Below are 57,206 nucleotides of genomic sequence, written 5' to 3'. Positions count from 1 at the left end.
CAGCCGCCCCGACGACCCCGCCGAGGACGACGGGGGCCTCGGCGACGCGGGCGCCCTGTGCGCGGTCGCCGACCCGGAGGGCCTGACGACGCACCGCCTCCCCGTGGAGGTCGCCCTGGCCCCCGGCCCGACCCGCGGCCAGACCGTGGTCGACCGCCGCCCCCGGGTGGGCGAGGGCGAGCTCCACGACGGCGTCCGTGAGCAGCCGCTCGTGGACGTCGGCCTGGACGTCGACGTCGAGCGCTACGTGCGGCTGTACCTCACGACGGTCGAACGCCCCTCGGCGTAGCAGGCGCATCGCTTCGGGACCGGCTCTCCGTTGTGCTCCGCGACACGGCGTAAACGCTCCCTGCCGCTGGAGTGTTCGCTTTTACGGTGATGTGGACAGATTCCCTGCCGGTACCCGCCCGCACCCTGAGGAGACCGCGTGAGCGACCCCACCCCGACGTACGACCCCCGCCCCCCGCACCCCGTACCCGACGCCACGCCCGACCTCTCCTCCCGGAACCCCGACTGGTGGCGGCAGGCCGTCGTCTATCAGGTCTACCCCCGCAGCTTCGCCGACGCCGACGGTGACGGGCTCGGTGACCTGCGCGGCATCACCCGGCGCCTGACCCACCTCGCCACCCTGGGCGTCGACGCCCTGTGGCTGAGCCCCTTCTACCCCTCCGAGCTCGCCGACGGCGGTTACGACGTCACCGACCCGCGTGACGTCGACCCGCGCCTGGGCACCCTCGACGACTTCGACGCCATGGTCCGCGAGGCGCATCGGCTCGGGCTGAAGGTGATCGTCGACATCGTCCCCAACCACACCTCCCACCAGCACGTCTGGTTCCAGGAGGCGCTGCGCGCCGGCCCCGGTTCGGCCGCCCGCGACCGCTACGTCTTCCGGGACGGCCGGGGCGAGCGGGGCGAACTGCCGCCTACCGACTGGCAGTCCGTGTTCGGCGGCAGCGCCTGGCAGCGGGTGCCGGACGGGCAGTGGTACCTGCACCTCTTCGCCGCCGAGCAGCCCGACCTGAACTGGGGCCACCAGGACGTCCGCGACGACTACCGCACCACGCTGCGGTTCTGGTCCGACCGGGGTGTGGACGGCTTCCGGATCGATGTCGCGCACGCCCTCGCCAAGGACCTGAGCGAGCCGCTGCGCGACCTGGGCTCGCCCGAGCGGAGCCGTGAGTACACCCTCGGCGAGTTCCCGCCCGGCACGCACCCCTTCTACGACCGGGACGAGGTGCACGAGATCTACCGCGACTGGCGGAAGATCCTCGATGCCTACTCCCCGCCGCGGACGGCCGTCGCCGAGGCCTGGGTCCCCGGCGCCCGGCGCGCCCTGTACGCCCGCCCGGACGAGCTCGGGCAGGCCTTCAACTTCGAGTATCTGCAGGCGGCGTGGGACGCGGAGGAACTCCGCCAGGTGATCACGGAGTCCCTGGAGACCGCGCACGCGGCCGGTGCCTCGGCGACCTGGGTGCTCTCCAACCACGACGTGACCCGCCACGCCTCCCGGCTGATGCTCCCGCCGGGCACCGACGACAACGCCTGGCTGCTGTCCGGCGGCCACGCACCCGCCGTCGACCCGGACGCCGGACTGCGCCGGGCCCGCGCGGCCACCCTGCTGATGCTGGCGCTGCCCGGCTCGGCGTATGTCTACCAGGGCGAGGAGCTCGGCCTGCCCGAGGTGGCCGACCTGCCCACCGAGGTCCTCCAGGACCCGATCTGGGAGCAGACGGGACACGTCCGCAAGGGCCGCGACGGCTGCCGGGTGCCGCTGCCGTGGACCACGACCGGCCCGTCGTACGGCTTCGGGCCGGGCGGCGCCTGGCTGCCGCAGCCGCCGTCCTTCGCCGAGTACGCCGTCGAGGCGCAGGACGGGGTGGAGGGCTCGACCCTGGAGTTGTACCGCACGGCCCTGAAACTGCGCCGCAAGCTGCTGGACGGCGAGACGCTGACCTGGGCGGAGCAGACGCCGGCGGGGGTCCTGCAGTTCGAGCGCGGGGACGGCTGGCGCTGCGTGGCCAATCTGTCCCCCGACCCCGTCGACCTCCCCGCCGGCGAGCTCCTGCTGACCAGCGCCCCCTTGCACAACGGCCGCCTCGGCCCCGACACCACGGCCTGGCTCAGCCGCTGAACCGACCCCGGAGGGCCGGACGCCGCCCACCTGGGCCCGCACAGACCCTCTGCCGATCACTCGGCCCGGGACCTGCGGTGGCGTGCGGTGGGCCGGTGTCCGGTCAGTCGGTGGGCCGGTGGGGCGGGCCGGTGGTGGTCGCCGCGCCCGGGCAGCCCGGTCCGTGTGACCCGGTGGGCTGGGCCGGTGACGCACGGCCGACAGCGCGGCCGCTCCCGCGGCCGCGCGCCTGCGTGAGCCCGTGCGTCAGACGTGCCCGGGGCCTCCGCTGCCGAAGGCGCCGCTGGATCCGGGCAGCCAGCGCTTGCGGCTCTGGTCCTTGCCCGTCCTGGTGGCGGCATGATGGAGCTCGTAGGGCATCAGCCGGGAGCCCGTCCTCTCCACCAGCGGGATCTCGTCCGGCTCGCGCATCTCCCGCATCTCGTGGACCGCGCCGCCGTCCGGCAGCTTCGGCTGGTCCTCGGGCCGCGGGCGTGGCTCCTCGCGGTCCATGTACCGCATTCCGATACGTACGGCCAAGATCAGTGCGCCGGACACGATCATCCCGCCGATGAAGGCCCCGAGGACGGCCCATTGGTGCACATTTGCCGCTAGTTGTACATACGTTGCCGTGCTCATGTTTCCGAGTATGGCCGAAAAAATAGGATAAAGCGCCCGGAATGTCCGAATGATCAGTGCTGGGGGGAGGTTCACCGCCGCGAGGCGCGGGTGCGGAGCCTCGTTCGGCCTGTCCCGGCGGGCGGCCCGGCCCGCCGCATGGCAGATTGCGGCCAGAGGGAAGGCCGGGACGGGCCGTCGCGTCCCCACGTGTGCAGCTCGGGGCCCGGCCCCGGCCTTCCCGCGTCCGCCGTCTCCTTAAGCCGTCCCCACCGTCTCCGGAGCATCAGCATCCGCGGCCGGACCTCCGTCCCGTCGCGCGGCGGGTCCCGGAACAGGCGGCCCGGCCACCAGAACCGGCGGCCGAGGTCCAGGGCGAGGGCCGGCACCAGGACCGTACGCACGAGGAACGTGTCCAGCAGGACGCCGATGCCGACCAGCACACCCGGCCGGCGCGGGGCGCACGGAACGCGCACCACGGCGCACAGGGTGTGACGGTCGTGTGCCTGTACGGCCGGGAGTTGCAGCTCCCGGCCGTACCTCCGCCGCCCACGCGCGGGTGCCGGTATTCGGTTATTCGATCTCGCGCATCATCTTCTCCATCGAGCCGACCGCCAGCCGGGTCTGCGTCAGCTCGTCCAGCAGCTGCCGCTGCTCGTCGGTGGTACGGCGCTGCAACTCCACGGTGTCCTCGAGGAGTTGCGCGTACCGGGTGGCGAGTTCCTTGTACTGCTCCTCGCGGGCGGCCAGCATCCGGGCGCGCCAGGTGGCCGCGACCTGCCAGACGATCACGATCAGCAGGGTGAAGAACCCGGCCGCGCCGACGGCTCCCACCAGGACGCCGAGTTCCTCGGCGCCGGCGGCCTGCGTCACCAGTTCGTCGTTCACTTCGCTTCCTCTTTCGCGCTTCGGTCCGACCGGTGCGCGCTGCGGTCGGCGGTGTCCGCCCCGGCGTCGGTGAGCGTCGCGGCCGCGCGGGCGATGGTGTGCGGGGTGAGTTCGCAGACGAACGGCGTGACGTCGTAGTACCTCATGGTCTTGCCGTCCTCCGCGGCTTCGAGCGTGCCGTTGACGAGGCCCGCGGCCTCCAGCCGCTGCAGATGCATGTGCAGCAGCGGGCGGCTGATGCCGATCTCGCGTGCCAGCGCGCTGACGTAGGTGCGGTTCTTCAGGAGCGCCGCGACGATCCGCATGCGGTGCGGGTTGCCGAGCGCGGTGAGCACCTTCAGCAGCTCGTCGCCCGTGGATGCCGACGGCGGGACCTCGGGCATCGCGGCCCCCTTCCCTCGTACCTGTCAGAAAAGGCTGACAGCCCCCGGAGGGACCCGTCAAAGATTTCTGACACATCTCAGGGTCGGATGGGGGACGCCTCAGGGTCGGCTCCGGGAAGGCCCGGGGGACGTCCAGGTAGGCGCGGGCCGCGCGGGCGGGCAGCGGGACGCCGGGGTCGTAGGCCTCCGCCGGACAACGGGCGAAGGCCGACGAGGTGCGCGGGGTCAGTGCGTAGCGTTCGCGTCCGGCCTTGGCGCAGATGTCAGGCCGGGCGGGCCGAGGACCCGCTGCCAGCGGCCCAAAGAGCAGGGGGAAGGTGACCGGCGGGCGCCGGACGGCGTCGGCGTGGACCGCCCCGTACGCCGCCGGCGGGCGCCGCGCGCGGGCCGGGTCGCGGCGGTGGACGGGCCCCGTGCACCGGGAGGTGAAACCGTCCCGGGGCCGGCGGGACCGGCTCGGCGAGGTGCGCGGCGCCCGCATGGGTACGGCGCGGTCTCGTGCCTCGCCGTCGTACGCGCCTCCGAATGACCGGGCCTCAGGGGCGGGCTGCCGCTCCGTCCAGGCGTACCGGGAGCGTGGTCAGCCCTCGGAGTAGCGTGCTCGAGCGCCAGACGAGGGTGTCCGGGGCGGCGGCGAGGGTGAGGCCGGGGTGCCGTTCCAACAGGAGCCGGAGGGCGATGACGCCCTCCGCGCGGGCGAGCGGTGCGCCCAGGCAGTGGTGAGCGCCGTGTCCGAAGGCCAGGTGGCCCTGGGGGCGGCGGGTGATGTCGAAGCGGTCGGGATCGGGGAAGGCGAGCGGGTCACGGGAGGCCGCGGCCAGGGAGACGAGCACGGCGTCACCGGCGGCGACCCGGGTGCCGGCCAGTTCCAGCGGCTCCGCCGCGAAGCGGAAGGCGCTCGAGTGCACGGGGGAGTTGAAGCGCAGCGACTCCTCGATCGCGGCGCCGGCCAGGTCCGGGTCGGCGCGCAGCAGGGCGAGCTGGCCGGGGTGGGTCAGCAGGCTGTGCACCGTCGCGGAGATCAGGTTCACCGTCGTCTCATGCCCGGCGACGAGGAGCAGGAACGCCATGCCGAGGAGTTCCTCCGGGGCCATGCGGTCCTCGGCTTCCCTGGTCAGGTCCGCGAGCAGGGAGTCGTCGGGGGTGCGGGTCTTCTCGGCGATCAGTTCGGTGAGGTAGCCGGTCAGCGAGGCGCCCGCGGCGCCGGCGGCGTCCTCGTCGGTGGGCATGACCAGCTCTTTCGACCAGGTGTGGAAGGCCGCGCGGTCGGCCACGGGGACGCCGAGGAGGTCGCAGATCACCGTGACCGGCAGCGGCAGCGCGTAACCGGTGACCAGGTCGGTCCGGCCCGTCTCCGGCAGCCGGTCCAGCAGCCGGCGGGCCACGGTCTCGATGCCCGGCCGCAGGGCGGCGATCCGGCCCGGTGTGAAGCGGCCCGCCACCAGCCGCCGCAGCCGGGTGTGATGCGGCGGGTCGCTCTGCAGCATGTTGCGGCCGATGGCGTGGCCGCCGTCGGTCTCCCAGGTGGCGGAGTGCCGGATGTCGTTGCGCAGCCGGACGTCGGTCAGCGCGGCCCGCGCCGCTTCCCGCGTCACCACCAGCCAGGCGTCCCCGCTCCCCGGGATGTGGACGCGGTGCACCGGGCCCTTGGCCCGCAGGGCCGCGAGGACGGGGAACGGGTCGGCTGCCGGGTCGTGGCCGTCGGGGGCCAGCTCCTCCAGGGTGGGCGCTCGCACGTCGTCGTCCTCTCCGTGTACGACAATAAACGGGGAGTGCTCCCCACTTAGTCCGGCGACGATAGCATCCGGTCGGGGAGTGCTCCCCGCTTCGTACGGAGGAAGACGATGACCGTCGGTGAAGAGCCCACCGCCCCCGACCGCACCACGGCCGGCCCCGCCGCACAGGCGCCCGCACCCGCGCCCCGGCAGCGGCGGGACGCGCGGCGGAACCGGCACCGGCTGGTGGAGGCGGCGCACACGGTCTTCTCCGAGCAGGGCCTTGACGCCCCGCTGGACGTGATCGCGCGCCGCGCGGGGGTCGGCAACGCGACGCTGTACCGGCATTTCCCCACCCGTGCCGCGCTCGTCGACGCCGTCTTCCACGACCAGCTGACGGACACCATGGCGGCCGGCGAGCACGCGCGGACCGCCCCGGACGCCTGGACGGGTCTGACCGCTTACCTCCGGGCCGTCTTCGCCACTCTGGCGGCCGACCGCGGCACCAACGACCTCATGACCACCCGTCTGCCGGACGTCGAGGTCCTCCAGGCCGTGCACGCCCACAACCGCGAAACCGTGGAACTCCTGCTGGACCGGGCACGGGCGCAGGGCACCGTGCGCCCCGACGTCACCACCGAGGACCTGCTGTTCGCCCTCGCCGCCCTGGGCCGCGCCGTCCCGCCCCTGACGGCGGCCACCAGCCCCGACGCCTGGCACCGTCCCCTCGCCCTGTTCCTCGACGGCCTGCGCGCCACCCCGTCCGCACCGCCGCGGCCCCTCCCCGGCAGCGCGCTGACCGACGCGGAACTCGGTGCCGTCCTCGCCGAGATGGGCCCGCACCGCACCCGGACGGCGGAGGAGACGAGGACGAGAACCAGAAAGTAGCCGCAGCAGCCGCCGCACCGGAACGGCTAGGACATCTGTTCCGGCCGCGGCAGTTTTTCCGCCGAGGCGACTAGAGTTCCTCTGCGGGGAACCCGTCCCCGTGGCGGACCGTGTCCCTTGTGGTCCGCGGAAAGGTGCGCATGCCCTCGGAACGTCAGCCGTACGCCGACGGCCGGCAGCCGGACCAGGACCGGCACCCCGTCGCCGACCGGCTCGACGACGACCATTTCCCGGCCTACACCATGGGCAGGGCCGCCGAACTGGTCGGAGTCACACCCGCATTTCTCCGCGCGCTGGGGGAGGCGCGGCTGATCACCCCGACGCGTTCGGACGGCGGCCACCGCCGCTACTCGCGCCACCAGCTGAGGCTGGCCGCACGCGCCCGCGAGCTGGTCGACCAGGGCACTCCGGTCGACGCCGCGTGCCGCATCGTCAGCCTCGAGGAGCAACTGGAGCAGGCCGAACGGGCCAACGAGGAGCTCCGCCGGCACGGGGCGGACGCGGTCAACGGACACCGGTGAAAATCTGTCACCGCCGGATCAGAAATACCGCTCCCGCTGCGGAAAATGTCTTTCCCTAAACATGCCGTCGGTGTTTATTCCAGTGATTTTCCTCGCTTGCCTCCGCTATTTTCCGTGCTAGGCTGACGTCAGTTGCAGTTGTGGTTGCCAGTTTGCTACCGGGTCTCCGGGCAGGTGATCATCGCGACGATGTAGGGATTCGTAAAGTGCGAGTTCCGGCACTGTCTCAGGAGATTTATATGGCCACCGGTACGGTCAAGTGGTTCAACTCGGAAAAGGGCTTCGGCTTCATCGAGCAGGACGGCGGCGGCGCTGACGTGTTCGCCCACTACTCGAACATCGCCACCTCGGGCTTCCGCGAGCTCCAGGAAGGCCAGAAGGTGACCTTCGACGTCACCCAGGGCCAGAAGGGCCCGCAGGCGGAGAACATCGTTCCCGCCTGACCCGAACCCCCAGGGTTTGAGAGCAGGGTCCCGCACTTCGGTGCGGGACCCTGCTCTTTGTTTTCCTCGGCCGGCGCTTTTCCACGCGCCAATTTCCCCTGATCGACGCGAGCGCAATTCCTCCGCCCGCAGCGCGTCCACCGTGATTCCCGCCGCCGTTCCGATCCCCGCGTCGGCCGCCGGAAGGGTCGCGGCGGTGTGCGCGGTCCGGCTGAACACGGCGACGGCGTACCGGCCCCCGTCCGGGCACCCCACGACGCCCACCTCGTTGCGCAGGGTCAGGCCTGCCGACGCTCTGCGTCGCCCGCGCCGGGACGGTGTCCGGCGCGGCGTACCGCGGCCGACCGGGGGGAGACCCGGTCGGCCGTGGTGTGCGTGTGCAGCACTACGTCGCGTGGTCGAGCCCCGCGATCCGGCTGCGTTTCCCGTCCTGTCAGGCGACCGTGCGGATGAGCTTCTTGTTGACGAACTCGTCGATGCCGAGGCGGCCGAGCTCGCGCCCGAACCCGGAGCGCTTGATGCCGCCGAAGGGCAGCTCGGCCCCCTCGGCGCCCACACCGTTGATGAAGACCATGCCGGCCTCGATCCGGTCGGCGACGCGTTCGGCCTGGGCGGGGTCGGTGGTGAAGAGGTAGGAACCGAGCCCGTACGGAGTGTCGTTGGCGATCCGCACGGCGTCCTCCTCGTCCACGGCTCGGAAGACCATGGCGACCGGACCGAAGAGCTCCTGGCGGGCGGTCACGTGCGCGGTGGTGAGACCGGTGAGCACTCCGGCCGGGAAGTACGCGCCGTCGCGTTCCCCCTCGCTGTGCAGCGTCGCGCCCTCGGCGACGGCCGCGTCGACCTGACGGCCGAGGACCTGGGCGGCGGCGACCGACGACAGCGGCGCACCGGACTGGGCGGCGAGCAGCCGGGCCGTGAACCGCTCCACGAACGCGTCGTGCAGTTCCGCGGCGACGACGAACCGCTTGGCCGCGTTGCAGGCCTGGCCGGTGTTGTCGAGGCGGGCCGCGACCGCCGCCTCGACGACCGCGTCGAGGTCGTCCGTGGACAGCACGATGAAGGGGTCGGAGCCCCCGAGTTCGAGGACGACCTTCTTCAGGTTCCGGCCGGCGATCTCGGCCACGGCGGCACCGGCTCGTTCGGAACCGGTGAGCGACACGCCCTGGATGCGCGGGTCGGCGATCACGTCGGCGATCTGCTCGTTGGTGGCGTAGATGTTGACGTACGCGCCCGGCGGGAAGCCCGCCGCCGCGAAGAGCCTTTCGAGCAGAGCCGCCGTCATCGGGCACTGCGGGGCGTGCTTGAGGACGATGGTGTTGCCCACGGCGAGGTTCGGGGCGGCGAACCGTGCCACCTGGTAGGCGGGAAAGTTCCACGGCATGATGCCGAGGAGAGCACCCAGGGGGCCGCGCCGGACGAAGGCGCTGCCGGGACCGGAGGTGACCGCGAGCGGCTCGTCGGCGAGGAACGCCTCGGCGTGGTCGGCGTAGTAGTGGTAGATGTCGACGCAGAAGTCGACCTCGCCCTCCGCCTCCGGGAGCGGCTTGCCCATCTCCTGCACGATGCCCGCCGCGAGCTCCGCGCGGTGCTCGGCGTGCAGGTCCCCGAGCCGGCGCAGGGCGGCGGAGCGTTCGGCCACGGAGCTGCTGCGACCCCAGGCCGTGGCGGAGTGGGCGGCGGTCAGGGCCGCGTCGACCTCGGCGTCGCTCGCGGTCGGGTAGGTGGCCACGACGGTGTTCGTGGCCGGGTCGGTGACGGCGTACATCGGATCTCCAGGTGTGTGTGGGGGGGCGGGTATCGTACGAGCGGCCCCTGCCCGTGACAGGGGCGAGGGCCGGTGCGGGGGTCAGGGCCGCAGGATGGTGCGTACGCCGGCGCTCGCCCTGAGGTCGTCGAACGCGGCGGGAGCTTCGGCGAGGGGCCGGACGGTGCCGATCAGTTCGTCGACGGGGAGCCGCCCGGCCAGATAGAGGCCCGCGAGCTTGGGGATGTCGAGGGCACCGATGCTGGACCCGTAGTTGCACCCGAGGATCCGCTTGCCCTGGTCGGCGAGGTCGAACAGGTTGAACGCCCCGGTCGCGTCGGTGGGTGCCATACCGACCAGGACGGCGGCCCCGCCAGAGGTGAGCATGGCGGGCAGTGTCTCGATGACCCGGGGACTGCCGATCGCCTCGAACGCGTAGTCCATCCCGCCGAGCTCCTCCTGGCACCAGGTGGCGACGTCGGTGGCGCGGCCGTCGAGCGTGTGGGTGGCTCCGAACCGCTCGGCCACGGCCAGGCGCTCCGGTGAGAGGTCGACGGCGACGACGGGGTCCGCGCCGACGAGACGCAGGCCCATGACGACGGACAGTCCCACCCCGCCCGCGCCGACGACCACGGCGGACTCGCCGGGGCGCACCCCCGCGGTGTTCATGACCGCGCCGACGCCGGTGGTGATGGAACAGCCGAGCAGGGCGCCGATGTCGAACGGAAGGTCGTCGGGAACCTTCACCGCGGCGGCCTCCGGCACGACGACGCGGTCCGTGAACGCCCCGAGGCCCAGGTAGGGCCACACCTCCTCGTCCTGGGCGTCACGGAAGGGAGTGGTGCCGTCGGGCAGGGTGTTGGCGACGGCCCGGGTGCCGGTGCACAGCCAGGCCTGCCCCGCGATGCACTTGCGGCACTTCCGGCACGGTGCGAACCAGGACAGGACGACGTGGTCGCCGGCCTCCACGGAGGTGACGCCGCGGCCGGTGGCGGTGACCACGCCGGCCGCCTCGTGACCGAGGACGAGAGGGCGGTCGGTGGGCCAGTCCCCGTTCACGATGTGGAGGTCGGAATGGCATACGCCCGCGGCGCGTACGTCGATCTCGACCTCACCCGGTCCGGCGGGCCTGAGCGAGACGTCGCGCGTGTGGAGCCCGCCCACGGGGTCGAAGACGACGGCGGGGGAGTGCTGCTTGGGCATCAGGAGGCCCTGACCTCTTCCTTGGCCGGACGGGAGACGAGCTTGGTGTGGGGTTTGGCGGTCGCGACGTAGACGAGGCCGATGGCGAGAAGCACGGAGAAGACGAGGACCACGGCCCACACCTGGACCCAGCTGCCCGAGGCAGGAGCCAGTTCCTCGCGGGGCCAGGCCACGTTGACGGCCTCGAAGAGCAGCCACGCCACGGCGAGGACGTTGATCACCAGACCGGTCCGTCCCAGCCGCAGCTCTCCCTCGGCCGGCTTCCAACGGCCCCGGAGACGGGCGACGAGCGCGACGGCCGCGACGGTGAGGAAGATGAAGTAGAAACCGCCGGACCCGAAGGAGATCAGGGTGGCAGCGGCGTTGCCGTTCAGCCCGAGCAACAGCCCGAGACTGGCGAGCACCGCGGTGACGACGAGCGACACCCAGGGGATCTGGCGCGGCCCGACGGTGGCGAGCGTGCCGGAGAAGGGCAGCTGCCGGTCACGGGCGAAGGCGTAGACGGCCCGCCCGATGTAGGTCTGGATGGAGATGGCGCAGGCGAAGAAGGCGATGAGGACGACGGCGATGAAGGGCTTCTCGCTCCACCCGCCCAGGCTCTCGGTGACGGCCGTGAACACCGGGTCCGCGGTCTGGCCGGAGACGGCGTCCTCGGGGCGGCGCAGGGCGAGGGTCACGGCGAGTGCCGTCAGCAGCACGGTGAAGGCGACGAACAGGTACGCGCGGATCAGGGCCCGGGGCACGTTGCGGCGCGGGTGCTCGGTCTCCTCGGCGACCTGTGTGGTGGCGTCGAAGCCGAGGAACGCCCAGCCGGCCACGGCCAGGCACGTGAGGAACCCGGCCGCGACGGATCCGCCGGAGGCCGCCCCGGAGCCCAGGGTGTCGAAGAGGATGCCGAAGCCGTTGTGGTGCGCGAAGACCAGCAGCACCAGGCTCACCGCGATGGACGCGACGCCCTCGGCGATGATGCCGGCGTTGAGGAAGTGCTTCACCGGGTTGACACCGAGCAGGTTGATGCCCAGCGCCACGGCCACGAAGACCACGCCGAGGAGCACGTGGGCCGCGGCCGACAGGGGTGCGTCGCTGACGAGCATGTGCAGCCAGCCGGCGCCCAGGTAGGCCACCGTGGTCAGGGACGCGATGGCCGAGGCGAGATAGATCCAGCCCACCAGCCAGCCCAGGCGCGGGCCGCTGAGCCTGCGCACCCATTGGTAGACCCCACCCGTGATCGGGAACTGGGACGACAGCTCGGCGTAGACGACGCCGACCATGAGCTGGCCGAGGAAGGCGACGACGACCGCCCAGATCCACGCGGGGCCGGCGAAGACGAACCCGAGCTGCACGACCGCGTAGATGCCGACGACGGGCGAGATGGTCGCGAAACCGATGGCGAAGACGGCCCATGCGGACAGGGTCCGTTTGAGCTCCTGTTGGTAGCCGTACTCGGCGAGTTCAGCGGCATCGGTGCGTGTGTTTCCCACGGTGGTCTCCTGACAGGGGTGCGTACGGGCGCAGGCGCTGCACCGCCTTCCCAGGGCAGCGGCCGGCACGGGCGCGGTGACGGTCCGGCCGACCGGGGCGGTCGGTGGCTCGTGGTTCGCGTGGGGGTCCGTGCGACGGCAGCCGCCCACGCGGCCCGGTTAATTGGGCGCGTGAACAATTGCCTAATTGGGTGCTTACCCAATAGCATCCCGTCCCATGGAGTCAAGGGGTGCCGGCAAACAGGTCCGCAAACCACCCGCGGAGCGGCGCAACGAGATGGTGGGGGCGGCCGCGCGGGTCGCGCTCGGTGAGGGCCTGGAGTGCGTCACCCTCCGGCGGGTCGCCGAAGAACTCGGGGTCCGGGCCGGACTCGTCGGCCACTACTTCCCGATGGCCGAGGAGCTGGTGGCCGAGGCGTTCGCCAGTGCCACCATGGCCGAGCTGGACAGTCTGCTCCCCGAGGTACCGGACGGACGGAGCGGGCGGGGCGCGCTGGACGCGGTGCGCGAACTCCTGGCCCGCATCGGTGGGGCGGAGTTCGACGACGTGAGCAGGCTGTGGCTGAACGCGCGCCACCTGTCGCGCTACCGGCCCGTGCTCCGGGACCAGGTGGTGAGCCAGGAGCTCCTGTGGTGCCGGCGCCTGGAACAGGTCGTCGCCGAGGGGGTGAACGGCGGGGTGTTCGGCTGCGAGGATCCCTGGACCGCCGCCGTACGCGTCCTGGTCGCGATCGACGGAACGGGTTCCTACGTCAACACCAGCGCCGACCGGCGCTCAGCGGCCGTCGACGGCCTGGTCCGCGACCTCACCGAAACGGTACTGGGATTGAGCCCGGGCGCCCTGCGAGCCCCCTGACCGGCCGGGCGCAAAGCACTCCAGGTGCCGCACCAGGTCCACGACCAGTCATCAGATCGAGTAATAATCGGTTCGAGATCTATAGCGGTCTTGGACGGACCAGGCCCACCCCTGCTGTGGTCGGTGCATGAACTCCTCCCCCTACTTTCCGCCGGGCGGCCCCCGTCGTCGCCGTCCGCGCAGGACCACCAGATCTCTCACCGGCGTCGCGGTGGTGGCCGCGGTTGCCGCGGGCGGGGCGTATGCGGCCGGCGTCGGACCCTTCGCCCGTGACGCCGGGCCCGATCCGGAGGCGGTGGCCGAGGCCCGCGCGTTCCTCGCCGACTGGTCCGCCGGACGGCTGCCGGACGCCGCCGCCCGTACGACCGGACCGCACCGCGCGGAGCAGGTCCTGGGCAGCTTCACCGCCGGGCTCGACATCGAGAAACCGGAGCTCACGGCCGGGAAACCCGAGGAGACCGGCGACGGCACCGTCACCGTGCCCTTCACCGCGCGGATGCCCGTCACCGGCCTCGGCACCTGGACGTACATCTCTCAGCTGCCGCTGCGGGAGCAGGACGACGGCACCTGGAAGGTGGAATGGAAGCTGTCGCTCGTCCACCCGAGGCTCAGTGACACGGAGAAGTTCCGTCTGGAACGCGAGGAGGCGGTACCCGTTGAGGTCACCGACCGCGATGGCGAGACCCTGACCGGCGCCACCCACCCGTCCCTCGCGCCGGTCCTCGCCCAGCTCGCCGTGGGCGGCGGTCCGCGCGGGGCGGTGCACCTCGTCGACCGGGCCACGGATCAGGTCCAACGCACGGAGGTGTCCTTCGGCGGCGAGAAGACCCGCAAGGACGAAGGCCCCGTACGCACCACTCTCGACGCCCGCTGGCAGTCGGCCGCCGAACGCGCCCTCGCGAAGGCCGACGGCAAGAACGCCGCGCTCGTCGCCCTGCGCATCGACGACGGCGAGATCCTCGCCGTGGCCAACGCGCCCGCCTCCGGCTTCAACCGCGCGGTCTCCGGCACCTACGCCCCCGGCTCCACGTGGAAGATCGTGACCAGCAGCGCCCTGCTGCTGAAGGACCCCGTGGCGCCGGACGACGTCGTGGACTGCCCCAAGTACCTGACGGTGGGCAAGCGGTTCCAGAACGTGGAGGGGTCGGAACACCCCGGCGCCACCTTCCGCAAGGACTTCACCGAGTCCTGCAACACCGCGTTCATCAGCCTGCGCGGGCGGCTCGGCGAGGGCGAGCTCGGGGACGTGGCGAAGAAGTACTTCGGGGTCGGCCAGAACTGGCACGTGGGCGTCCCCTCGTACGACGGCTCGGTGCCGGTGCCGCGCGACGCCGCGGAGAAGGCCGCGTCGATGATCGGGCAGGGCCGGGTCCAGGCCAACCCGCTGATCATGGCGTCGGTCACCGCGACGGCCGTGTCGGGCACCTTCCACCAGCCCTCGCTCGTTGACGGCACCAAGGACACCACCCGCACCACGCCCCTGCCGCGGAAGGTCGTGACCCAGCTGCGCGCACTGATGCGGGCCACGGTCACGGAGGGCACCGGCCGCGTCCTGTCCAACCTGCCCGGCGACATCGGCGCCAAGACGGGCACCGCCGAGGTCTCCGACGACCAGGAGAACAACGGCTGGATGGTCGCCCACCGGGGCAACGTGGCCGTGGCCTGCCTGGTCGAGGAGGGCGTCACCGGCGGCGGTTCGGCGGGACCGGTGATCCGCGAGCTGCTGACCGCCGTACCCGAGTCCTGACCGCACCCGACCGAAAGGGAATGTCCCCTGTGACCTCACACCCCTCCCGCCGTGCCCTGCTGCTGACCGCGGCCCTCGCTCCCGCAGCCGGGTGCGCCGCCGGCAAGCCCGTGCGCGAGCGGGGCCGGGACGGCACCGCGGCACCGTCGTCCCGGCCCTCCTCGGGCCCGGGCGCGCCCGCCCCGCTGACCCCCCGGAGCCTCGCCGGCCTGGAACGCGAGTACGGCGCCCGCCTCGGGGTGTACGCCGTCGACACCGGTACCGGCGCGACCGTCGCCCACCGCGCCGACGAACGCTTCGCGTTCTGCTCCGTGTTCAAGACGCTCGCCGCGGCCGCCGTCCTGGACCGCGGCCCGCTCGCCGGCCTGGACGAGCGCGTCCCCTACACCGGCGCCGACCTCGTCGGCTACTCACCGGTCACGGAGAAGCACACCGGCAGCGGCATGACCCTGCGTCAACTCTGCGACGCCGCCGTCCGCCACAGCGACAGCACCGCCGCCAACCTGCTGCTGCGTCACCTCGGCGGCCCTCCCGCCCTCACCGCCCACCTGCGCGGACTCGGTGACTCCGTCAGCCGCCTGGACCAGGACGAACCCGAGCTGAACGGCAACCCGCCAGGAGACCCCCGGGACACCACGACCCCCCGGGCCGTCGCCGCCGACTACCGCGCCCTCGTCCTCGGCGACGCCCTGCCGGCCGCCCAACGGACGCTGCTCACGGACTGGCTGGTGGGCAGCACCACCGGCGCCCGGCGCATCCGGGCCGGCGCCCCCCGCGGCTGGAAGGTGGGCGACAAGACCGGCACCGGCGACTGGGGCCGGGCCAACGACGTCGCCGTCCTGTGGCCCGAGCGTGGCGCCCCGCTGGTGCTGGCCGTCCTGACCGACCGCCCCGAGCGGGACGCGAGCCCCAGCGACCCGCTGGTCGCCGAGGCCGCCCGCCGGGTGCTCGCCGCCCTCCGCTGAACGGGATGGGCCGTGACTCAGCCCTGCTTGGGCGCGGCCTGCTGGACCACCTCGAACGACCAGAGCGTGGCGTCCGTCGCCGCCGGGCGGGGCTTCTCACCCTGCGCCCCGCCGTGGGCGGCCTCCCCCCGGCCGGCCATCCAGCGCTGGAAGTCCTCCTCGGTCCGCCACCGCGTGTACACGAGGTAGGTGTCGGTGCCCTCCACCGGACGCAGCAGCTCGAACCACTCGAACCCGTCCGAACTCTCCACCGCCCCGGCCCGTGCGGCGAACCGCTGCTCCAGCGTCTCGCGCTGCTCTTCCGGGACGGTGAGTACGTTGATCTTGACGATGCTCATGTCCCGATTGTTCCGCAGGGCCGGCGCCCGGGGCGCGGTGGGTCAGCCCAGGCAGATGACCAGGAGGCAGAGCTGCTGGGAGGAGGCCTGTTCGCCGGCCGGCGGGGTGGTGGGGGCGGGCCGGGAGCCCTCGCCCCGCTCCGTGCCGCCCGCCGCGTCGCCGTCGTCGGCGGCCGGGGGCGGGGGCGGCGGTGTCGGCCGGGTCGCCGTGCCGGAGCCGGAGCCGGAGCCGGAAACGGAGGCGGAGCCCGACCCCGTGTCCACGCTCCCTTCGGCGCCCACGCTTCCGTTCGCCTCCGAGCGGGCGCCGGAACGGGAGACGGAGTCCGGGGCGGTCGTCCGCGGCCGGGGCGTCACCTCCGTATGCCTCTCGGAAACGCTCTCCGTGCGGGACGGGGCGGGGGACGCCTGCGCGGTCTCGGCCGGCGCCCCGCGCTCGTCGTCACCGGCCCGGGGCGACTGCGGCGTACGGTCCGGGGAGGTGGCCGTGGAGCCCGGGTCGGTGGTGCCGTCCGCGGACTCCGTCGCGCTGCCCATGCCCCGGAAGTCGGGCGCCGTCGCGGCCTGGGCGCGGTCCCCGTTGCCCCGGTCCATCGAGGCGAGGGTCAGCCCGCCGCCCACGAGGGCCACGGCCGTGGCGACCAGGGCCCGTCGCTGGGTCTTCCTCCAGCGGGTCAGCTGCCGCCGTCGTGCCGCCCTTCCGATGCCAGACGGCGCGGGCGCCGGTGACGCCGTGTCACGCGGGCGCGGGGCGGGGGGTGTGACGGCCGCGGCGGGCTCGGCTGCCGCGCTCACCCCACCGCGGACCGCGGGGCCGCCGATGACGCTGGGCGCGATGTCCGGGGCGTAGGCGCCGCAGCCCGGGCAGACCAGGGCGCCGTTCAGATGCCGGCGACACGTGGAGCAGTAGTCCATCCGCTGTCTTCCTGAGTTGACGTACCGATCGCCCGGAGGCGAACGGTACGGAGCAGGGAACAGCAACGCTAGCCAGGGCCACGACGCACTGTGTGCAGCCCCTGTGCCTCTCCTGCGCACATTCTCTGGGCGCCGCGCGAGAAGGTCGTGAGCGCGGGTGCCGCACCACCCCACAACGGACACACTGCTGGTCGACCTTCAGGCCGGAGCCGCCAGCCACTCGGTCGCCCATGCAGTACGTCCGCCCGGAAGGCCCCGCACGTGAACCCCCGTACCACCCCCGCCCCCACCGCCGTACGCCGTTCCGCCCTGTTCCTGACCGCCACGCTGTCGGCCCTCTCGCTGACCGGCTGCGGTCTCTTCGGCGCCACCGGCGAGGACGACACGGAACGAGGCCCGAATAACTACGACATGACGGTGGGCCTGCTGCTGCCCGACAAGGACACGGCGCGCTTCGAGAAGTTCGACTACCCGCTCATCAGGGACCGGATCTCCTCCCTCACCAACAAGCAGGGCAAGGTCGTCTACGCGAACGCCGAGGGCAGCACGGCCAAGCAGAGCGAGCAGTTCCAGAAGCTGATCGCCGACGACGCCGACGTGATCCTGGTGGACGCGGTCGATGCCGCGGCCGTCGCGCCGGACGTGAAGAAGGCGAAGGAGGCGGGCATACCCGTCATCGCCTACGACCGTCTCGCCGAGGGCCCGATCGACGCGTACGTGTCGCACGACAACGAACTCGTCGGCCAGGTGCAGGGCCGCGCTCTGGTGAACGCGCTCGGTGAGAACGCCGAGAAGAGCAAGGTCGTCATGATGAACGGCGCGGCCGCGGACCCGAACTCGGCGCTGTTCAAGAAGGGCGCGCTGAGCGAGCTGAGCGGCAAGGTGGACATCGTCAAGGCGTACGACACCCACAAGTGGCTGCCCGAGGTCGCCGCGAAGAACATGCGCAAGGCGCTCAAGGAGGTCGGCGCGGGCAATCTCGCCGCGGTGTACTCGGCGAACGACGGCATGGCCGGTGCCGTCATCGAGGTGCTGGGGGACGCGGGCCTCTCCGACCTGCCGCCGGTCACCGGGCAGGACGCGGATCTCGCGGCGGTGCAGCGGGTCGCCGCGGGCACGCAGTACATGACGGTGTACAAGTCCTTCCTGCTGGAGGCGACGGGGGCCGCGGACATGGCGGTGGCCAAGGTGCAGGACCGCTCGATCCAGTTCGACGCCCTCGCCCGGGACCGCATCGACAGCCGCACGCGGAAGGACATTCCGGCGATGCTGGTCCCCGTGGTCGCCCTGACCAAGGAGAACATCGAGGACACGGTGATCGAGGACGGCGTCTACACCGCCGAGGACATCTGCACCCAGCCGTACGCGGCGGCCTGCGCGGAGATCGGCCTGGCGCCGTGAGAAACACCTTTGCGGGGGACGGCGGCCCGAAGTCGTAGGATCCGGGGCATGGCCCTGAGCGTGCGCGACGTGGAGCGGTTCATGGCCTCCAGGCCCCGGCTGGAGGCCATCGCCTACCGGCTGCTCGGCTCCGCCGCTGAGGCCGAGGACGCCGTGCAGGAGACGTTCCTGCGGTGGCAGGGCGCCGACGTCGACAGCATCCGGGTCCCCGAGGCGTGGCTGACGAAGGTGCTCACCAACCTGTGCCTCAACCAACTCGCCTCCGCCCGCGCACGGCGCGAGACCTATGTGGGTGAGTGGCTTCCCGAGCCGCTGATCGCCGGGGACCCGATGCTGGGCCCCGCCGACACCGCCGAACAGCGGGAGTCGGTGTCGTACGCGGTCCTCGTCCTGCTGGAGCGGCTCACCCCGAACGAGCGGGCCGTGTACGTCCTGCGGGAGGCGTTCGACTACGCGCACCGGGAGATCGCCGAGATCCTCGAGATCACCGAGGCGGCCAGTCAGCAGATCTTCCACCGCGCCAGGAAGCATGTCGCGGAGGGCAGGGCCCGTACGGAGATCGACGAGGCCGCCGCCCGCCGGGTCGTCGAGGAGTTCCTCGCGGCCGCCACCAGCGGGCGGACCGAGCCGCTGGTGCGGCTGCTCACCCAGGACGCCGTCTCGGTCGGCGACGGCGGCGGAAAGGTCCCGGCCCGCGCCAAGCCGTTCGAGGGCGCGCTCGCGGTCGCGAAGTTCCTCCGCGGCCTGTTCCTGCCGGGCAAGGCCAAGCGGGACCTGGTCGGCGGCTCCCCCGAGGTCTACGCGACGACGGCCAACGGAGACCCCGCCCTCTTGGCGGTCGTCGACGGCCGGGTCGTCGCCGTCATGTGCCTGGAGGTCACCGGCGAGGGCATCGCCGCCGTCCGGAACCAGGTCAACCCCGACAAGCTCGAACGGGTGACCGAACGCTGGGCGGCTGCCGGCCAGGGGGAACCCCTGATGCGTATCGCCTACTGACCATCATGTGACCTGCGTCACATACCACTCCTGTCGGGAAACGGCGGGCCGTCCGGTTCAAGGGGCGAATCCGCTGACGACAGGAGCAAGGCCATGCAGCACCGCATCATCGTCCTCGGAGCCGGCTACACCGGAGCCACCGCCGCCGGACGCCTCGCCAGGCGGCTGCGCAGCCAAGACGTCGCCATCACCCTGGTCAACGCCGATCCGGAATTCGTCGAACGCGTCCGCAACCACGAGGTGGCGGCCGGCCGCCGGATCAAGCACCGTCCCCTCGCCGAGATGCTCGCCGGAACCGGCGTGGAACTGAGGATCGCGCAGGTCACGGGCGTCGACGTGGACCGCAGGGCGGTCGCCGTGCGGGACGCGGACGGCGAGGGCGAGCTGGAGTACGACACCCTCGTCCACGCCCTCGGCAGCCGGTGGAACGACCAGGGCGTGCCCGGTTCCGCCGAGCACGCCCACGAGATCGCGGGCCGTTCCGGGGCGCTCCGGGTGCGCGAGCGGATCGCCGGCCTGGACGCCGGACAGCACGTCGTCGTGGTCGGCGGCGGGCTCACCGGGCTCGAGGCCGCGTCCGAGGTCGCCGAGGCCCGCCCGGACCTCGACGTCGCGCTCGCCGCCCGCGGCGCCCTCGGCGACTGGCTCTCCCCCAAGGGCCGCCGGCACCTGCGCAAGGTGTTCGACCGGCTCGGCATCACCGTGCACGAGCACGCCGACGTCACGGGCGTGGAGGCCGACCGTGTCACCACCGCCGGCGGCGGCTCCCTCCCGGCCGACCTCACGCTGTGGACCACCGGTTTCGCCGTCCACCCCATCGCGCGGGCCACGGGCCTGGAGGCCACCGGCACCGGCCAGATCGTGGTCGACGGGACCATGCGCTCGGTCTCGCACCCCGAGGTGTACGCCGTCGGCGACGCCGCCATGGTGATCGGCCCCGGCGACAAGCCGCTGCGGATGTCCTGCGCCTCCGGTATGCCCACCGCGTGGCAGGCCGCCGACGCGATCGCGGCACGGCTGACCGGCGGAAAGGTCCCCAACGTGCCGATCCGCTACTACAACCAGTGCATCTCGCTGGGCCGCAGGGAGGGCATCATCCAGTACGTCACCGCCGACGACCGCGCCCTCGGCCTGGCCCTGACCGGACGGCTCGCCGCCGTCTACAAGGAGCTGGTCTGCAAGGGCGCCGCCTGGGCCGTGGCCAACCCGACGCTCGGACTGCCGACCCGCCGCCGCGCCGTACGGACCCCGGCGCAGCCGGCCCCGGCGGCCCCGGCCGACTCCACGGCCGAGGCGGCGGCCTGACCCCCGCTCACCCGTCCGGGCCGCCTGGTGACCAGGGGGCCCGGACCGGCGACGTGGCGCGGACTGCCCTTCCCGGAAGCCAACGCCCCACGCCGTCTGAACCCGGGCAACCCGGGTAGAAGCGTGGTCGACCACGACCAGCGCACCCGAGGAGCCCGCCGTCGTGACCAGACCCGGCCGATCCCTGCCCCGCCGACTGCGCCACGCCCTCTGCGATATCGCCGCGCTCGTCTACCTCGGGCTCTGCGCCGCCCTGCTGATCTGGGCGTTGGCGGTGAGCGCCGGCGAGACCGAGGACGCCTCCCTCGCGGGCGTCATCCCGCTGCTCGCCACCGCCCCGGTCAGCTTCGTGCTGATCCTTCTGCCGGACAGCCCCGTGATGTTCGTCCTGGCCGTCGTCGTCGGCGCACTGGTCAACGCCACGGTCATCGGCTGGTGCTCCCGCGCGCTGCGCCGGGGTGCCGAAACCTCGCGGTAGGGCCGTCCGGCGTCCGGGTTACGGCGTCTCGCCGCGCATCCGCTTCGCGGCACGGCCCAGCAGGGTCATGGCGCCCAGGCAGATCGCGGTGACCGTGCCGCCGACGGCGAGCGCCATGAGTTCGCCGTTCTTCACGCCGTTGACCAGCATCAGCGCACCGACCGCCATGATCACGGAGTACAGGGCGCGGCCCACCTTGGCACCGGCCGGGATCACCCGGAGCAGCTGCGGAATGGTGCTCGCCGCGGCGGCGCCGAGCGCGGCCGGGATGGCGGCGCCGAGAAGCAGGGCGCCGAAGCCGAAGGAGTTGCCGTAGGCGCCCCATCCGGCGCCCTGGACGAGCAGCCAGCCGGCCGCGCCCAGGGACAGCACGACGAGCAGGCCGTTGATATAGGCGGCCAGCGTGGCGGCCTTGCGCGCACCCGGCAGATGCGCGGCCGGGGACCGCCAGGCGTCCGGTGTGATCTGCCGCAACTGGCGCCGCAGAGCGGCCGACTTGAGGAACCCGGCGACACCGACGGCCAGCAGGGCGAGACCGGCGAGCGCGGCGACGAAGCCGGAGGGCTGCTCGGTGATGCCGTAGTGGAGTCCGCCGAAGGTGAGCGGAATGCCCAGCACGAAGCCGACGGCGAGCATCTTGCTGCTCGACTGGATCTTGATGACCAACTCGCGCTGGTTGACCGTGAGTCCGGGATCGACCACCATGCGCGCGTCCCCGACCTGCTGCTGCGGCACCGGCTGTTGGTACTGCGGCGGGTGCGGCTGCTGCGGCTGGTACGGCTGCTGCGGATACTGCTGCTGCGGCGGGTACTGCTGCTGTGGGTAGGGCCCTTGAGGCGGGTACGCCCCCTGCGGCTGATGCGGGCCTTGCGGCGCGTAGGGACCCTGCTGTTGACCCGGATACATACGTGTCTCCCCCGAAACGGCGTTTGTCGGCCCGTGAGTCTGCCACATCCGCGCCCGGGGGCGGGCCAGGGTCACCGAACCCTCACAGCTCCGCGGCCTCCGCCATGTCGAAGGCCTCCATCAACGTCAGCGGGTCCTTGGACGCCTCGTCGAGGCGTTGCTCGGACCAGATCGTCTTGTCCTGGCGGCTGTGCCGTACGCCCCAACGGGAGCTGAGCCGCATCACGATGAAGAGGCCCCGGCCGCCCTCGTCGCTCGTGCGGGCGTGCCGCAGGTGGGGGCTGGCGCTGTTGGCGTCCGTGACCTCGGAGAGCAGTCGGTGCTGGTCGTGGATGAGCCGCAGCCGCACCGGCCCCTTGCCGTAGCGGATGGCGTTGGTGACGAGTTCGCTGACGATGAGCTCGGTGGTGTAGACCACCCAGTCCAGGTGCCAGGCCGCGAGCTGCTGGTTGACGAGCCGACGCGCCGTGCCCACCACGGAGGGGTCGGTGGGCAGCGTCCAGTCCGCGACCTGTTCCGGGGCCAGTACGTGGACGCGCGCGAGCAGGAGGACCGCGTCGTCGCGAGGCGAGGGCGCCAGCCGGTACACGGCGGTGTCGCACAGTTCCTGCAGGGGCTGGGACGTGGTGGCGAGGACGTTCGCGAGGTCTTGCTCGGCGGCCGTCTCGCCGTCGCTGCCGGAGGCGAGGAGACCGGGGGTGCACAGGGCGAGCAGGCTGCCCGGGGCGAGCTGGACCTCGGTCGAGCTGAAGGGCTGCCCGCCGCCCGGTCCCAGCGGCGGCCCCTGGGGGACGTCCACGGTGAGCGGCGAACCCTCGGGGTCGACCAGGACCGGTGCGGGGTGATCCGCCCGGATCATGGTGCACTGACGGGAGACGGGATCGTAGACGACGATCGCGCAGGTCGCCGTATGACGGTCCGCGCCCGAGGCGCCCGAGGTGTCCGCCGTCGGGAGCTGGGCGGCGACCTCGTCCACATAGGTCAGCATCTCGTCCGGCTCCAGGTCCTGCAGCGCCAGCGTGCGCAGGGCGATGCGGAGCTGGCCCATCGTGGCCGCCGCCTCGATGCCGTGCCCGGTGACGTCACCGACGACCAGGGCGACCCGGGCGCCGGAGAGCGGGATGACGTCGAACCAGGCGCCGCCCGCTCCCTCGGGCAGGTACACATGGGCGGTGTCCACCGCCGAGAGGCGGGGAATCTCCCCGGGCTGGAGCCTGCGCTGCAGCGCGGAGGCCACGATGTGCTCCCGGCGGTAGCTGCGCGCGTTGTCCAGGTGCGCGGAGGCGGTGGCGGCCGCCTGCCGGGCGACGTCCAGATCCGCCTCCTGGAAGGCCTCGGTGCGGTTGCGGTACAGGGTCAGCAGGCCCAGGACGGTGCCCCGCGCCCTCAGCGGGGCGACGATCATGGAGCGTATGTCCGCCGCGATGAGCCGTGTGGAACCGTCCCGGTCGGCCGAGAGCCACGGATCGTCCGGGGACACCGGGACCAGACGGGCCTGGGTGTCGTTGAGGGCCTGGGTGTACGGGGTGGGGTAGGGGAAGGGCAGGCTCTCGCCCTTCTTCCTGGCCGGCTCGATGCTCGTCGGAGCGAAGGCCACCCTGCGCAGCGGCACGTCCGTCGGCACGGGCCCGGGCCGGGGCGCGCTCCCGCTGGGGTCGTCCTCGAGCAGGTCGACGCTCGCCGCGTCGGCGAAGGCGGGCACCAGCGCATGCACGAGTTCCTCCGCCGTGGTCCCCACCTCCAGGGTCGAGCCGACGCTCTCGTGCACCGCTCTGAGGACGGCGAGGCGGTCCGCCGCGGCCTCCCGCTCGGTCACGTCCTCGACGACGCCCACCAGCCCGGGGATCTCGCCGTCCCGGCTGGGCAGCGGAAACAGGGACACCTCCACGGCGACGGTGACCTGCGGGTCCGACGGCGAGGGCCCGCGCACCACCCGGCTGCGCAACGGCTCCCCGGTCGCGAAGGCCTCGTCGATCAGCGCCCTGAGCTCATCCGCCTCGAATGCGGGGGTGAAGTCCTCGATGGCGTGCCCGATGACGTCGCCGGCGGGCAGCCCCCGTACGCCCCGGCCGGCCGGGTTGCAGCGGGTGACCTTCCCTTCGGCGTCGAAGACGAACACATGCTGGCGCGAGTCGGCGAACAGCGCGTTCAGTACGGCGGTGTCGTCGACAGGACAGCCTGTCACCGCAAGCTCCCTTCGCGGACCTCCCTCCTTACCCTCTCGCATCGCCGGTGCGCGGCAACTCGGGCCGGGCGGGCCCTGGGCGACCGGGTACGCCCCCCTGGTCTGGACGCCTGGGCACACTCCATGGCCGACGCTCCCCCGGCTCTCGGCCTGCCGACGGACCGGCCGCGGCAGCAGTCCACCGGCGGCCGGACGGCCACCGCGGATTTCCGGATCGACGCGGAGCTCACCGGGGCCGTGGAGCGGGCGGCCGCCGAGGGCACCGCCACGCCGTTCATGGTCTGCCTGACCGTATACGCTCTGCTCCTGGCCCGGCTCACCGACAGCGACGACATCGTGATGGGTACTCCGGTCACCAACCGGACCCGGCCCGAGCTGGAACCCCTCATCGGTTTCTTCCTCAACACCCTGATCCTGCGGGTGTCCGTCGACCGGACACTGACCTTCCGTGAACTGCTGGCCCGGGTGAAGGCGCACACCCTGGAGATGTTCGAGCACGCCGACACCCCGTACGAGCTGCTGGTGGAGCGGCTCAACCCGGTCCGCGCGCCCGGATACAACCCGGTGGTGCAGGCCATGTTCACCCAGCAGACGGGCTCGGCGACCCCGCTGCGGCTCGCTGGGACCGAGGCCACCGCGGTGCCCGCCGGCGAGGGCGCCGGCGAGTACGACCTCGTGGTCTCCCTGCAGCCGCGGGACGGGCACATGCGGGGACGGGTCTTCTACGCGGAGCGGCTGTTCCTCCCCGAGACGATCGAGAACTGGACCGAGCACTACCGGCGGCTGCTCGACGCCTGCACCCGGCAGCCGGACAAGCCGCTGTACGCCCTGGACCTCGGCACGCCGGTCACCACCCCACCGGCGCCCGCAGTCCCGCTCGGCGACCACAACGTAGGCCGACCGGCTGAGCCACGGCGCCGATGGTTGACCAGTCCGATTCGCCCTGAAAGGGCTGGGTGCGGTCCGCCCGGAGAGGAGACCGCACCCAGCCCCGCCGTCGCCGGCAGCCGACGACGCCGGATCACTCGGTGCGCAACGGCATGAACAGGTACCGGTAGCTGGGGTCGTGCTCGCCCTCCGGCTCCTGCAGAGCGGTGAACACCGCGGGCTTGCTGGTCGTCGTGTAGCTGAACTCGACGAAAGGCGCGCTGATCGCGCTCAGGCCCTCCACCAGGAAGCTCGGGTTGGCGGCAACGCCGAACTCCTCGCCCTCGTAGTGGGCGGCCACAGCCTCCCGCCCGCGAGCCTCGACGGCGTTCCCGGCGTCCAGCACGATCCGGCCCTCGGACAGCGTCATCCGCAGTGGGGCATGCCGCTCGATCACCAGCGAGACGCGCTTGGCCGCCTCCAGCAGCGCCACCCGCTCGATGACCGCGCTTCCGGTGTACTCGCTCGGGAAGATGCTCTGGTACTTGACGAAGGAGCCGTCCATGAGCCGGGTGGTCGCCCGGCGCGGACCGGCCTCGAAACCGATGATCCCGCCGCCCGCAGCGGATTCCGACGCGTTGAGGCACAGCGTCACGGTCTCACCCTTCGACAACGAACGGGCGATCTCGTGCAGGGCCTTCGCCGGAACCAGCGCGTTCGTGCTGAGCTCGACGTCCGGGGTAGCGGGATTCCACGGTATGTCCCGTACCGCGAGGCGATACCGGTCCGTGGATACCATGCGCAGCGTGGAGTCGGTGACTTCAAGCAGGACGGCGGTGAGGATCGGCAGTGTCTCGTCGCGCCCGGTGGCGACCGCCGCCTGTGCGACGGCCTCCGCGAACAGGGCGCCGTCGACCGTGCCCAGGACCTGCGGCATCTCGGGCAGTGCGGGGTAGTCATCCAGGGGCATGGCGGGGAGGTCGAACTGCGACGCGCCACACAGCAGCACCGCCTCCGACTCGTCGGCCGAGATCTCGACCGGCAGGTTCGGCAGCGACTTGGACACCTCGGAAAGGAGCCTGCCGGAGACGACGAGGGAACCCGGCTCCAGGACATCCGCCTCCACGCTGAATTTGGCGGAGACCTCGTAGTCGAAACCCGAGACGGTCAGGACGTTGTCCGCGGCGGTCAGGAGAAGACCGGCGAGGGTGGGGACCGGCGGCCGCGAGGGGACGGCGTGAAAGGCCCAGGCGACTGCTTCGGCCAGGGCGCTGCGATCGATACGGATTTTCAACGGGCGGCCACCTTCGGAATGAGTTCGCCAGGAAGATATCGGTTGTCGGATTGGTGTCAGATGTGCCGAAGGGCCCCGCCGTCGACCGGGACCATGAGTCCGGTGAGGTACGACGCCGCCGGCGACAGCAGGAAGGCGGCTACCTTCCCGAATTCCTCGGCCCGCCCATACCGGCGCAATGGAATAGCTGCCGAGTTCCGTGCACGCACCGCCTCGGGATCTCCCTTGAGGGAATCGAGTTCCAGGACCCGCTCGGTATCGATCTGGGAAGGGAGCAGCCCGAACACGCGTATTCCCCGGGGCCCGAGTTCGTCGGCGAGTTCTTTCGCGGTCATGGCGAGGCCGGGCCGCAGCCCGTTGGACAGAGCGAGACCGGCCACCGGCTCACGTACCGTGCCGGACAGCACCAGTCCGAGGGCGCCGCCCTCCTCCATGGCGCTCACCGCGGTACGGACCAGCCGTATCGTGCCGAGGAACAGCGATTCGAAACTGCGGCGCCACTGCTCGTCGTCGAGCTCCGTCGCCCCTCCCGGCTCGGGGCCACCGGCCCCGGCGAGTGCGCCGTCCAGGCGACCGAACCGTTTCAGCGCGGCGTCGATCACGCGCTCCGCGCTCGCGGCCTCGGCGTTGTCGGCGACGACACCGAGCACCCGGTCCTCGCCGCCCAGCCGGACCACGGCTTTGTCGACGGTCTCGGAAGTACGGCCGGTCACCACCACCCGAGCGCCCTCGGCCACCAGTTCCCGCGCCACGGCGAAGCCCAGCCCGCGTGTCGAAGAAGTGATGACGTAGGTCCGCTCGGAGAGTCCAAGATCCACAGAGGCATTCTCTCAGTCTTCTGGGCACACGGCAGCCAACGGACGAAGTATTTCGGGACACTTGGGCTAGGAGTCACGTTCCAGAAGGCGGAGTTTATGGACGAGGTAGCCGGCGTGCGGGCGGTTGCGCGCCCCCATGCGCTTCATGATCTCGGACAGGTGCCGCTGGTAGGTGCGCAACGAGATACCGAGGCGCTTGGCAATGACCTTGTCCTCATGGCCCTCGACGAAGAGCCGGAGCAGGGTGCGCTTCAGATCGTCGGAGACCGCTACCACGTGATCCCGGCTGTAGGAGACGGGGAACGGCGTGCCCTGCGCCCAGGCGCGTTCGACATGAAGGCCGACTGAAAGCCCGTAACTCCGTGGGCCCCTCGGCAAGTATCGAATAATGAACACATCCGACCAAATGTCGCTTTACGCCAGTCTCCGCCCGCCCTGCTGATCGCCCCCTTGGCAGACCATCCACCCCCTGCACGCGATACGGCGCCCCGGATCACGGTCACCGCTGGGCTTGGCGCCGCTGGTGCTTCGTGTCGCCGGCCGTCCCCGGCGATCACGGCCTGAGCGCCCGCGCCCCGGTGTTCTGCCCCGACGCCGGGTGACGGTCGGGCTCCGTGCGTGCACACGGCTATTGACCTGCGTAGATGGGCTGTGCTTCTCTCGCGCGAAGGGCTGGGGGCGGTGAGGTGCGGGGGCGGGTCGGGGGAGGCGTGAGGTGTCTCGGTGTGAACCCGAACTGTGCTTTTCCCGTCTTATTAACTGACCGACGGCTGCCCTGACGGGATCACCATCTAACAAAGCTGACAGAAGTTGACAGACATACCACCGCAGAACTTTTCGGGCATACGTGAGAGAGCCGCGACGCCCGTACGGCGTCGGCCGAAGGCCGTGCTCTGGACCCTGACCGCCGCCGTGACCCTCGGCTTCCTCGTCGCGCTCGAATTCGCCGCGCGTCACTACGGCACACCGGGGCCGATCAGCCTTCAGGCGCGGGAGGTGATCCACGCCCCCAAGTCGGGCGGTCTGCTGTACGCCGCCCTGGCGCTGATGATGGTGGTCCTCACCCGGCGGGAACGGTTCATCGCGGTGGTCGCGGCGATCGGCATCGACCTCGGCTTCCTCCTCGTCCGCTGGGCCGTCGACGCCGACACGGCCGGCGGCCACCCCTTCGGCAACGGCGCCCTGTGGGTGACCCTGGGCGTCGCGGTCCTCGCCGTCACCCGCCGCACCGGCCCGGAACGCATCCTGCTGCTGAAGGGCGTCGGCCTGGCCCTGCTGCTGATGGCCGGCCGCAAGACGGGCGACACCTGGCTGCTCATCACCTCCAAGACCCGCACGACGGTGCTCGACCAGTACGTCGCCGTCGCCGACCACGCGCTGGGCGACCCGTCCTGGCTGGTGGGCCGGCTCGTCACGGCCTCCGGCGCCGTCGGCTACAACGTCCTCGACTTCGTCTACGGCAATCTCGCGGTGGCCGCGGTCGTCGCCGCCCTCTACCAGCTGCGTCACGTGGCGGCCGAGCGCCGCTTCCCGCGCCACCACCTGGTGCGTACGTTCCTGGTGATAGGCCTCGTCGGACCGGCCTTCTACATGATCTTCCCGGTGGTCGGCCCGATCTTCGCCTACGGCACCGGCACCGAGCACTGGGCGGCGGTCAGCCTGTGGGCGCCCGACATGCCGCCCACCGCGCCCTGGGCCGCGGCCGACATCTGGCCGCGGACGCTGCCGCCGGCCGACGCCCCGCAGCCCATGACGTTCGACGGGATCACCCCGCGCAACTGCATGCCCAGCCTGCACACCGCCTGGGCGACCGCGATCTTCATCCACACCCGCAAGAGCCCACGGCTGCTGCGCTACGCAGGAACGTTCTGGCTGATCGCCACGCTCTGCGCGACCCTCGGTTTCGGCTGGCACTACGGCGCGGACCTCATCGCCGGTGTCGTGTTCACCCTCACCATAGAGGCGGCCCTGCGCGCGTACGACCGTGGCTGGGACCCGGCAGGGCTCCGGCTGGTCGCCTACGGCACCGCGGTCTTCACCGCCTTCCTGCTGTCGTACCGCTGGCTCCCCGTGCAGATGGCCCACTACCCCTGGCTGGCCGGCCCCCTGCTGCTGGCGGCGACGGCCTCGGTGGTCTACGGCTACGCACGGACCACCGAGCAGTGGTCCCGCAGGACCGTCCCCGTCCCGCGCCCCGAACCACAGCCCGAGCCGATCTGACCCATGCCCGGACGCCTCAGCGCACCGGGAAGCCGAAGGAGTACCCCTGCTCCTTGAGCCAGGGAAGGACGCGGTTCAGGGCGTCGACGGTCTGGGAGCGGTCCCCGCCCGCGTCGTGGAAGAGGAGCGTCGGCCCGTTGGGGAGCTCCCGCTCGACCGTGGCGACGATGGCGTCCGAGCCCGGCCGCTCGAAGTCCTTGGTGTCCACGTTCCATCCCAGCGGGCGCATGCCCCGGGAGGCGGCCAGTTGGCGGCTGTAGGGGGTGAAGGCCCCTCCGGGCGCCCGGTAGTACGTCGGCCGCACGCCACCCGACGCCTTGGTGATCATGCGCTCGGCGTCGAGGATCTCCTGGGACTGGTACGCCTCGGACTTCCGGTCCATGGCCGTGTCGTGCGACACGGAGTGGTTGCACAGCCGGTGCCCGGCCGCGACCACGTCCTTCACCAGGTCCGGGTGGGCCTGCGCCTGCGTCCCCGTCACACAGAACGTGGCCTTCACACCGTGCTCGCGCAGCAGGTCGAGCACCTGGGGGGTCCACTCGGGGTCGGGGCCGTCGTCGATGGTGATGTTGACGCCCCGGTCCCCCGCGTCGGAGGCGTGCGCGATGGTCTTCGACACCGGATCGGCATCACCGCCCGGCGCGGCGGGCGCGGACGCCTGCGGTGACGGGCCGGCCACGACATCGGCCTGCGCCGTCCACACCGAGGCCCCGACGGCCAGCACCGTCACCCCGAGCGCCGCCCCGGCCATCTTGCCGTACCAGCCTCGTCCACCGCTGTGCCGCGCCATGTCCGCCCCGCCTCCGCGTCGTTGCCCGTTGCCCTGATCACCTCGACCAACTGGCAGGACGAGCGAGGCGCGACGGACGGATCCGTCCGTTACCGATCACGGACAGTTCCGGGGAAGTTCGCGGACAAGTGCGCCGAACTGAACGCCGACGAGGTCGACGTGGCCGAGCGGTGCCGTCCTCACCGTCGAGCTACCGCTGCACGCGGCAGCCGGTCTCGGCGGACCGGTCGTGCACGTACCGGGACCGTTCCGCACGTGTGAGAATGCTGCCGACGGCCTCGCAGATGTTCCGGATCGCGCGGCCCGGGTCGGGCAGGTCGACCGTCCACAGTCCGACGGAGTCGCCTGTGCCGATGGCCAGAGTGCGTCCGTCCGGGCTGAACGCCACGGCTGCGGGCGTGCGAGTCCGCAGGGTGATTCTCGTCTGGCCGGTGTCGAAGTCCCACAGCCGGACTCCTCGTACGGTGCTCGCGGCCAAGGTGCGTCCATCGGGGCTGAAGGCCAGCGACGTCACCTCACCGCCGGCCCTGAAGCTGTCCTGGAGCCGACCCGTGCGCACACCCCAGGTCCTCACCGAGCCGTTACTGCCACTTGCCGTGGCCAGTGTGTGCCCGTCCGGGCTGAACACCAGGGACAGCGGGCTCCGGGCGCTCGTCCTGATGGTGTGCCGTGTACGGCCGTTCGAGGCGTCGAGCAGCCCGACCCGTTCGCCGCTGTCCTCGACGTAGGCGACGGCAAGGGTCCGGCCGTCCGGGGCGAACGCCACCGCCCTCACAGGTCGGCCGCGGCCGATGTGGACGGTGTGCAGGACGCCGGTTGAGAGGTGCCAGATCCGTACCGACCCGTCTACGCCGACGAGCGCGAGCCGCGTCCCGTCGGGGCTGAACACCGCCGTGTCGACGCCCCCCGGGGCGCGGCTCCGGCGAAGGCCGCCCGTGGCGACATCCCGGACCTCGATGACCCTCTCCCTGAGGACCCTGGCAGCCAGGGCGCGCCCGTCCGGGCTGAACCCGGCGGCTCCGAGGCCGGACACCGCGAGGGGCAGTTGCTCTCCCCGGCGTGCCGGAGGAGCGGTGTCGAGCGCCAGGGAGGCTTCGCGGTCGCCCGTCCTGACATCCCAGAGCCCTACCGACCCACGTCCGGGTGGCCCCTGGTGGACCGTGGCCACCGTACGTCCGTCCGGGCTGAACGCCATATTGGCGACGGACGTGCCGGCAGGGCCCGGCAGAACGGTCTGCGGATGGTCGGCAGGTGGGCGGTGGACCCGGACGACGGGGTCCAGATTGCTGCTGGTGACCAGGGTGCGGCCGTCCTCGCTGAGGGCCACGTCCATGGTTCCGCGTCCGTGATGGCCGGCGGTCACCGTGGCCCGTGCCGTGCCGGAGACGGTGTCCCACAGTCGCACCGTGTCCCCACGGCCCTCGATGGCCAGGGTCCGTCCGTCCGGAGCGAAAACCACTCCGTCCACCTCGCCTGCCGTGTCCCTGATGGTGCGCAGGACGTCGCCCGTGGCTGTCTCCCGCATGTGCACCGAACCGTCGGCGCGGACCACCGCGTAGGCCCGGCCGTCAGGACTGAACCCCGCCGCATGGCCCCCGGTCCGGTCGTCGCGGGCAGTCCGGATGCGGCTGGCGGCCATGTCCCACACACGCACTGGTCCGTCGCGGCCCACAGCGGCGACCGTACGTCCGTCAGGGCCGAAGGCGACCGCCTGTGGGTCGGGGTGGTGGGTGAAGCCGTGCCGCTTCCGGCCGGTGGCGACATCCCACACCCGTACGGCCCCCGGCGAGGAGACGGCCACGGTACGACCGTCGGGGCTGAAGTCCACCCCGCGTACCGAACCATCGGGGACGGTGAAGGCTCTGAGTTTCCTGCCGGTGACCGGATCCCACAGGCCCAGTGTCATGCCGGTGCCTTCGGCACTGGCGACGGCCAGGGTGCGTCCGTCAGGGCTGAACGCCACGACTTCGTCGATGTCATGGCCGGTGAAGGTGTGCCGGAGCCGGCCCCCCGGCAGGCCCCAGATCCGTACGGAGCCGTCGCCGCTCTGCGTGGCGAGGGTGTGCCCGTCCGGGCTGAGGGCGATGGACTGCACGGGCTCGGTGCCGCTGATCAGGCGCTTGCGCAGCGGTAGCGCCGCGGCGGCATACATGGCGGCGGTGGCTTCGCGGGTAGGGCTGGTGCGGTAGGCGTGAACAGCGAGCAGTGAGGCGAGGTCGGGTTCGGAGTCCAGGAGCGCACTGGACTGGGCAGCCAACTGCCGGGACTGGGCCAGCTGTTGGGCGGCGACGGCGCTCTTCCACTGCCTCGCGGCGAGACCGGCGGCGACGAGGGCGAGGCACAGGGCGGCGGTGACCGTGGTCAGCACGAGCCGGTACCGTCGCCGGCCCTTCTGCGCGAGGTGGCGGCCGGCGTCGAGGAAGGAGCGCTCCAGGTCGGTGAGGTCCTCGCGCGGTGCGCCGCCGAAGTGTTCCTGGGCGGCGTGGAGCCGGCTTCCCCGGTACAAGGCGTCCTCTTCGCGGCCCAGTTCCTGCCACGCGTGGGCCGCGGCGGTCAGGTTGCGGTGCACACGCAGGCGTTCGCGGTCCTCCTCGATCCATCCGCGCAGCCGCGGCCAGCCCGTGATCAGGGCCTCGTGGGCCAGCTCGACCGTGTCGACGTCCAGGGTGAGCAGCCGTGCTCGGACAAGCTCATCCAGCACCCGGGCGGTGTCCCCCCGACCGGCGCCCGGCAGTTCCGCGCGGTGGACGGAACGGCGGGTGTCGGGGGTGCCGTCGCCCGGGGCGATCAGGCGCAGCAGCACTCTGCGGGCGGTGCCCGCCTGGTCCTCGGTGAACCGGCCGTAGACCTTCTCGGCGCTCTTGGCGATCGCGCCGTCCAGGCAGCCGGCCGCCTCGTAGCCGTCCAGGGTCAGTGTTTTGCCACGGCGGTGACGCCAGGTCTCCAGCAACGCGTGGGAGAGCAGAGGCAGCCCGCCCGGCGCGTCGGCGACTGCCTCGACCAGCCTGGCCGTCAGGGCACGTTCCACGGTCAGTCCGGCGGCCGCGGCCGGCTTGACGACGGCGTCCCGCAGTTCCGCCGGTTTCATCGCTCCGGCCAGCAGATTGGCGTCGCGCAGTGCGTCGGCCAGGCCGCGGTGCTCGGCGCAGCGGCCGTAGAAGTCGCCGCGTACGGCCAACAGCACCCGTAAGCGGCTCTCGGGCCGCCGGGCGGCCAGCAGCAGATCGATGAAGCGGGCCCGCTCGGCGGCATCGGGGCAGAGGGTGAAGACCTCCTCGAACTGGTCGACGATCACCAGCGTGTCCGCCCCGGCGCTGCCCTCGGCGGGAGCTTCGGGTGTGAGAACGGGTGCATGACGGTCGGCGGGGCGTTCGCCCGGGGTCAGGATCCGGATCGCGGCCGGGCGCAGGTCCGGATCCTGAGTCTGCCGGAGGACGGGTATCAGGCCGGCCCGCAGCAGGGAGGACTTGCCGCTGCCGGAGGGGCCGAAGACCGCCGCGAACCGCCGACGGCGCAGCAGGTCGACCAGGTCGGCGGTGAGCTGTTCCCGGCCGAAGAACAAGGCGCTGTCACCGGTCTCGAAGCGTGCCAGCCCCCGGTACGGCGGGACTGATCCGTCGTCGTCGCGAGAGCCGTCACGGGCGGCCTCCTCCACCGCCTTCCTCCACCGGGCCTCCCATTCCGCCGGATCTCCACCGCACGCCCCCGCATAGGCCAGGGCCACCGGCAGCGTCGGCAACTGCTCGCCCGCCGCCGCCTGCGACAGCGTGGTCACCGAGTAACCCGCCCGCTGGGCCAGAGCCCGGTACGTGATCCCGCCGGCTTCCGCCCGCAGCGTGCGCAACTCGTACGCGAATCGCTGCACCGGACCCGCCGCCGGGTCCACCGGCACCTCACGACGACCTGCCACACCCTCACCCCTCCAGCCGCCCCCGCACATCCGTCATTGTCCGGCCGCCGGAACGGTACTGCCGAACAATGCGCCGGCCGCTGAACTCGTCGGTGCGAGCGGCTCCCTGCGAGCGCACGCCGCGCACCACACGAGCCAACACCACCTCCCAGAAGAGGACCCCGCCTGCGCATGCACCCCCTACCGTCCCTCTCCGCACTACCGGCACACGCACTCTCCGCCGGACCACGACCGCCAGCGGCGATCGCACGGTCCGGCCCGTCGCGCCTGAGATGGCTGGACGCGATGCGCGGCATCGCCGCACTCGTCGTGGTGTTCGACCACTCGTCGTACACCTTCATGGCGGACTTCCGCGGGGAGCTGATGCCGCAGTTCAACACCAGCCGCTACGGCATCATGGTTTTCTTCCTGGTGAGCGGCTACATCATCCCGGCGTCGCTGGAGCGCCGGGGCTGCATTCGCACGTTCTGGATCGGACGGATCTTCCGTGTGTACCCGCTGTGGGCGGTCGTCGTCACGGTGCTTCTCGCCGCCAACCTGGCAGGCATAGCGGAAATCCCCGACTCCGGACAGCACAGCACGGCCGCCGTCGCCGTCGCCCACGCCACCATGCTCCAGGAGTTGCTGGGAACCCCTAATCTCCTGCTCATCCTCTGGACGCTCTCCTACGAGATGTCCTTCTATTTACTGATCGTCGCTCTCTTCACCGTCCGCCTCCACCGGCAGTCCGCGGCCATCGCCGTCATCCTGGCCGCTCTCGCCGCTGCGAGCGTGACCGCAGGGGTGGTGCTGCCACCCTCCGCTCTGTCCTGCCGGATCGGCACCGGCCCGCTGATCGCCTTAGCCTCCCTCGCCATGGCTGTCGCCATCTGCTGTGCGAGCGCCAGGTCATCCGCGCTCCGGGTATTCGGGGGTGTCCTGGGCGGCGTGCAGGCGCTCGTCCTGGTGTCGTGCAACGGCACCGTCCCGCTGTGGGAGGGCCTCGTGATTCTCGCCGCGATGTTCCTCGGCACCGCCGTCCACCGCGCCGAGAACGGTCAGAGCACCTGGCGCTGCACAACCGGCGCGGCCGTCATGGTGGTCGCCTGCGCCGTGGGCAGTGCCTACGGGCACGGCGACGGCGACCACTCCACACGGCGCGGCTGGATCACCGCGTTCCTGCTCGCCGTACTGACCTTCGCCGCCGGCCTGGCCTCACGCCGCCGACGCCTCCCACGGATGCTGACCGGACTGGGCACGATCAGCTACTCGGTCTACATGGTGCATCCCGTGCTGCTGGCCGTGATCGACAACACGACCGGCCGACGCCAGCAGGACAACCTCGCGCTCGAAACGGCGTTCTTCACCGCACTGCTGCCTCTGTGCATCCTGACCCACCGCTACATCGAAGCGCCGACCCAGACGTGGGGCCGCAGATTGGCACAACGAGTGCAGCCACCGTGAGGAGCGCACCCGCGGGGACACCGCCGTGGCTGCTCTCCGGGGGACAACGCCGTGCCGCCTGATGAGCAGCCGGGCGTCAGGGTGCGGCCGGTGCCACTGTCAGCGGGACGGTGTGATCCGGTCGAGACGGTCCTGGTCGAAGGGGCGGTATGGAGGTTCGGCGTCCGTGTGGCCGAGGAGGATCCGGTCGGCCGCCAAGGGGGTAACGACGGCGCGGTCGGCCCGGAGCTGCCCCGGGAAGGTGCTGCCAGCCGTCCGGATCGCCGTTCACGAGGGCGTGATGGGCGCGGCGAGACAGTCTCTCCTCGTGCCGCGCCGCCCAGGGCACTGGCCTCTTCAGCACGGCACGTGTTAACGCTTGCATTAACATGGGGCTCGTGGCTCAATGGGAAGTGGTCCTCGTCGCGGAGGTCGCGGCGTGGTTCGAGGCGCTGGCCGAGGAGGACTGGGACAGCGCCGAGCAGGTGGAAGACGCCATCGACATGCTGGCGGCCACGGGCCCGACGCTCGGTCGTCCGCTGGTCGACCGGATCAAGGGTGCCGGCAACCACCACTTGAAGGAGCTGAGACCGGGATCGTCCGGGAGCAGCGAGATCCGGATCCTCTTCGCTTTCGATCCGGTGCGCCGGGCAGTGTTGCTGGTGGCCGGTCACAAGGCCGGAAACTGGCAGCGTTGGTACGACGTCAACGTCCCGATCGCCGAGGAGCGCTACCGGGCGCATGTGACCGATCTTGAGACCAGGGAGTACGAATGAGCACGATCGGCTGGGAGGAGACCAAGCGCAGGGCGCGCGAGCGGCGCGAGGCCGCTGGGCTGCCGGTGCGTTCGGCTCAGGAGAAGCAGGCGGCCATGGACCGGCTGACCGCGGAGGTGCGCGCGCACAAGCTTGCCGAGGTCCGGCATGAGCAGGCGCTGACCCAGCGCCAGGTCGCGGCGTCGATGGGTGTCTCGGCACCTCGCGTCTCCGCGATCGAGCACGGCGAACTGGACCGGGCCGAGGTGGCGACGCTCCGGGCCTATGTGGAAGCGCTGGGTGGTCGGCTGCGCGTGGTCGCAGATTTCGGGGACGCGGAGTACACCGTCGCTTGAGGCGACTGCCATCTGCGACGTTTGCGTACCGGTTGAGGACCTGGATGACAACGCTTCAGATTGGCGCGCCCGTCCTAAGCCGCGCTGTCCGGCGTCAACCAGAGCACGTCTCGACGGCGGATGCGATGGGTCGCCCCAGCGTGATGACCTCTTCGTCCCTAAGCAACTTGGGCGGGTGGCTGCCCTTGGGCTGGTAAACCTCTCACCTGCTGTGAGCGTCCACAGCCGTCCGCGCTTGTCCGCCGCTGTCTGTCGGCGTTGTCACGCAGTTACTGTAGACACTCACCAGGGACGCGCCCCGGCGCTTGGAAGGCGCTTGCTGGATCTTGGGTAGCCCCCTTGCTGACCTGCTTGTCTTTCCGTCCCGCGCGCGTCATCGACTGACCTTCGACACGCATTCGACACGGCTCGGCCTACTTGTACACGGTCGCCGCTTGCAGAGCTCGAGCGAAGAACGTCCAGTGTGGATCGGGTGTACTGCGCCCGGAGTGCAGGACGGCCGCGCGTCACCAGACCCGGGGAATCCCCCGCCCGGGCCTGGTGGCGCCTGACCCGCCCGGCACGGGCAGCCCCGAGTGACTGAACGGAGTCACGCCGCGGTTGCTGCTCCTGCGCCCACCGCGTTACCTGGAACGGAGCGGAGCGAGGCATACGGAGCGCGAGGAGCGGTGATGATCACGCAAGACCAGGTCGATCGAATTCTCCGGCTGGACGGGAACGGGCTTCCGTTGGTCTCGCTCTACATCCCCGCGGAACCGGACAGGATGGGCCGCCGCGCGTTCCTGACCCGGGTGGCGAGCCTGCTGGACCGCATCCGGCCCCTCGCGGAGGATCGCTCACTTGAGCACGCCGCGCGGCTCTCGCTCCGTGACGACATCGCGAAGATCGGGAAATCGCTCGAGGACGAGCCCCACAGGCCGGGCGCTGCCGCCGTCTTCTCCTGCAGCGGCAACGGCCTCTACGAGCAGGTGTGGCTGCCGCGAAGCACCCGCGAACGCATCGTGGTGGACGCCGATCCGTACGTCCGTCCGATGCTGGGCGTGCTCGACGAGTACTACCGCACCTGCGCGGTCATTGTGGACAAGGGGACCGGTCAGGTCTGGGAGCACTACATCGACGAGGCCCGGGAGCTGGAGACGATCCGCGACCGTACGCTGCGCAAGCCCAACTACGCCGCGGGGCTCGCCGAGGACCGGGTCCGCAACAAGGCCGACGAGCTCAGCAAACGGCACTACCGGCGGCTCATCGGCGAGCTGAAGCAGCTGTTCGGGACCGGGCGCTTCGATCTGCTCGTCGTCGGCGGCCACTCTTATGAGGTACCGGTCTTCATCGAATTTCTCCCGCGCCAACTGCGGGACCGGCTCATCGGCAGCTTCACCGTCGACCGCGAGACCGCCACGCCCGCGGACATCAAGCAGAAGGTGCAGGAGCTCGTCTCCGACCACGCACACCAGGAGCAGCGACAGCTCGTCGGCGAGATCCTCGAAGCCAGGGCGGCCCGGCGGCCCTGCGCCGTCGGCCTCGACGAGACGCTGTGGGCGGCCTCGCTGGCCGCGATCCGGACGCTGGCGGTGGACGAGGAGGCGGCTGCCCCAGGTGTCATCTGCGACCGGGACGGGCTGCTCGCGCTCTCGGGAAAGACCTGCCCGCTCTGCGGGGAGCCGCTGCGCGAGGTCCCCGACATCATCGACGAACTGACCGAGACCGTCATTGACGACGGCGGCGAGGTCCGGCACATCGAGCCGAACACGGAACTTCGCGCACACCATGCCGGGGCACTGCTGCGCTTCGAACTTCCCCCGCAGTAGGCCGGCGCGGAATAGTCCGCCGGATCCTTTGACTACCTCGCATAACCGGAGTAATCATTGCAAATAGGACCGGTCAACCACGACAGGGCTCCTCGCGGAGTACCTGTCGTGGCACCGGCCAGGTCCCCGGCGACTTCCGAGATACGAGTAGTGGGTTGATCGGAAATTTCCGGGGACCGCCTGTGTGCACGGTGTCCTCACGGCTCCGGAGGACCTTGGATGGTGCGAGATTCGGCTGGTTAGAGCGTTCTGCGCCTTGCGGTAGCCAGTCCCATCCCGCAAACCGGCCGCGGGTGCCCCCAGCACCGCCGCCGCAGTGATCACTGGAAGGGGCAGCCGGGGTTCGGCGCATCCTCCGAGAACGGGGCGCCGTGCGGCAGGACGTAGAGCACGTCCAAGACGACGGGCGTGTCACCCATGTTGCGGCCGATGTGGACGTTGCCGGCTCCGGCCGGTTCCTGAATGGCGCTGCCTGTGGGGTACACGCCGTCGGAGGCGCAGGTGGAATCGAAGTGGCTGAGGGTGCCCTGCTTGACGATGCCGTACAGCGGACCGTCGTGGTAGTGCCAGCCTGTGCTCTGCCCGGGCGGAACGGTGATCTCCCGCAGGGTGTAGTCGGTGCCGTTCACGGTGGTCTGATGGATTAAGCGGGCGGTGACCCCCGGTCCCGGAGGCGTGGCCTGGGCGGTGCCGCAGACCAGGACGGCGGCAGAGGTCACCACCCCTGTTACGGCGGTACGGAGAGCGTGGCGCATGCGGGGCCTCCTGCAAGGACGAGAGCCGATACCGCTGCGAACATAAGGCTAAACAGGGGAAGTTGGGGGCGGAACCCACTCTTCCGCAGCCGACCTCGGGCGGTGGCGCCTCATGAGGGAGGAGGATTGCCCGGTCCGTTACTCCTCGCCGCTCTCCTCGGCTGCGCCAATGCCATTGCAGCCGCCGTACGACGGGGTTGGGTGCCCACTCGCGTGGGCTCGCCGTTTTTCACCTCGACCAGTCCGCCGGCTTCTCTCCCTTGCCCTGAGCTGGCTGGCGAGTGAGCACCTCTTCAGGAGTTCGACCCGGGCCCATTTCGACTGCTGCTGTCGACTGGAGCGACTGCCAGGCAGGTGCGCTGGTGTATGCCCCCGTCCGGCGTCGTTGATGTCAGCCGCGGATGTCAGAAGCCCTCTGATTCGTAGCTCTGAAGAGACCGGTCACCCGCAGTCGATGTCGGTCGATCCCCCACGGAGGACCGGATCGGTGCTTGTACCGCTGATCCGCAAATGACCGCCCTCCCGTCCCCAGGACAGTTCGTATGTGCCTGCATCGATGGGACGGTAACCATCGTCGACCGTCCAGGATCCCGACTCGCCCAGGGCCAGGCCGGTGCGCCCCACCGCGTACACCTCGCCATCGCCGGTCACGAGAAAGGATGTCTCCCGCACCACGGCCGTGCAGCCCCCCGGCCCCGCAGGGCGCAGCACGCGGTATTCCACGTTCGAGATCAGGTCGTCTACCGCTCCCCATGTAGTGCCGAGTGCTGCCGTCACGATCAGCAGACTGCTCCCCAACCGTGCCCACTTGGCTCGCTTCCTCAGGAGCTGTGAAGCATCCGTCGGGCGGCCCACCCGGGTGAGGGCACATCGGAGAACGAGCGAAACGACAAGGAGAACTGCACTCATGCCCCAGCCGGGGATCACCCGCCCCTGCACGACCAGCAGGAGGCTGCTCCAACTTGCCACGGCGGCGAGTGCCAGGCTCCCGATGCCAGCTGCCGTTGAGACGGCCGGCGACAACCTCACGCTGTGCTGTGTACATGCTTCGGTCACGGCGAATACGACTCTCCGAACACGCCGACAGTTGCGCTGAGCGGCCGAAGCGCGGAAAGAGCCCTGGGGCCACAGCCACGCTGTCGTTGCCGTCAGCCTGGTGCATCGAGCTTCTGAAGACCGGTGGTGATCTCGATGTCGACGGCGTCGCGAAGTTTGAGAGCGCCGAAGAAGCCCGAGTATGGCTTAATGCCCCATCGGGACTGCACCACGCTACCGACACCCTCGACGCTGCCGTCGTCCCGCTGTCGCACCTCCAAGCGGAGCGGACGGGTCTGCCCTACCAGAGTCAGATCTCCCTCAACGGTTGCGCTGTCGTCGTGGATCTCCACGCTTGTGGAAGTGAAGGTCGCATATCGATGCTGATCGACACGCAGCAGCTTGTGCATCGTCTGCTGGATCTGTTGCCTGTCACCGTCGCTGAGCGGCTTGACCCCGCCGGTGCCTTCCAGGACCTTCAGCGTGCCCAGGTCCACGCGTACAGACACCGCCGTCGGCTGGGTTGCGGGGTCTGCCGGCACTGTGACGTGGCCTTCCCACTCGGTGGCCTCGATGAGCAGGTCATGTCCAACCCTTGCGGCCATGCCCTGGCGAGCGGTGCGCACCAGCAACCGACCGACCTGCTTGCCAATCGTGTACTCGCCTGCTGCTGTGACCATAATTCCAGCCTACGCTCGACCAACCGGCCACAACATCAACCGTCAACGGGTGGAATAGGGGCTGACTGAATCGCCCCTCGGGCGGTGCACGATCCGGGCAAGACCGTGCTGGATGTGGCCCTCGCAGTCGCGCTGGGCGGGGACTGGTTGGCCGATGTCGGGATGCTGCGGGCCGAGCCGGCCGTGTTCGGCCCGGTAGCCTCCGACCCGACCGTCTCCCGCCTCATCGACACTCTGGCCGCGGCGGGCCCGAGGGCCCTGACCGCGATCCGGTCAGCACGAGCCGAAACGCGCGAGCGCGTCTGGAGCCTGGCCGGAGCCTCGTCGCCGGACACCACCGGGCAGGTGATCGTGGACCTGGACGGGGTGCTGGTGCTGGCCCACTCCGAGAAGCAGGACGCCACCGCGACCTGGAAGAAGACCTTCGGACACCACCCGCTGACGGGCTTCGTCGATCACGGAAGCGGCGGGAGCGGGGAGCCGGTGGCCGGCCGGCTCAGGCCGGGCAACGCGGGCAGCAACACCGCCGCCGACCACATCACCACCACCCAACTCGCCCTGGCCCAACTGCCGAAGAAGTACCGGCGCGGACGTCATACCCTGATCCGCACCGACTCCCGAGGCGGAACCCACGAGTTCGTCGCCTGGCTCGCCCAGCGCGGCCGGTGGCTGTCGTATTCGGTCGGCGTGACCATCACCGACGCCATCCACCACGCCGTCCTCAAGATCCCGCCCGCCGCATGGACAGTGGCTGTCGGGCCGGTCGGCGAGATCCGCGACGGCGCCTGGGTCGCCGAACTCGCCGGCGATGTCCTCACCGGCTGGCCGAAGGGGATGCGGCTGATCGTCCGCAAGGAACGGCCGCACCCCGCCGCCCAGTTGCGCTTCACCGACGCCGACGGCCTGCGGCTCACCGCGTTCGCCACCAACACCACCGGCGATCCGATTGCCGCGCTCGAACTGCGGCACCGCCGGCGCGCGAGGGCCGAGGACCGCATCCGGGCCGCCCGGGCCACCGGCCTACGCAACTTTGAAACTGAAGCGTCACCTCGCCTGGTACGCGGAGAAGGGGCCTGACGGCCTCGTCTTCGTCGGCGAGAAGGGCGGGGCCTTCCGTCGTACGTCCTTCGGGCGGAAATGGCGTCGCGCCCGGGTCGCAGCGGGTCTGCCGGACGGCTTCCGCTTCTACGACCTTCGTCACACCGGACACACGCTGTCGACGCGTTCCGGCGCGACGCTCAAGGACACCATGGTCCGGGCCGGGCAGTCCTCGGAGAAGGCCGCACTGATCTATCAGCACTCCGACGACGAGCGGCAGCGCGAGCTGGCGGCCGGGCTCGACGAGATGGTGCGCACCGAGCGTGCGAAGAGCCACAAGGACAGCTCCGCGCACGACAGGGAGGAAGCCACCGGGAGCTAGCCGAGAGCCAATGGTGCGGTTGTGGTGCGAGCCTCGCCCACCGGTCTGGACAACAAAGAACCCCCGGGTCGATGACCTGGGGGTTTCGCGTGGAGCGGGTGACGAGAATCGAACTCGCGCTCTCAGCTTGGGAAGCTGATGTTCTACCATTAAACTACACCCGCGTAAGATCCAGACCCCGTATCGAATCAACGGTGTCCGGACGCTCGCTCACTGTACCTCATGCCAGGCCCCCGGTGTTCAACACCCGGGGGCCTGACGGAGTTTCAGGCGTGGATGCGGCTGCGGAGGGCAGTCGTCGGGGCGTACCGTGAAGCCGTGGCGCGCGTCCGGGGTGCCGCCTGGAGGGTCGTTCCTTTGATCCCGTAACGTGGCTTTTGTCGTCAGGGCAACAAGCCAGACGCGGCTCTTGGGGAAGGGACTCTTGGACTTGATGGAGCGCACCGTCGTCCGCTGTGCCGATGGGCACGTGTTCACCGCCACCTCGTTCCCGATGCAGCAGGCCGAGCGCCTCGGCCCCGGCCGGCTGCTGCGGTGTCCGCGCTGTGCGCGGCTTCGCAGTGTCGTGCCGGTCAGCCTGCAGAAGCGGTAGCGCGGGGAGACCGACAGAGGGCGTGGGCGCGCGGGGCGGCCGGTTGTGGCCGCCCCGCGCGCCTTGCGTATTCTCGGGGCGTGCTTCTCTCAGACAAGGACATCCGGGCCGAGATCGACGCCGGGCGGGTGCGGATCGATCCCTACGACGAATCCATGGTGCAGCCGTCCAGCATCGACGTACGCCTCGATCGTTACTTCCGGGTGTTCGAGAATCACCGGTACCCCCACATCGATCCCTCGGTCGAGCAGGTGGATCTGACCCGGCTCGTGGAGCCGGAGGGTGACGAGCCGTTCATCCTGCACCCCGGTGAGTTCGTGCTGGCCAGCACGTACGAGGTCATCACGCTGCCCGACGACCTCGCCTCGCGGCTCGAGGGGAAGAGTTCGCTCGGGCGGCTGGGGCTGGTCACCCACTCCACCGCCGGGTTCATCGACCCCGGGTTCTCCGGGCACGTGACCCTGGAGCTGAGCAACCTCGCGACGCTCCCGATCAAGCTGTGGCCCGGCATGAAGATCGGGCAGCTCTGCATGTTCCGGCTCAGCTCGCCGGCCGAGCACCCCTACGGCAGTGAGCGCTACGGGTCGCGCTACCAGGGGCAGCGGGGGCCGACGGCCTCGCGGTCGTTCCTGAACTTCCACCGGACGCAGGTGTGAGCGGCGTGCGCGAGAACCTCAGCTACGAGCAGTTCGGCGTCGCCGTCCGCGAGCTCGCCCAGACCATCGCCGACGACGGCTACCGGCCCGACGTGGTGCTCAGCATCGCGCGCGGCGGAGTCTTCGTCGCCGGCGGGCTCGCCTACGCGCTCGACTGCAAGAACCTCCACCTGGTGAACGTCGAGTTCTACACGGGCGTAGGGACGACCCTCGAGATGCCCGTCATGCTCGCGCCCGTACCCAACGCCATCGACTTCACCGACAAGAAGGTGCTGATCGCGGACGACGTCGCCGACACCGGCAAGACGCTCAAGCTGGTGCGCGACTTCTGCCTCGACGCCGTCGCCGAGGTGCGCAGCGCCGTCATCTACGAGAAGACGCAGTCGCTGGTGAAGTGCGAGTACGTGTGGAAGCGGACCGATGAGTGGATCAACTTCCCGTGGAGTGTTCTGCCTCCGGTGCACAAGTCGGGAGAGGCGTCGAAGGAGAACAAGGAAGCGCTCTGACCTGGTGACGTCGCTGCGGCGCTTGTGCCGCACGGGCTGCCCTCAGTCCGTTGGTCAACCTTCTGACAAGCGGCGGAGGAGTCGACGTTCGTCGGCGTTGCTGAGCAGCCCCGTACGGCCCGTGGCCTCCCCGAACGGGGACTGCGGCCGGGCGGGCGGACCTCAGGCGGGAATGAGGCCGTGGGGGTTGATGATGAACTTCTCGGGCACCCCCGTGTCGAAGGTCGCGTAGGCGTCAGGGGCGTCGTCGAGGCTGATCACCTTCGTGTTGAGCATGGCGCTCAGGTAGGGCATGCGGTCCCACAGGATCGCCATCATCAGCTCGCGGTTGTAGTGCATGATCGGTGCCTGCCCGGCGGCGATCCGCGGCGACTTGATCCAGGCCTTGCCGAAGTCGATCGGGTACGTTCCCTCTTGCTCGGGCTTCGACTTCGCGAGCGGGTCGGGGCCGTAGACGCCGATGACTCCGGTGGCTCCGCCGGCGCGGGTCGCGTCGATCACCTGGTTGATGGCGTAGGCCGGGTCCATGTCCTCGGCCGCGCTGCCGATGCCGTGTGCCTCGGTGCCGACGTAGTCGATTGCGCAGTCGACCATGGGTTCGCCCAGGATGGCCTCGATCTGGTCGGTGAGCGCTGCGTCCTGGCTCAGGTCGATCGTCTCGCAGCCGTTGTTCTTCACCAGCTCCAGGCGCTCCTTGTTGTGGTCGCCGACGATGATGCAGGACGCCCCGAGGAGGCGCGCCGCTGCTGCGCCGCAGCGGCCGACCGGGCCGGCGCCGGCGATGTACACGGTCGAGCCCGGCTTGGCGCCGGCCTCCATGAGACCGTGGAACGCGGTGGGCAGGATGTCCGAGAGCAGCGCCAGGTCACGGATCTTCTCCATGGCCTGGTCCCTGTCCGGGAAGCGCAGGAGCTGGAAGTCGGCGTACGGGACGAACAGGTACTCGGCCTGGCCGCCGGCCCAGTCGCCCAGGTTGAAGCCGTACGCTCCGCAGGCCACCTTGGGGTTCGTGGTCTCGCAGACGTCGGTCCGGCGTGCCCTGCAGTTGCGGCATCGGCCGCAGGCGACGTTGAACGGGACGGAGACGAGGTCGCCCTCACTGAGGAACTCGACGTCGGGACCGACCTCGATGACCTCCCCGGTCATCTCGTGCCCCATCACCATGCCCTGGGGCACCGGGAAGGACCCGCGGTAGATGTGCAGGTCGCTCCCGCAGATGTTGGTGGCGACGATTCTGAGGATGACGCCGTGCGGGGCCTTTTTCCCGTTCGGCATCTGGAGCTTCGGGAAGTCCAGGGACTCGACGCGCATGTCTCTCGTGTTGTGGAAGACGACGGCGCGGTTGCCACTTGCCATGACCCTCTCCTCTGTTGGTCCACGGCGACTCGGCCGTGGAAGTGCCGGTGTCATTTCGGTGGTTTTGCGACCTCGGCTTTCCCAACGTAGGGCTGTGGCCCAACGTGTGCACGCCGTAATCGGACCCTCCGTGACCGCGGGCATCGCACCCACGCTGCATGTCTCGCTCCCGGACAGGCACGTCATGTCCATCCGGGCAGGTCCGCGCGTTGTCAGCTGTGAGGAACGACCGACGCGGCAGCGCCCGCTTTCCAGCATTTCTCGCCCCTCCAGGCCGACGTCCGGGTGAGGGGAGCTCTCCGCGCACGCCACTACGGTCCCGCAGTCGGGAAAGGCGCCTCTCCATCCCGGTGCCGACCGATCCCCCGCCGGAGGCACCGCCTTGACCGTGGCCTGCCGCTGACCGCGGCGCGCGAACGCCTGGACGCCGTCATCGCCCACACCCGTCATCCGCCGCTGGAGTGCCGTCGTCCGCGGGAGTGGGCACCCAACGAAGGAAGGGGCTCCCGCAGGGAGCCCCTTCGTCACATCACCACGTCGGTCAGAACGTGCCCAGCTTTACGATCGACAGCAGCGCGACCAGCTGGATCGCCGACGCGCCCAGGGCCTTTGGCCAGGGCAGGTCGTGGGAGCGGCTGACCATGACAGTGAGCAGGGCGCCGGCCGCGACCCAGGTGGCCCAGCCGAGCATCTGGACGAAGGGGGCGTCGCCGCCCGCGAACATGGCGAAGACCAGGCGGGGCGCGTCCGTGATGGACATGATCAGCATGGAGAGGCCGACCGTGGGCTGCCAGGCGCCGTCGCCGCCGAGCTGGCGGGCCAGGGTGTGGGTGACCACGCCGAGGATGAAGGCGCTGAGCGCCATCGCGACGGCCGTCGTCAGGACGATCGGGACCGCGTTGGAGAGCGTGGCGTTAATGGCGTCCTCGCGGGCGCCGTCGAAGCCGAAGACGGCGAGCAGGCCGTAGAGGAAGGTGACGATGAGGGCGGGGCCCCACATCGCGTAGTCGCGCATCTGGAGGAACGTCTGCCTCGGGGACAGGACGATGCCCTTCAGCAGGTCCTTCCAGTGCAGCCGTGGGCCGACCGGTCCGGGCGGCGGGGCCGAGCCGGCGTACGTGTCGCCCTGGTTGTAGGGGTCGTCGTTGATCGAGAAGGCCTGGGTGTGGCCCGGGTTGTTCGCCGCGTACGGGTCGTGCGGGGCGCCGCCGTGGGCGCCGTCGCCGAAGTACTCGGGCTCGCCGTGACCGCCGTAGCCACCGGGTCCACCGTGCGCCTGCGGCCAGGGGCTGCCGCCCCCGTTGCCGCTGCCGTACGACGACGGCGGCTGCGGCGCCTGCGGGTAGCCGTACGACGGTCCCGGCGGCGTCTGCTGCCCGTGCGGGGGGTGTTGCGGTCGCGCGTGCGGAGCGCCGTTGTTGTTCCGGCCGCGTCCCATCCTGAATCCAGCCACGTCATCGAACGTACCTGGTCCCCGGCGGTCGCGGGCCGGACCCCGGCTTTCGGGCAGGGCTTTGCGGCCGAGCTGTGACATCCCCTAAGGGGTCGTCAGGCCCGTTGTCCGTCCTCCGTAGGGGACCGGGTCGGTCGGGTCCTACGGAGGACGGAGGCGCGGGGCTTGGTCAGTCGGCGAAGTTGGAGCCGAAGTACGGGGTGCCCGTCCTGGAAATGCCCGAGTCGCTCGGGGAGATGAAGCGGGAACCGCTCGTGGTGATCTTCGTGCCGTTGGACGGCATGTAGACCATCGCGCCGTCGCCCTTGTCCTCGGCGGAGCCGACGATCAGGTCGGCCTTGCCGTCGCCGGTGACGTCGTCGAGCTTGACGTCCAGGCCGAAGGCGTCGTCGTCCTCGTTGCCGCCCGGGACGCCGGTGTTGTCCTGGTGGAAGGACTGGCCGCCGGAGGCGGTGTTCAGGCCGTTGGCGGTGCCGTAGAGGATGATGACCATGCCGGTGTCGGCCTCGGAGCCGATGTTCTCGCCGGCGACACCGATGGCGAGGTCGAGGAAGCCGTCGGCGTTGATGTCGCCGAGGTCGAGCTCGTAGCCGAAGTAGTCGTTGCCCTCGGACCCGCCGGGCACGTTGCCGGTGTCCTGGGTGATGCCGGTGGCGGAGGAGGTGAGCGGGCCGGAGGCCGAGCCGGAGGTGACCCAGACCTTGCCGCCCTTGGCGGAGTCGGGGATCGGCGTGCCGTCCTCGGTGGTGGTGTTCCAGTAGGCGCCGCTGACGATGTCGCCGAAGCCGTCCTTGTCGATGTCGCCGATCGCGGTGATGACGCCGGGCTTCAGGGACTTGGCCGCGGACGCCTTCAGGCCGGTGGGGGAACCGGGGAGGAAGAAGTTGCGGTTCCAGCCGTACTCGGAGGTGGTCTCGAAGCCGTCGACGACCAGGTCGGTGGCGCCGCCGTCGACGTCACCGGCGGTCAGGTTGAGCGGGCCGTCGGCCTCGGCGCTCTGGATGGGCGGCGTGACGGTGTAGCGGCCGCCGAACTTGCCCGTGGTGGTGAAGCCGCCCTTGAAGATGTGGAGGGTGGCGTGGTCGGTGCCGACGGCGAGGTCGGCCTTGCCGTCGCCGTCGAAGTCGCCGGCGGCGAGGTTCTTGCCCCACAGGTCGTGGGAGGAGGGGGCCGGGTCGTTGACGGTGATGCTCTTGCCGGTGATGCCGGAGGCCGAGCCCCACAGGATGGTGAGGAGGCCGCCGTCCTTGTCGCTGCCGAGGTCCTCGTACGGGGCGGAGACGGCGACGTCGTCGTAGCCGTCTCCGTTGAAGTCGGCGTAGGCGTGGTCGTAGCCGAAGTTGTCCCCGGTCTCGGCGCCGCCGGGGACGCCGCTGGTGTTCTGGCTGATGGTGTGGCGCTTGGCGGACGACACTCCGGTGGAGGTGCCGTAGAGGACGGCGAACTGTCCGGCCGCGGGCTTGCCGGCGACCTGGGCGCCCAGGACCGAGGTGGCCACGTCGCCCCGGCCGTCGCCGTTGAAGTCGGCCATCGCGACGTGCGTGGAGTCGGCGGCCGTCGCGGGCGAGGCGACGAAGGTGAGCAGACCGCCCGTGAGCGCGACGGCGGTGGCCGAGGCGAGGGCGAGTCTCGTGCGTCGGTGCATGCGGGTTCTCCCTGCGGCATGCGAGGGATGCCTGGCGGGCATCCGGAGTCGATGAGGTGCCGGGGCGTCCGGGTTCGCCGGGAGTTGTCCCGCGGGTCAGTGGAGGCTCGGCGATCATGAGACTGGCAGGGGGTCGGGAGGGTTGTACGTCTGTTCGGTCAATTTCGGTTGACGGTGCCGGGGGCGGGCCGTCGGCCACGGGGAAGGGCCGCGCGGATACGTGGGTTCGCAACCTCGGGTGGGTACGGGCGCCCGCGTGGGTGCCGGCCGGGGGTGGGTTGCGCAGCCCGGCGCTCGCGGGGTGCCGTCGCGCCCACCCTCCCCCACTCTCGACTTCGCTCGAGCGGGGGGACCCCCATCGCCCTGGGGGTACCTCCCAGGCCCTTAAGGCACTGGGGGAGGCACGACTGCCCGCGGATCGCGGGAGCGGCAGTGGGCCGCGGAGGCAGGCTCTCGGCGATGGGGCACCCCGGTCATGGTGAAGGGGCCGCCCGGACGCGGTGATGGGTGGCCCGGGCGCGCACGCGGAGGGGCCGCGCGGATATGTGGGTTCGCAACCCCGGGTGGGTACCGGCGCCCGTGTGGGTGCCGGCCGGGGGTGGGTTGCGCAGCCCGGCGCTCGCGGGGTGCCGTCGCGCCCACCCGTGCCGCCCCAGCGGCACGACTGCCCGCGGATCGCGGACGGCGGAGGCGGCGTCCGGGTACGGCGAAGGGGCCGCCCTGCCGGGTGGCCCCTTCCTCGACGCGTGGCCGGTTACTTCACCGGCTCCGGCTCCGGAGCGTTTTCGTTCTCCTCCTCGCCGGCCGGGTCGACCGGGGTCTTGACGGATTCCAGCAGCAGTTGGGCCACGTCGACGACCTGAACGGATTCCTTGGCCTCGCCGTCGTTCTTCTTGCCGTTGACCGAGTCGGTCAGCATGACCAGGCAGAACGGGCAGGCGGTGGAGACGATGTCGGGGTTCAGCGCCAGCGCCTCGTCGACGCGCTCGTTGTTGATGCGCTTGCCGATCCGCTCCTCCATCCACATCCGGGCGCCGCCGGCGCCGCAGCAGAAGCCGCGCTCCTTGTGGCGGTGCATCTCCTCGTTGCGCAGGCCCGGGACCTTGCCGATGATCTCGCGCGGGGGCGTGTAGATCTTGTTGTGGCGGCCCAGGTAGCACGGGTCGTGGTAGGTGATGAGGCCCTCGACCGGGGTGACCGGGATCAGCTTGCCCTCGTCCACCAGGTGCTGGAGCAGCTGGGTGTGGTGGATGACCTCGTAGTCGCCGCCGAGCTGCGGGTACTCGTTGCCGAGGGTGTTGAGGCAGTGCGGGCAGGTGGCGACGATCTTCTTCGCCGACTTGGGCTTCCTCGACTCCTCCGTGACGTTGCCGTCGTCGTCCGTCTCCTCGCCGAAGGCCATGTTCAGCGCGGAGACGTTCTCCATGCCGAGCTCCTGGAACAGGGGCTCGTTGCCGAGGCGGCGGGCGGAGTCACCGGTGCACTTCTCGTCGCCGCCCATGATCGCGAACTTGACGCCCGCGATGTGGAGGAGCTCCGCGAAGGCCTTGGTGGTCTTCTTCGCGCGGTCCTCCAGGGCGCCGGCGCAGCCGACCCAGTACAGGTACTCGACCTCGGACAGGTCCTCGATGTCCTTGCCGACGACCGGGACCTCGAAGTCGACCTCCTTGGTCCACTCCAGGCGCTGCTTCTTCGCCAGGCCCCAGGGGTTGCCCTTCTTCTCCAGGTTCTTGAGCATCGTGCCCGCCTCGGAGGGGAACGCGGACTCGATCATGACCTGGTAGCGGCGCATGTCGACGATGTGGTCGACGTGCTCGATGTCGACGGGGCACTGCTCGACGCAGGCGCCGCAGGTGGTGCAGGACCACAGGACGTCGGGGTCGATGACGCCGTTCTCCTCGGCGGTGCCGATCAGCGGGCGTTCGGCCTCGGCGAGGGCGGCGGCGGGGACGCCGGCCAGTTGCTCCTCGGAGGCCTTCTCCTCGCCCTCCATGGTCTTGCCGCCGCCGGCCAGCAGGTAGGGGGCCTTGGCGTGCGCGTGGTCGCGCAGGGACATGATCAGGAGCTTGGGGGAGAGGGGCTTGCCGGTGTTCCAGGCGGGGCACTGCGACTGGCAGCGGCCGCACTCCGTGCAGGTGGAGAAGTCCAGCAGGCCCTTCCAGGAGAACTGCTCGACCTGGGAGACGCCGAAGACGTCGTCGTCACCGGGGTCGGTGAAGTCGATGGGCTTGCCGCCGGACGTCATGGGCTGGAGCGCGCCCAGGGCGGTGCCGCCGTCGGCCTCGCGCTTGAACCAGATGTTGGGGAAGGCGAGGAAGCGGTGCCAGGCCACACCCATGTTGGGAGTGAGGGAGACCACGATCATCCAGATGAACGAGGTCCCGATCTTGATCATGGCGACCAGGTAGACCAGGTTCTGCAGCGTGCCGACGGACAGGTTGTCGAAGGCGAGCACCAGCGGGTAGGAGGCGAAGTACGACGCCTCGTAGCCGTCGACGTGGTGCAGGGCACCCTCCAGGCCGCGCAGCACGTAGATGGCCAGGCCGATGGTGAGGATGACGTACTCGACGAAGTACGCCTGGCCCGCCTTGGAGCCGGCGAAGCGGGACTTGCGGCCCGGGCGGGACGGCAGGCTCAGCAGCCGGATGACGATGAGCACGGCGATGCCGAGCACGGTCATCACGCCGATGAACTCGATGTACATCTCGAACGGCAGGAAGCCGCCGATGACCGGCAGCACCCAGTCGGCCTGGAAGAGCTGGCCGAAGGCCTGGGCGAGGGTCGGCGGCAGTGTCAGGAAGCCGACGGCGACGAACCAGTGGGCGATCCCGACGATGCCCCACCGGTTCATGCGGGTGTGGCCGAGGAACTCCCGCACCAGGGTCACACTGCGCTGGTAGGGATTGTCGGTCCGGGCGCCGGCCGGGACCGGCTGGCCCAGCTTGAAGTACCGGACGAACTGGCCGATCGCGCGTGCGAGCAGCGCAACGCCGACCACGGTCAGGACCAGCGACACGATGATCGCGGCGAGTTGCATGGGGGCTCCTCGGGCCTGCGAGGGGTTTGGAGAGGGATTTTCCGGATGTTCTCGGGGGCTCCACTACGGTTTACCCGAGATTACTAAGCGGTAACTTATGCGGTCCGTCTGAGACTACCCCGATCCCCGGCCGCACTGTAGCCGGGCACGGGGTGATCTGAATCGCTGAGGGTTGCCTACCGAGGCGGCCCGGGCGGCCCTTCGGGGGTGTCCCGGATGGCGTCCGGGATCCGATCGTGTTATTCGCGCGAAATCGGTCCATACGCCCCTAACTTATATCCGTGCTCTACGGGATCGCCGCCGCCACCACCGCCCTGCTGCTGTCCGCCTTTCTCACGGGACTGCTGCGGGTCCCCCTCCTGCGCCTGGGGATCCTGGACCGCAGACGGCGGCGCCCGGTGCCGCTGTCCGGGGGACTGGCCGTCGGCCTGGTCACCGGCCTGCTCGCGGCCGCCGGGGACGCGGCCGGTCTCGCGCCGCTCGGAACGGGGGTGGGGCGGCTGCTGGCCGCGGGGGCGTGCGTCGGCGCGCTCGGGCTCGCGGTCGACCTGTGGCGGCTGCGCTGGTGGGTCCCCCTGGCCGGTACGGCCGTGGCGGCGGCGCTCGTCGTGCCGTACGAGTGGACCGGGGTGCCGGGCGGGCTTCTCGCCGCGGGGTGGGTCGTCGCCGTCACCGCCGCCTTCCGGGGGCTGGATCATGCCGACGGGGTGGCGGGCACGGTGGGGACGGTGACCGCGTTCGGCGTGGCGGCCTGTGCGGCGTCCGAGCTGATGGACGGGGTCGCGGTGCTGCTGAGCGTGCTGGCCGCCGCGCTCGCCGGGTTCCTGCTGCACAACTGGCATCCCGCGCGGGTGGCGCTCGGGGCGGGCGGCTCGCTGTTCGCGGGGTTCGTGATCGCCTCGGCGGCGGTGTTCGTACGGGCCGGGCAGGGGATCGGGGCCGGTGCGGGCGTGTTGTACGCGCTGACCGCGGTGGCGTGCGCGGACGCCATGCTGGTGGTGCTCGCGCGGCGGCTGGCCCGGTGGCCGGTGACGCGTGGCCGGCCGGACCATCTCGGGCACCGGCTGCGACGGCTGGGGGTCGCCTCCCGCGCGGTGGCCGTCCTGCTCGGTGTGGCCTCGCTGGGCGGGGTACTGGTGGGAGTGGGCGTGCACACCGGACGGCTGTCCGGGGGTGCGGTGCTGTGGGTGGCGGCGGTCGCCGCGGTGGTCGTCCTGGCGTTCGTACGCCTTCCCGTCACCCCCGTATTCCGTCCCCGTCAACGATCTTCCAGCGCGTCGTCGCAGGTCACGGGGCAGTTGCGCGTAAGGAACGGATAAGACTTGAGTCCGCCCGACTCAGCTCCGTTGACCGTGCGGCGGGCGTCATGCATGCTTGAGTCCGTTCCACTCAAGTCAGCTGGAGGAATTGAAATGGCACGTGCGGTCGGCATCGACCTGGGCACGACTAACTCCGTCGTCAGCGTTCTGGAGGGCGGCGAGCCCACCGTCATCACCAACGCCGAGGGCGCCAGGACCACGCCGTCCGTCGTCGCCTTCGCCAAGAATGGTGAGGTGCTCGTCGGCGAGGTGGCCAAGCGCCAGGCGGTCACGAACGTCGACAGGACCATCCGGTCGGTCAAGCGTCACATGGGCACCGACTGGAAGATCGAGCTCGACGGGAAGCCCTTCAACCCGCAGCAGATCAGCGCCTTCGTGCTGCAGAAGCTGAAGCGCGACGCCGAGTCGTACCTGGGCGAGAAGGTCACGGACGCGGTCATCACGGTCCCGGCGTACTTCAACGACGCCGAGCGCCAGGCGACCAAGGAGGCCGGCGAGATCGCCGGTCTGAACGTGCTGCGCATCGTCAACGAGCCGACGGCCGCCGCCCTGGCGTACGGCCTCGACAAGGACGAGCAGGTCATCCTGGTCTTCGACCTCGGTGGCGGTACGTTCGACGTCTCGCTGCTGGAGATCGGCGACGGTGTCGTCGAGGTGAAGGCCACCAACGGTGACAACAACCTCGGTGGTGACGACTGGGACCAGCGCGTCGTCGACTACCTGGTCAAGCAGTTCCAGTCGGGCCACGGCGTGGACCTCGGCAAGGACAAGATGGCGCTCCAGCGTCTGCGCGAGGCCGCCGAGAAGGCGAAGATCGAGCTGTCCTCGTCCACCGAGACCACGATCAACCTGCCCTACATCACCGCCTCCGCCGAGGGCCCCCTGCACCTCGACGAGAAGCTGACCCGCGCCCAGTTCCAGCAGCTCACCGCGGACCTGCTCGAGCGCTGCAAGACGCCGTTCCACAACGTCATCAAGGACGCCGGCATCTCGGTCAACGAGATCGACCACGTCGTTCTCGTCGGCGGTTCCACCCGTATGCCCGCCGTCGCCGAGCTCGTCAAGGAGCTGACCGGCGGCAAGGAGGCCAACAAGGGTGTGAACCCGGACGAGGTCGTCTCCATCGGCGCCGCGCTCCAGGCCGGTGTGCTCAAGGGCGAGGTCAAGGACGTCCTGCTGCTCGACGTCACCCCGCTGTCCCTCGGCATCGAGACCAAGGGCGGCATCATGACCAAGCTGATCGAGCGCAACACCACGATCCCCACGAAGCGCTCCGAGATCTTCACCACGGCCGAGGACAACCAGCCGTCCGTGCAGATCCAGGTCTACCAGGGCGAGCGCGAGATCGCCGCGTACAACAAGAAGCTCGGCATGTTCGAGCTGACCGGTCTGCCGCCGGCGCCGCGTGGCGTCCCGCAGATCGAGGTCTCCTTCGACATCGACGCCAACGGCATCATGCATGTCACGGCGAAGGACCTCGGCACCGGCAAGGAGCAGAAGATGACCGTCACCGGCGGCTCCTCGCTGCCGAAGGACGAGGTCGACCGGATGCGCCAGGAGGCCGAGAAGTACGCCGAGGAGGACCACGCCCGCCGCGAGGCCGCCGAGTCCCGCAACCAGGGCGAGCAGCTCGTCTACCAGACCGAGAAGTTCCTCGCGGACAACGAGGACAAGGTCCCCGGTGAGATCAAGACGGAGGTCGAGGGCGCCGTCGCCGAGCTGAAGGAGAAGCTCAAGGGCGACGACACCGCCGAGATCCGCACCGCCACGGAGAAGGTCGCGGCCGTCTCCCAGAAGCTGGGCCAGGCGATGTACGCCGACGCCCAGGCCGCCCAGGCGGCCGGCGGCGCGTCCGCCGGTGCGGGTGCCGGGGAGGCCAAGGCCGACGACGACGTCGTCGACGCCGAGATCGTCGACGAGGACCGGAAGGACGGTGCGGCGTGACCGAGGAGACCCCGGGCTTCGACGAGCAGTCGCAGCAGCCCGACGTCCCCTCCGGCGCACCCACCGACGACGCCGAGCCGAAGGCCGCCGACACGCCCTCCGCGGAGGGCGCGGCGGCCCCGGCCGGGGACCCGGGCCGTGAAGCGGCCCTGGTGGCGCAGCTCGACCAGGCACGCACGGCGCTCAGCGAGCGCACGGCGGACCTCCAGCGTCTCCAGGCCGAGTTCCAGAACTACCGCCGCCGCGTCGAGCGGGACCGCGTCGCGGTCAAGGAGGTCGCCGTCGCGAACCTCCTGACCGAGCTGCTTCCCGTGCTCGACGACGTCGGCCGCGCTCGCGAACACGGCGAGCTGGTCGGCGGTTTCAAGTCCGTAGCGGAGTCGCTGGAGACCACGGTGGCCAAGCTGGGCCTCCAGCAGTTCGGCAAGGAGGGCGAGCCCTTCGACCCGACGATCCACGAGGCGCTGATGCACAGTTACGCGCCGGACGTCACCGAGACGACGTGCGTGGCGATCCTGCAGCCCGGGTATCGCATCGGCGAGCGCACCATCCGCCCCGCGCGGGTGGCCGTCGCCGAGCCGCAGCCGGGCGCGCAGACGGTCAAGCCGGCCGAGGAGCCCGCCGAGGCGCAGGACGGATCGGAGAACAAGGAGAGCGGTGGCCCGGACGAGGGCTGACGCGGGACCTGACGCAGGGAAGGAGGGACGTCGGGGATGAGCACCAAGGACTTCATCGAGAAGGACTACTACAAGGTCCTCGGCGTCCCCAAGGACGCCACCGAGGCCGAGATCAAGAAGGCGTACCGGAAGCTCGCCCGCGAGTTCCACCCGGACGCCAACAAGGGCAACACCAAGGCGGAGGAGCGGTTCAAGGAGATCTCCGAGGCGAACGACGTCCTCGGTGACCCCAAGAAGCGCAAGGAGTACGACGAGGCGCGCGCGTTGTTCGGCAACGGCGGGTTCCGTCCGGGGCCGGGCGCGGGCGGCGGCTCCTTCAACTTCGACCTGGGTGACCTCTTCGGGGGTCAGCCCGGCGGCCAGGGGGGCGGCGGCTTCGGCGGCGGCCTGGGTGACGTCTTCGGGGGCCTGTTCAACCGCGGTGGCACGGGGGCCACGCGCACCCAGCCGCGGCGCGGTCAGGACATCGAGTCCGAGGTGACGCTCAGCTTCACCGAGGCGATCGAGGGCGCGACCGTCCCGCTGCGGATGTCCTCGCAGGCGGCCTGCAAGGCCTGTTCGGGCACGGGCGACAAGAACGGCACACCGCGCGTGTGCCCGACCTGCGTCGGCACCGGGCAGGTGGCGCGGGGCTCCGGCGGCGGCTTCTCGCTCACCGACCCGTGCCCCGACTGCAAGGGCCGCGGTCTGATCGCGGAGGACCCCTGCGAGGTCTGCAAGGGCAGCGGCCGGGCCAAGTCCTCGCGGACGATGCAGGTGCGCATCCCCGCGGGCGTGAGCGACGGGCAGCGGATCCGGCTGCGCGGCAAGGGCGCCCCGGGCGAGCGCGGCGGACCGGCCGGCGACCTGTATGTCGTCGTGCATGTCGGCGCGCACCCGGTGTTCGGCCGCAAGGACGACAATCTGACCGTCACGGTCCCGGTGACGTTCGCGGAGGCGGCTCTCGGCGGCGAGGTCCGGGTCCCGACGCTCGGCGGCCCGCCGGTCACGCTGAAGCTGCCGCCGGGCACGCCCAACGGCCGCACCATGCGGGCGCGGGGCAAGGGCGCGGTCCGCAAGGACGGCACCCGTGGCGATTTGCTGGTCACCGTCGAGGTGAGTGTTCCCAAGGATCTGTCGGGGAAGGCTCGTGACGCGCTGGAGGCGTATCGCGAGGCGACCGCGGACGAGGATCCGCGGGCGGAGCTGTTCCAGGCCGCGAAGGGAGCTTGATTTCAGATGGAAGGCCGTCGACGCAATCCGTATGAACTGACCCAGGACACCCCGGTCTACGTCATCTCGGTGGCGGCCCAGCTCTCCGGCCTGCACCCGCAGACCCTGCGCCAGTACGACCGTCTGGGACTGGTGTCCCCGGACCGTACGGCCGGCCGGGGGCGCCGCTACTCGGCCCGTGACATCGAACTGCTCCGTCAGGTGCAGCAGTTGTCGCAGACCGAGGGCATCAATCTGGCCGGAATCAAGCGCATCATCGAACTGGAGAACCAGGTCGCCGCCCTTCAGGCCCGGGTGGCCGAGCTGGAGGACGCGCTGGACGGTGCCGCGGCGATGATGCGTCAGCGCGAGGCCGCGGTGCACGCCTCGTACCGACGCGACCTGGTGCCGTACCAGGATGTGCAGCAGACCAGCGCGCTGGTGGTCTGGCGGCCCAAGCGGCAGCAGACCGACTGACCGGGCGGCCGATCTTGAGCATGGGGCTCCGGTGGACCGACGAACTCGTTGGTCCACCGGGGCCCTTCTCTTCTGCCCGGCCACATCTGTGACTATGGTATGACTGCGCATCCAGATGATCCTTGCTGTGCCTT

At 70.8% G+C, this 57,206-nt stretch carries 49 protein-coding genes, 1 tRNA gene and 4 pseudogenes (1 of these 54 running past the window's edge); 28 read left to right on the top strand and 26 right to left on the bottom strand.

Annotation, left to right across the window (positions count from 1 at the left end):
• Both AB0L56_RS05745 and AB0L56_RS05740 read left to right on the top strand, forming a co-directional pair.
• A protein-coding gene (locus AB0L56_RS05745) for a nucleoside hydrolase (RefSeq protein ID WP_365419376.1) crosses the window boundary here: on the top strand, positions 1-289 show its end. The gene continues 695 nt to the left of window position 1, outside the view; 289 of the gene's 984 nt are visible here — the last part of the coding sequence; its start codon lies off the left edge, out of view; it ends in the stop codon at positions 287-289.
• A 138-nt stretch (positions 290-427) separates the two neighbouring features.
• Positions 428-2,131: a glycoside hydrolase family 13 protein gene (locus AB0L56_RS05740; protein ID WP_365419373.1), complete on the top strand. Its 1,704-nt coding sequence runs from the start codon at positions 428-430 to the stop codon at positions 2,129-2,131.
• Between the two features lie 246 nt (positions 2,132-2,377).
• Here the strand turns inward: AB0L56_RS05740 and AB0L56_RS05735 are convergent, their stop codons facing one another.
• The 5 genes and pseudogenes from AB0L56_RS05735 to AB0L56_RS05715 form a co-directional block, all read right to left on the bottom strand.
• On the bottom strand, positions 2,378-2,749 hold the full coding sequence (locus AB0L56_RS05735; RefSeq protein ID WP_361035005.1) for a DUF6479 family protein: 372 nt from the start codon (positions 2,747-2,749) through the stop codon (positions 2,378-2,380).
• Positions 2,750-3,036: 287 nt separating this feature from the next.
• A pseudogene (locus AB0L56_RS05730) lies at positions 3,037-3,180 on the bottom strand (MMPL family transporter); the annotation flags it as partial.
• A 121-nt stretch (positions 3,181-3,301) separates the two neighbouring features.
• The gene (locus AB0L56_RS05725) at positions 3,302-3,616 is read right to left on the bottom strand and encodes a hypothetical protein (protein ID WP_190164710.1); all 315 of its coding nucleotides are present in this window, start codon (positions 3,614-3,616) and stop codon (positions 3,302-3,304) included.
• The gene (locus AB0L56_RS05720; RefSeq protein ID WP_365419369.1) at positions 3,613-3,999 is read right to left on the bottom strand and encodes a winged helix-turn-helix domain-containing protein; all 387 of its coding nucleotides are present in this window, start codon (positions 3,997-3,999) and stop codon (positions 3,613-3,615) included. Before AB0L56_RS05720 ends, AB0L56_RS05725 begins: the two co-directional genes overlap by 4 nt.
• A 536-nt stretch (positions 4,000-4,535) precedes the next feature.
• Positions 4,536-5,735, bottom strand: coding sequence for a cytochrome P450 (locus AB0L56_RS05715; protein ID WP_365419366.1), 1,200 nt, complete (start codon positions 5,733-5,735; stop codon positions 4,536-4,538).
• Positions 5,736-5,843: 108 nt separating this feature from the next.
• Here AB0L56_RS05715 and AB0L56_RS05710 point away from each other — a divergent pair, with 108 nt between their 5' ends.
• From AB0L56_RS05710 to AB0L56_RS05700, 3 genes are all read left to right on the top strand, one after another.
• On the top strand, positions 5,844-6,602 hold the full coding sequence (locus AB0L56_RS05710) for a helix-turn-helix domain-containing protein (RefSeq protein WP_365419363.1): 759 nt from the start codon (positions 5,844-5,846) through the stop codon (positions 6,600-6,602).
• Positions 6,603-6,742: 140 nt separating this feature from the next.
• The gene (locus AB0L56_RS05705; RefSeq protein WP_361034993.1) at positions 6,743-7,123 is read left to right on the top strand and encodes a MerR family transcriptional regulator; all 381 of its coding nucleotides are present in this window, start codon (positions 6,743-6,745) and stop codon (positions 7,121-7,123) included.
• 239 nt (positions 7,124-7,362) lie between these two features.
• Positions 7,363-7,566 carry a cold-shock protein gene (locus tag AB0L56_RS05700; RefSeq protein WP_004985680.1) on the top strand — a complete coding sequence of 68 codons (204 nt, stop codon included), beginning with the start codon at positions 7,363-7,365 and terminating at the stop codon, positions 7,564-7,566.
• A gap of 123 nt (positions 7,567-7,689) precedes the next feature.
• Here AB0L56_RS05700 and AB0L56_RS05695 read toward each other — a convergent pair.
• The 4 genes and pseudogenes from AB0L56_RS05695 to AB0L56_RS05680 form a co-directional block, all read right to left on the bottom strand.
• A pseudogene (locus AB0L56_RS05695) lies at positions 7,690-7,845 on the bottom strand (serine hydrolase); the annotation flags it as partial.
• A gap of 154 nt (positions 7,846-7,999) precedes the next feature.
• The gene (locus AB0L56_RS05690; RefSeq protein ID WP_365419359.1) at positions 8,000-9,334 is read right to left on the bottom strand and encodes an NAD-dependent succinate-semialdehyde dehydrogenase; all 1,335 of its coding nucleotides are present in this window, start codon (positions 9,332-9,334) and stop codon (positions 8,000-8,002) included.
• Between the two features lie 81 nt (positions 9,335-9,415).
• Positions 9,416-10,516 carry an alcohol dehydrogenase catalytic domain-containing protein gene (locus tag AB0L56_RS05685; protein ID WP_365419356.1) on the bottom strand — a complete coding sequence of 367 codons (1,101 nt, stop codon included), beginning with the start codon at positions 10,514-10,516 and terminating at the stop codon, positions 9,416-9,418.
• Positions 10,516-11,997, bottom strand: a complete 1,482-nt coding sequence (locus AB0L56_RS05680; RefSeq protein ID WP_365419353.1) for an APC family permease — start codon at positions 11,995-11,997, stop codon at positions 10,516-10,518. Before AB0L56_RS05680 ends, AB0L56_RS05685 begins: the two co-directional genes overlap by 1 nt.
• 217 nt (positions 11,998-12,214) lie before the next feature.
• Here AB0L56_RS05680 and AB0L56_RS05675 point away from each other — a divergent pair, with 217 nt between their 5' ends.
• From AB0L56_RS05675 to bla, 3 genes are all read left to right on the top strand, one after another.
• Positions 12,215-12,853: a TetR family transcriptional regulator C-terminal domain-containing protein gene (locus AB0L56_RS05675; RefSeq protein ID WP_365419349.1), complete on the top strand. Its 639-nt coding sequence runs from the start codon at positions 12,215-12,217 to the stop codon at positions 12,851-12,853.
• A gap of 127 nt (positions 12,854-12,980) precedes the next feature.
• Positions 12,981-14,600 (top strand): penicillin-binding transpeptidase domain-containing protein, encoded by a 1,620-nt coding sequence (locus AB0L56_RS05670; RefSeq protein WP_365419346.1) that lies wholly within the window; start codon positions 12,981-12,983, stop codon positions 14,598-14,600.
• A gap of 20 nt (positions 14,601-14,620) precedes the next feature.
• Positions 14,621-15,565 (top strand): class A beta-lactamase, encoded by a 945-nt coding sequence (gene bla, locus AB0L56_RS05665; RefSeq protein WP_365419343.1) that lies wholly within the window; start codon positions 14,621-14,623, stop codon positions 15,563-15,565.
• Positions 15,566-15,582: 17 nt separating this feature from the next.
• Here bla and AB0L56_RS05660 read toward each other — a convergent pair whose 3' ends face one another.
• Positions 15,583-15,903 (bottom strand): antibiotic biosynthesis monooxygenase, encoded by a 321-nt coding sequence (locus AB0L56_RS05660; RefSeq protein ID WP_361034972.1) that lies wholly within the window; start codon positions 15,901-15,903, stop codon positions 15,583-15,585.
• A gap of 42 nt (positions 15,904-15,945) precedes the next feature.
• A complete protein-coding gene (locus tag AB0L56_RS05655; protein WP_365419340.1) occupies positions 15,946-16,818 on the bottom strand; it encodes a hypothetical protein in 873 nt (290 codons plus the stop codon).
• A 261-nt stretch (positions 16,819-17,079) separates the two neighbouring features.
• Between AB0L56_RS05655 and AB0L56_RS05650 the strand changes: the two genes are divergently transcribed.
• From AB0L56_RS05650 to AB0L56_RS05635, 4 genes are all read left to right on the top strand, one after another.
• On the top strand, positions 17,080-18,219 hold the full coding sequence (locus tag AB0L56_RS05650) for a substrate-binding domain-containing protein (RefSeq protein ID WP_365419337.1): 1,140 nt from the start codon (positions 17,080-17,082) through the stop codon (positions 18,217-18,219).
• Between the two features lie 48 nt (positions 18,220-18,267).
• Complete coding sequence (locus AB0L56_RS05645) at positions 18,268-19,215, top strand: RNA polymerase sigma-70 factor (RefSeq protein WP_365419334.1); 948 nt, start codon at positions 18,268-18,270, stop codon at positions 19,213-19,215.
• A 93-nt stretch (positions 19,216-19,308) separates the two neighbouring features.
• On the top strand, positions 19,309-20,520 hold the full coding sequence (locus tag AB0L56_RS05640) for an FAD-dependent oxidoreductase (protein WP_365419332.1): 1,212 nt from the start codon (positions 19,309-19,311) through the stop codon (positions 20,518-20,520).
• Positions 20,521-20,683: 163 nt separating this feature from the next.
• On the top strand, positions 20,684-20,998 hold the full coding sequence (locus tag AB0L56_RS05635; RefSeq protein ID WP_365419330.1) for a hypothetical protein: 315 nt from the start codon (positions 20,684-20,686) through the stop codon (positions 20,996-20,998).
• Between the two features lie 18 nt (positions 20,999-21,016).
• Here the strand turns inward: AB0L56_RS05635 and AB0L56_RS05630 are convergent, their stop codons facing one another.
• Positions 21,017-21,904, bottom strand: coding sequence for a hypothetical protein (locus AB0L56_RS05630; protein WP_365419327.1), 888 nt, complete (start codon positions 21,902-21,904; stop codon positions 21,017-21,019).
• An 82-nt stretch (positions 21,905-21,986) separates the two neighbouring features.
• Complete coding sequence (locus tag AB0L56_RS05625) at positions 21,987-24,089, bottom strand: SpoIIE family protein phosphatase (protein ID WP_365419324.1); 2,103 nt, start codon at positions 24,087-24,089, stop codon at positions 21,987-21,989.
• A gap of 123 nt (positions 24,090-24,212) precedes the next feature.
• Between AB0L56_RS05625 and AB0L56_RS05620 the strand changes: the two genes are divergently transcribed.
• Complete coding sequence (locus tag AB0L56_RS05620; protein ID WP_365419321.1) at positions 24,213-25,133, top strand: condensation domain-containing protein; 921 nt, start codon at positions 24,213-24,215, stop codon at positions 25,131-25,133.
• Here AB0L56_RS05620 and dnaN read toward each other — a convergent pair.
• From dnaN to AB0L56_RS05605, 3 genes are all read right to left on the bottom strand, one after another.
• Positions 25,111-26,250: a DNA polymerase III subunit beta gene (dnaN, locus tag AB0L56_RS05615; protein ID WP_365419318.1), complete on the bottom strand. Its 1,140-nt coding sequence runs from the start codon at positions 26,248-26,250 to the stop codon at positions 25,111-25,113. The two genes, AB0L56_RS05620 and dnaN, sit on opposite strands and share 23 nt — an antisense overlap.
• 56 nt (positions 26,251-26,306) lie before the next feature.
• The gene (locus AB0L56_RS05610; RefSeq protein WP_365419315.1) at positions 26,307-27,068 is read right to left on the bottom strand and encodes an SDR family oxidoreductase; all 762 of its coding nucleotides are present in this window, start codon (positions 27,066-27,068) and stop codon (positions 26,307-26,309) included.
• Between the two features lie 66 nt (positions 27,069-27,134).
• Positions 27,135-27,344 (bottom strand): helix-turn-helix transcriptional regulator, encoded by a 210-nt coding sequence (locus AB0L56_RS05605; RefSeq protein WP_365419313.1) that lies wholly within the window; start codon positions 27,342-27,344, stop codon positions 27,135-27,137.
• A 624-nt stretch (positions 27,345-27,968) separates the two neighbouring features.
• Between AB0L56_RS05605 and AB0L56_RS05600 the strand changes: the two genes are divergently transcribed.
• Complete coding sequence (locus tag AB0L56_RS05600) at positions 27,969-29,288, top strand: phosphatase PAP2 family protein (RefSeq protein ID WP_365419946.1); 1,320 nt, start codon at positions 27,969-27,971, stop codon at positions 29,286-29,288.
• 16 nt (positions 29,289-29,304) lie between these two features.
• On the opposite strand, the gene AB0L56_RS05595 is transcribed toward AB0L56_RS05600, so the two are convergent.
• Together AB0L56_RS05595 and AB0L56_RS05590 are read right to left on the bottom strand one after the other, a co-directional pair.
• Positions 29,305-30,078, bottom strand: a complete 774-nt coding sequence (locus AB0L56_RS05595; protein ID WP_365419310.1) for a polysaccharide deacetylase family protein — start codon at positions 30,076-30,078, stop codon at positions 29,305-29,307.
• A 190-nt stretch (positions 30,079-30,268) separates the two neighbouring features.
• Positions 30,269-33,988: a helix-turn-helix domain-containing protein gene (locus tag AB0L56_RS05590; protein WP_365419308.1), complete on the bottom strand. Its 3,720-nt coding sequence runs from the start codon at positions 33,986-33,988 to the stop codon at positions 30,269-30,271.
• 267 nt (positions 33,989-34,255) lie between these two features.
• Here AB0L56_RS05590 and AB0L56_RS05585 point away from each other — a divergent pair, with 267 nt between their 5' ends.
• The 4 genes from AB0L56_RS05585 to AB0L56_RS05570 all read left to right on the top strand — a co-directional run bounded on the left by AB0L56_RS05585 (position 34,256) and on the right by AB0L56_RS05570 (position 38,329).
• Complete coding sequence (locus AB0L56_RS05585) at positions 34,256-35,431, top strand: acyltransferase (protein WP_365419944.1); 1,176 nt, start codon at positions 34,256-34,258, stop codon at positions 35,429-35,431.
• Positions 35,432-35,799: 368 nt separating this feature from the next.
• Positions 35,800-36,186 carry a type II toxin-antitoxin system RelE/ParE family toxin gene (locus tag AB0L56_RS05580; RefSeq protein ID WP_365419305.1) on the top strand — a complete coding sequence of 129 codons (387 nt, stop codon included), beginning with the start codon at positions 35,800-35,802 and terminating at the stop codon, positions 36,184-36,186.
• Positions 36,183-36,521 carry an XRE family transcriptional regulator gene (locus AB0L56_RS05575; protein WP_365419302.1) on the top strand — a complete coding sequence of 113 codons (339 nt, stop codon included), beginning with the start codon at positions 36,183-36,185 and terminating at the stop codon, positions 36,519-36,521. Before AB0L56_RS05580 ends, AB0L56_RS05575 begins: the two co-directional genes overlap by 4 nt.
• A gap of 671 nt (positions 36,522-37,192) precedes the next feature.
• Complete coding sequence (locus AB0L56_RS05570) at positions 37,193-38,329, top strand: hypothetical protein (RefSeq protein ID WP_365419300.1); 1,137 nt, start codon at positions 37,193-37,195, stop codon at positions 38,327-38,329.
• A 320-nt stretch (positions 38,330-38,649) separates the two neighbouring features.
• On the opposite strand, the gene AB0L56_RS05565 is transcribed toward AB0L56_RS05570, so the two are convergent.
• From AB0L56_RS05565 to AB0L56_RS05555, 3 genes are all read right to left on the bottom strand, one after another.
• Positions 38,650-39,084 carry a cupin domain-containing protein gene (locus AB0L56_RS05565; protein ID WP_361034814.1) on the bottom strand — a complete coding sequence of 145 codons (435 nt, stop codon included), beginning with the start codon at positions 39,082-39,084 and terminating at the stop codon, positions 38,650-38,652.
• Positions 39,085-39,525: 441 nt separating this feature from the next.
• Positions 39,526-39,861, bottom strand: a complete 336-nt coding sequence (locus AB0L56_RS05560; protein ID WP_361034811.1) for a hypothetical protein — start codon at positions 39,859-39,861, stop codon at positions 39,526-39,528.
• Positions 39,862-40,232: 371 nt separating this feature from the next.
• Positions 40,233-40,799, bottom strand: a complete 567-nt coding sequence (locus AB0L56_RS05555) for a YceI family protein (protein ID WP_365419297.1) — start codon at positions 40,797-40,799, stop codon at positions 40,233-40,235.
• Between the two features lie 75 nt (positions 40,800-40,874).
• Between AB0L56_RS05555 and AB0L56_RS05550 the strand changes: the two are divergent.
• Both AB0L56_RS05550 and AB0L56_RS05545 read left to right on the top strand, forming a co-directional pair.
• A pseudogene (locus AB0L56_RS05550) lies at positions 40,875-41,828 on the top strand (IS1380 family transposase); the annotation flags it as partial.
• Between the two features lie 4 nt (positions 41,829-41,832).
• Positions 41,833-42,219, top strand: a pseudogene (locus tag AB0L56_RS05545) (site-specific integrase); the annotation flags it as partial.
• Positions 42,220-42,309: 90 nt separating this feature from the next.
• On the opposite strand, the gene AB0L56_RS05540 reads toward AB0L56_RS05545, so the two are convergent.
• Positions 42,310-42,383 (bottom strand) — tRNA-Gly (locus AB0L56_RS05540).
• Between the two features lie 260 nt (positions 42,384-42,643).
• Here AB0L56_RS05540 and AB0L56_RS05535 point away from each other — a divergent pair.
• From AB0L56_RS05535 to AB0L56_RS05525, 3 genes are all read left to right on the top strand, one after another.
• Positions 42,644-42,811, top strand: coding sequence for a hypothetical protein (locus AB0L56_RS05535; RefSeq protein WP_365419991.1), 168 nt, complete (start codon positions 42,644-42,646; stop codon positions 42,809-42,811).
• A gap of 80 nt (positions 42,812-42,891) precedes the next feature.
• Positions 42,892-43,467 carry a dCTP deaminase gene (dcd, locus tag AB0L56_RS05530; protein WP_132856835.1) on the top strand — a complete coding sequence of 192 codons (576 nt, stop codon included), beginning with the start codon at positions 42,892-42,894 and terminating at the stop codon, positions 43,465-43,467.
• Complete coding sequence (locus tag AB0L56_RS05525; protein WP_365419293.1) at positions 43,464-43,973, top strand: phosphoribosyltransferase; 510 nt, start codon at positions 43,464-43,466, stop codon at positions 43,971-43,973. Before dcd ends, AB0L56_RS05525 begins: the two co-directional genes overlap by 4 nt.
• Positions 43,974-44,135: 162 nt before the next feature.
• Here AB0L56_RS05525 and AB0L56_RS05520 read toward each other — a convergent pair whose 3' ends face one another.
• The 4 genes from AB0L56_RS05520 to AB0L56_RS05505 form a co-directional block, all read right to left on the bottom strand.
• Entirely contained in the window at positions 44,136-45,329 is a 1,194-nt protein-coding gene (locus AB0L56_RS05520; RefSeq protein ID WP_365419290.1) for an alcohol dehydrogenase catalytic domain-containing protein, read from the bottom strand.
• Between the two features lie 541 nt (positions 45,330-45,870).
• Positions 45,871-46,863: a Yip1 family protein gene (locus AB0L56_RS05515; protein WP_365419287.1), complete on the bottom strand. Its 993-nt coding sequence runs from the start codon at positions 46,861-46,863 to the stop codon at positions 45,871-45,873.
• Between the two features lie 88 nt (positions 46,864-46,951).
• Complete coding sequence (locus AB0L56_RS05510) at positions 46,952-48,427, bottom strand: VCBS repeat-containing protein (protein WP_365419284.1); 1,476 nt, start codon at positions 48,425-48,427, stop codon at positions 46,952-46,954.
• Between the two features lie 754 nt (positions 48,428-49,181).
• Positions 49,182-51,464: a (Fe-S)-binding protein gene (locus AB0L56_RS05505; RefSeq protein WP_365419281.1), complete on the bottom strand. Its 2,283-nt coding sequence runs from the start codon at positions 51,462-51,464 to the stop codon at positions 49,182-49,184.
• Positions 51,465-51,745: 281 nt separating this feature from the next.
• On the opposite strand from AB0L56_RS05505, the gene AB0L56_RS05500 reads away from it, so the two are divergent.
• The 5 genes from AB0L56_RS05500 to AB0L56_RS05480 all read left to right on the top strand — a co-directional run bounded on the left by AB0L56_RS05500 (position 51,746) and on the right by AB0L56_RS05480 (position 57,072).
• Positions 51,746-52,783, top strand: a complete 1,038-nt coding sequence (locus tag AB0L56_RS05500; RefSeq protein WP_365419278.1) for an MraY family glycosyltransferase — start codon at positions 51,746-51,748, stop codon at positions 52,781-52,783.
• Positions 52,784-52,876: 93 nt separating this feature from the next.
• A complete protein-coding gene (gene dnaK, locus AB0L56_RS05495) occupies positions 52,877-54,727 on the top strand; it encodes a molecular chaperone DnaK (RefSeq protein WP_361036385.1) in 1,851 nt (616 codons plus the stop codon).
• Positions 54,724-55,404 carry a nucleotide exchange factor GrpE gene (gene grpE / locus AB0L56_RS05490; protein WP_365419275.1) on the top strand — a complete coding sequence of 227 codons (681 nt, stop codon included), beginning with the start codon at positions 54,724-54,726 and terminating at the stop codon, positions 55,402-55,404. The genes dnaK and grpE overlap by 4 nt, the downstream gene beginning before the upstream one ends.
• Positions 55,405-55,440: 36 nt before the next feature.
• Entirely contained in the window at positions 55,441-56,616 is a 1,176-nt protein-coding gene (dnaJ, locus tag AB0L56_RS05485; protein WP_361036379.1) for a molecular chaperone DnaJ, read from the top strand.
• 6 nt (positions 56,617-56,622) lie between these two features.
• Positions 56,623-57,072 (top strand): helix-turn-helix domain-containing protein, encoded by a 450-nt coding sequence (locus AB0L56_RS05480; protein WP_365419272.1) that lies wholly within the window; start codon positions 56,623-56,625, stop codon positions 57,070-57,072.
• Positions 57,073-57,206 lie beyond the last annotated feature (134 nt).

This window comes from Streptomyces sp. NPDC052079 (assembly GCF_040680275.1).
Lineage (GTDB): Bacteria > Actinomycetota > Actinomycetes > Streptomycetales > Streptomycetaceae > Streptomyces.
Note: the sequence above shows the minus strand (reverse complement) of the source record. Positions and strands in the feature narration are given on the sequence as shown.

Bases quoted from the DNA above. Each gene is read 5' to 3' on its own strand.
- AB0L56_RS05655 (WP_365419340.1), bottom strand. From the start codon at position 16,818: ATGGACTACTGCTCCACGTGTCGCCGGCATCTGAACGGCGCCCTGGTC.
- AB0L56_RS05735 (WP_361035005.1), bottom strand. From the start codon at position 2,749: ATGAGCACGGCAACGTATGTACAACTAGCGGCAAATGTGCACCAATGG.
- AB0L56_RS05710 (WP_365419363.1), top strand. From the start codon at position 5,844: ATGACCGTCGGTGAAGAGCCCACCGCCCCCGACCGCACCACGGCCGGC.
- AB0L56_RS05565 (WP_361034814.1), bottom strand. From the start codon at position 39,084: ATGCGCCACGCTCTCCGTACCGCCGTAACAGGGGTGGTGACCTCTGCC.
- dnaJ (WP_361036379.1), top strand. From the start codon at position 55,441: ATGAGCACCAAGGACTTCATCGAGAAGGACTACTACAAGGTCCTCGGC.
- bla (WP_365419343.1), top strand. From the start codon at position 14,621: ATGTCCCCTGTGACCTCACACCCCTCCCGCCGTGCCCTGCTGCTGACC.
- AB0L56_RS05620 (WP_365419321.1), top strand. From the start codon at position 24,213: ATGGCCGACGCTCCCCCGGCTCTCGGCCTGCCGACGGACCGGCCGCGG.
- AB0L56_RS05645 (WP_365419334.1), top strand. From the start codon at position 18,268: ATGGCCCTGAGCGTGCGCGACGTGGAGCGGTTCATGGCCTCCAGGCCC.
- AB0L56_RS05510 (WP_365419284.1), bottom strand. From the start codon at position 48,427: ATGCACCGACGCACGAGACTCGCCCTCGCCTCGGCCACCGCCGTCGCG.
- AB0L56_RS05480 (WP_365419272.1), top strand. From the start codon at position 56,623: ATGGAAGGCCGTCGACGCAATCCGTATGAACTGACCCAGGACACCCCG.
- AB0L56_RS05670 (WP_365419346.1), top strand. From the start codon at position 12,981: ATGAACTCCTCCCCCTACTTTCCGCCGGGCGGCCCCCGTCGTCGCCGT.
- AB0L56_RS05700 (WP_004985680.1), top strand. From the start codon at position 7,363: ATGGCCACCGGTACGGTCAAGTGGTTCAACTCGGAAAAGGGCTTCGGC.
- AB0L56_RS05580 (WP_365419305.1), top strand. From the start codon at position 35,800: ATGGGGCTCGTGGCTCAATGGGAAGTGGTCCTCGTCGCGGAGGTCGCG.
- AB0L56_RS05570 (WP_365419300.1), top strand. From the start codon at position 37,193: ATGATCACGCAAGACCAGGTCGATCGAATTCTCCGGCTGGACGGGAAC.
- AB0L56_RS05720 (WP_365419369.1), bottom strand. From the start codon at position 3,999: ATGCCCGAGGTCCCGCCGTCGGCATCCACGGGCGACGAGCTGCTGAAG.
- AB0L56_RS05675 (WP_365419349.1), top strand. From the start codon at position 12,215: ATGGAGTCAAGGGGTGCCGGCAAACAGGTCCGCAAACCACCCGCGGAG.
- AB0L56_RS05660 (WP_361034972.1), bottom strand. From the start codon at position 15,903: ATGAGCATCGTCAAGATCAACGTACTCACCGTCCCGGAAGAGCAGCGC.
- AB0L56_RS05690 (WP_365419359.1), bottom strand. From the start codon at position 9,334: ATGTACGCCGTCACCGACCCGGCCACGAACACCGTCGTGGCCACCTAC.
- AB0L56_RS05505 (WP_365419281.1), bottom strand. From the start codon at position 51,464: ATGCAACTCGCCGCGATCATCGTGTCGCTGGTCCTGACCGTGGTCGGC.
- AB0L56_RS05705 (WP_361034993.1), top strand. From the start codon at position 6,743: ATGCCCTCGGAACGTCAGCCGTACGCCGACGGCCGGCAGCCGGACCAG.
- AB0L56_RS05640 (WP_365419332.1), top strand. From the start codon at position 19,309: ATGCAGCACCGCATCATCGTCCTCGGAGCCGGCTACACCGGAGCCACC.
- AB0L56_RS05555 (WP_365419297.1), bottom strand. From the start codon at position 40,799: ATGGTCACAGCAGCAGGCGAGTACACGATTGGCAAGCAGGTCGGTCGG.
- AB0L56_RS05575 (WP_365419302.1), top strand. From the start codon at position 36,183: ATGAGCACGATCGGCTGGGAGGAGACCAAGCGCAGGGCGCGCGAGCGG.
- dnaK (WP_361036385.1), top strand. From the start codon at position 52,877: ATGGCACGTGCGGTCGGCATCGACCTGGGCACGACTAACTCCGTCGTC.
- AB0L56_RS05685 (WP_365419356.1), bottom strand. From the start codon at position 10,516: ATGCCCAAGCAGCACTCCCCCGCCGTCGTCTTCGACCCCGTGGGCGGG.
- AB0L56_RS05515 (WP_365419287.1), bottom strand. From the start codon at position 46,863: ATGTCACAGCTCGGCCGCAAAGCCCTGCCCGAAAGCCGGGGTCCGGCC.
- AB0L56_RS05595 (WP_365419310.1), bottom strand. From the start codon at position 30,078: ATGGCGCGGCACAGCGGTGGACGAGGCTGGTACGGCAAGATGGCCGGG.
- AB0L56_RS05630 (WP_365419327.1), bottom strand. From the start codon at position 21,904: ATGTATCCGGGTCAACAGCAGGGTCCCTACGCGCCGCAAGGCCCGCAT.
- AB0L56_RS05520 (WP_365419290.1), bottom strand. From the start codon at position 45,329: ATGGCAAGTGGCAACCGCGCCGTCGTCTTCCACAACACGAGAGACATG.